This window comes from Nocardia sp. NPDC001965, assembly GCF_053594175.1.
Genome location: NZ_JBSFDZ010000003.1, coordinates 1 through 56,714 on the forward strand (window position 1 = coordinate 1; position 56,714 = coordinate 56,714).

55 protein-coding genes (1 of these 55 running past the window's edge) are annotated in these 56,714 nt (G+C 68.6%); 28 read left to right on the forward strand and 27 right to left on the reverse strand.

Annotated features, from left to right (window positions below; all coding sequences use genetic code 11):
* Positions 1-397: 397 nt before the first annotated feature.
* A complete protein-coding gene (locus ACWCPQ_RS06520; RefSeq protein ID WP_449895533.1) occupies positions 398-1,288 on the reverse strand; it encodes a RecB family exonuclease in 891 nt (296 codons plus the stop codon).
* Between the two features lie 84 nt (positions 1,289-1,372).
* Here ACWCPQ_RS06520 and ACWCPQ_RS06525 point away from each other — a divergent pair, with 84 nt between their 5' ends.
* On the forward strand, positions 1,373-2,206 hold the full coding sequence (locus tag ACWCPQ_RS06525) for a tRNA (adenine-N1)-methyltransferase (protein ID WP_449895534.1): 834 nt from the start codon (positions 1,373-1,375) through the stop codon (positions 2,204-2,206).
* Positions 2,207-2,284: 78 nt separating this feature from the next.
* Here ACWCPQ_RS06525 and ACWCPQ_RS06530 read toward each other — a convergent pair whose 3' ends face one another.
* Entirely contained in the window at positions 2,285-2,830 is a 546-nt protein-coding gene (locus ACWCPQ_RS06530; protein ID WP_449895536.1) for a nuclear transport factor 2 family protein, read from the reverse strand.
* 179 nt (positions 2,831-3,009) lie between these two features.
* On the opposite strand from ACWCPQ_RS06530, the gene arc reads away from it, so the two are divergent.
* From arc to ACWCPQ_RS06550, 4 genes are all read left to right on the forward strand, one after another.
* Positions 3,010-4,770: a proteasome ATPase gene (gene arc / locus ACWCPQ_RS06535; RefSeq protein ID WP_449895538.1), complete on the forward strand. Its 1,761-nt coding sequence runs from the start codon at positions 3,010-3,012 to the stop codon at positions 4,768-4,770.
* A gap of 167 nt (positions 4,771-4,937) precedes the next feature.
* Entirely contained in the window at positions 4,938-6,515 is a 1,578-nt protein-coding gene (locus ACWCPQ_RS06540; RefSeq protein ID WP_449895540.1) for a glycosyltransferase family 39 protein, read from the forward strand.
* Between the two features lie 18 nt (positions 6,516-6,533).
* Entirely contained in the window at positions 6,534-6,899 is a 366-nt protein-coding gene (locus ACWCPQ_RS06545; protein ID WP_449895541.1) for an arsenate reductase family protein, read from the forward strand.
* Positions 6,900-7,162: 263 nt separating this feature from the next.
* Complete coding sequence (locus tag ACWCPQ_RS06550; protein WP_449895542.1) at positions 7,163-7,840, forward strand: TIGR00266 family protein; 678 nt, start codon at positions 7,163-7,165, stop codon at positions 7,838-7,840.
* Between the two features lie 44 nt (positions 7,841-7,884).
* On the opposite strand, the gene ACWCPQ_RS06555 is transcribed toward ACWCPQ_RS06550, so the two are convergent.
* From ACWCPQ_RS06555 to ACWCPQ_RS06570, 4 genes are all read right to left on the reverse strand, one after another.
* Entirely contained in the window at positions 7,885-8,442 is a 558-nt protein-coding gene (locus ACWCPQ_RS06555; protein WP_449895544.1) for a dihydrofolate reductase family protein, read from the reverse strand.
* 1 nt (position 8,443) lies between these two features.
* A complete protein-coding gene (locus ACWCPQ_RS06560) occupies positions 8,444-9,364 on the reverse strand; it encodes a helix-turn-helix domain-containing protein (RefSeq protein ID WP_449895546.1) in 921 nt (306 codons plus the stop codon).
* 75 nt (positions 9,365-9,439) lie between these two features.
* Positions 9,440-10,783: a DUF3533 domain-containing protein gene (locus tag ACWCPQ_RS06565; RefSeq protein ID WP_449895548.1), complete on the reverse strand. Its 1,344-nt coding sequence runs from the start codon at positions 10,781-10,783 to the stop codon at positions 9,440-9,442.
* 230 nt (positions 10,784-11,013) lie between these two features.
* Positions 11,014-12,201 carry a DUF418 domain-containing protein gene (locus ACWCPQ_RS06570; protein WP_449895550.1) on the reverse strand — a complete coding sequence of 396 codons (1,188 nt, stop codon included), beginning with the start codon at positions 12,199-12,201 and terminating at the stop codon, positions 11,014-11,016.
* Positions 12,202-12,292: 91 nt separating this feature from the next.
* Here ACWCPQ_RS06570 and dop point away from each other — a divergent pair, with 91 nt between their 5' ends.
* From dop to ACWCPQ_RS06630, 12 genes are all read left to right on the forward strand, one after another.
* Positions 12,293-13,792 carry a depupylase/deamidase Dop gene (gene dop, locus ACWCPQ_RS06575; RefSeq protein WP_449895552.1) on the forward strand — a complete coding sequence of 500 codons (1,500 nt, stop codon included), beginning with the start codon at positions 12,293-12,295 and terminating at the stop codon, positions 13,790-13,792.
* Positions 13,793-13,958: 166 nt separating this feature from the next.
* On the forward strand, positions 13,959-14,153 hold the full coding sequence (locus ACWCPQ_RS06580; RefSeq protein ID WP_030521323.1) for a ubiquitin-like protein Pup: 195 nt from the start codon (positions 13,959-13,961) through the stop codon (positions 14,151-14,153).
* Positions 14,150-15,022 carry a proteasome subunit beta gene (gene prcB / locus ACWCPQ_RS06585; protein WP_449895554.1) on the forward strand — a complete coding sequence of 291 codons (873 nt, stop codon included), beginning with the start codon at positions 14,150-14,152 and terminating at the stop codon, positions 15,020-15,022. Before ACWCPQ_RS06580 ends, prcB begins: the two co-directional genes overlap by 4 nt.
* A complete protein-coding gene (gene prcA / locus ACWCPQ_RS06590; RefSeq protein ID WP_449895556.1) occupies positions 15,019-15,771 on the forward strand; it encodes a proteasome subunit alpha in 753 nt (250 codons plus the stop codon). The genes prcB and prcA overlap by 4 nt, the downstream gene beginning before the upstream one ends.
* 483 nt (positions 15,772-16,254) lie before the next feature.
* Positions 16,255-17,613 (forward strand): Pup--protein ligase, encoded by a 1,359-nt coding sequence (pafA, locus tag ACWCPQ_RS06595; RefSeq protein ID WP_449895558.1) that lies wholly within the window; start codon positions 16,255-16,257, stop codon positions 17,611-17,613.
* Positions 17,614-17,818: 205 nt separating this feature from the next.
* Positions 17,819-18,454 carry a hypothetical protein gene (locus ACWCPQ_RS06600; RefSeq protein WP_449895559.1) on the forward strand — a complete coding sequence of 212 codons (636 nt, stop codon included), beginning with the start codon at positions 17,819-17,821 and terminating at the stop codon, positions 18,452-18,454.
* 668 nt (positions 18,455-19,122) lie between these two features.
* Positions 19,123-20,118, forward strand: coding sequence for a helix-turn-helix transcriptional regulator (locus ACWCPQ_RS06605; RefSeq protein WP_449895561.1), 996 nt, complete (start codon positions 19,123-19,125; stop codon positions 20,116-20,118).
* Positions 20,115-21,092: a helix-turn-helix transcriptional regulator gene (locus ACWCPQ_RS06610; RefSeq protein WP_449895563.1), complete on the forward strand. Its 978-nt coding sequence runs from the start codon at positions 20,115-20,117 to the stop codon at positions 21,090-21,092. Before ACWCPQ_RS06605 ends, ACWCPQ_RS06610 begins: the two co-directional genes overlap by 4 nt.
* A gap of 158 nt (positions 21,093-21,250) precedes the next feature.
* On the forward strand, positions 21,251-21,505 hold the full coding sequence (gene tatA, locus ACWCPQ_RS06615; protein ID WP_449895564.1) for a Sec-independent protein translocase subunit TatA: 255 nt from the start codon (positions 21,251-21,253) through the stop codon (positions 21,503-21,505).
* 170 nt (positions 21,506-21,675) lie between these two features.
* Complete coding sequence (tatC, locus tag ACWCPQ_RS06620; protein WP_449895566.1) at positions 21,676-22,644, forward strand: twin-arginine translocase subunit TatC; 969 nt, start codon at positions 21,676-21,678, stop codon at positions 22,642-22,644.
* A gap of 69 nt (positions 22,645-22,713) precedes the next feature.
* Positions 22,714-25,416: a DEAD/DEAH box helicase gene (locus tag ACWCPQ_RS06625; protein ID WP_449895568.1), complete on the forward strand. Its 2,703-nt coding sequence runs from the start codon at positions 22,714-22,716 to the stop codon at positions 25,414-25,416.
* A gap of 153 nt (positions 25,417-25,569) precedes the next feature.
* The gene (locus tag ACWCPQ_RS06630; protein WP_449895570.1) at positions 25,570-26,355 is read left to right on the forward strand and encodes a DUF4333 domain-containing protein; all 786 of its coding nucleotides are present in this window, start codon (positions 25,570-25,572) and stop codon (positions 26,353-26,355) included.
* 49 nt (positions 26,356-26,404) lie between these two features.
* On the opposite strand, the gene ACWCPQ_RS06635 is transcribed toward ACWCPQ_RS06630, so the two are convergent.
* Positions 26,405-27,385, reverse strand: a complete 981-nt coding sequence (locus ACWCPQ_RS06635; RefSeq protein WP_449895572.1) for a 5'-3' exonuclease — start codon at positions 27,383-27,385, stop codon at positions 26,405-26,407.
* Positions 27,386-27,455: 70 nt separating this feature from the next.
* Between ACWCPQ_RS06635 and ACWCPQ_RS06640 the strand changes: the two genes are divergently transcribed.
* Entirely contained in the window at positions 27,456-28,595 is a 1,140-nt protein-coding gene (locus ACWCPQ_RS06640) for a M24 family metallopeptidase (protein ID WP_449895574.1), read from the forward strand.
* Between the two features lie 29 nt (positions 28,596-28,624).
* Here the strand turns inward: ACWCPQ_RS06640 and ACWCPQ_RS06645 are convergent, their stop codons facing one another.
* A complete protein-coding gene (locus ACWCPQ_RS06645) occupies positions 28,625-29,029 on the reverse strand; it encodes a PPOX class F420-dependent oxidoreductase (RefSeq protein WP_449895576.1) in 405 nt (134 codons plus the stop codon).
* Between the two features lie 83 nt (positions 29,030-29,112).
* Between ACWCPQ_RS06645 and ACWCPQ_RS06650 the strand changes: the two genes are divergently transcribed.
* The 4 genes from ACWCPQ_RS06650 to ACWCPQ_RS06665 all read left to right on the forward strand — a co-directional run bounded on the left by ACWCPQ_RS06650 (position 29,113) and on the right by ACWCPQ_RS06665 (position 32,631).
* Positions 29,113-29,877, forward strand: coding sequence for an SDR family NAD(P)-dependent oxidoreductase (locus ACWCPQ_RS06650; RefSeq protein ID WP_449895578.1), 765 nt, complete (start codon positions 29,113-29,115; stop codon positions 29,875-29,877).
* Positions 29,874-31,142 carry a precorrin-6y C5,15-methyltransferase (decarboxylating) subunit CbiE gene (cbiE, locus tag ACWCPQ_RS06655; protein WP_449895580.1) on the forward strand — a complete coding sequence of 423 codons (1,269 nt, stop codon included), beginning with the start codon at positions 29,874-29,876 and terminating at the stop codon, positions 31,140-31,142. Before ACWCPQ_RS06650 ends, cbiE begins: the two co-directional genes overlap by 4 nt.
* 92 nt (positions 31,143-31,234) lie before the next feature.
* On the forward strand, positions 31,235-31,861 hold the full coding sequence (locus tag ACWCPQ_RS06660) for a hypothetical protein (RefSeq protein WP_449895582.1): 627 nt from the start codon (positions 31,235-31,237) through the stop codon (positions 31,859-31,861).
* The gene (locus ACWCPQ_RS06665; RefSeq protein WP_449896214.1) at positions 31,858-32,631 is read left to right on the forward strand and encodes a cobalt-precorrin-6A reductase; all 774 of its coding nucleotides are present in this window, start codon (positions 31,858-31,860) and stop codon (positions 32,629-32,631) included. Before ACWCPQ_RS06660 ends, ACWCPQ_RS06665 begins: the two co-directional genes overlap by 4 nt.
* Positions 32,632-32,772: 141 nt before the next feature.
* Here ACWCPQ_RS06665 and ACWCPQ_RS06670 read toward each other — a convergent pair whose 3' ends face one another.
* The 10 genes from ACWCPQ_RS06670 to ACWCPQ_RS06715 all read right to left on the reverse strand — a co-directional run bounded on the left by ACWCPQ_RS06670 (position 32,773) and on the right by ACWCPQ_RS06715 (position 42,624).
* Positions 32,773-33,228 carry a PadR family transcriptional regulator gene (locus ACWCPQ_RS06670; protein WP_449896216.1) on the reverse strand — a complete coding sequence of 152 codons (456 nt, stop codon included), beginning with the start codon at positions 33,226-33,228 and terminating at the stop codon, positions 32,773-32,775.
* Between the two features lie 129 nt (positions 33,229-33,357).
* Entirely contained in the window at positions 33,358-34,905 is a 1,548-nt protein-coding gene (gene cobJ / locus ACWCPQ_RS06675) for a precorrin-3B C(17)-methyltransferase (RefSeq protein WP_449895584.1), read from the reverse strand.
* Complete coding sequence (locus tag ACWCPQ_RS06680) at positions 34,902-35,537, reverse strand: precorrin-8X methylmutase (protein WP_449895586.1); 636 nt, start codon at positions 35,535-35,537, stop codon at positions 34,902-34,904. The genes cobJ and ACWCPQ_RS06680 overlap by 4 nt, the downstream gene beginning before the upstream one ends.
* 111 nt (positions 35,538-35,648) lie before the next feature.
* Entirely contained in the window at positions 35,649-36,764 is a 1,116-nt protein-coding gene (locus ACWCPQ_RS06685; RefSeq protein ID WP_449895588.1) for a 4Fe-4S binding protein, read from the reverse strand.
* Between the two features lie 116 nt (positions 36,765-36,880).
* Complete coding sequence (locus tag ACWCPQ_RS06690; protein ID WP_449895590.1) at positions 36,881-37,840, reverse strand: SDR family NAD(P)-dependent oxidoreductase; 960 nt, start codon at positions 37,838-37,840, stop codon at positions 36,881-36,883.
* A gap of 4 nt (positions 37,841-37,844) precedes the next feature.
* Positions 37,845-39,119 carry a class I SAM-dependent methyltransferase gene (locus ACWCPQ_RS06695; protein WP_449895592.1) on the reverse strand — a complete coding sequence of 425 codons (1,275 nt, stop codon included), beginning with the start codon at positions 39,117-39,119 and terminating at the stop codon, positions 37,845-37,847.
* Positions 39,116-39,838: a DUF1365 domain-containing protein gene (locus tag ACWCPQ_RS06700; RefSeq protein ID WP_449895594.1), complete on the reverse strand. Its 723-nt coding sequence runs from the start codon at positions 39,836-39,838 to the stop codon at positions 39,116-39,118. The genes ACWCPQ_RS06695 and ACWCPQ_RS06700 overlap by 4 nt, the downstream gene beginning before the upstream one ends.
* Positions 39,835-41,160 carry an NAD(P)/FAD-dependent oxidoreductase gene (locus ACWCPQ_RS06705; RefSeq protein WP_449895596.1) on the reverse strand — a complete coding sequence of 442 codons (1,326 nt, stop codon included), beginning with the start codon at positions 41,158-41,160 and terminating at the stop codon, positions 39,835-39,837. Before ACWCPQ_RS06705 ends, ACWCPQ_RS06700 begins: the two co-directional genes overlap by 4 nt.
* Positions 41,161-41,337: 177 nt before the next feature.
* Entirely contained in the window at positions 41,338-42,180 is an 843-nt protein-coding gene (locus ACWCPQ_RS06710; RefSeq protein ID WP_449895598.1) for a MerR family transcriptional regulator, read from the reverse strand.
* Between the two features lie 78 nt (positions 42,181-42,258).
* Entirely contained in the window at positions 42,259-42,624 is a 366-nt protein-coding gene (locus ACWCPQ_RS06715) for a hypothetical protein (RefSeq protein WP_449895600.1), read from the reverse strand.
* A 139-nt stretch (positions 42,625-42,763) separates the two neighbouring features.
* Between ACWCPQ_RS06715 and ACWCPQ_RS06720 the strand changes: the two genes are divergently transcribed.
* On the forward strand, positions 42,764-43,330 hold the full coding sequence (locus ACWCPQ_RS06720) for a lipocalin family protein (RefSeq protein WP_449896218.1): 567 nt from the start codon (positions 42,764-42,766) through the stop codon (positions 43,328-43,330).
* Positions 43,331-43,357: 27 nt separating this feature from the next.
* Here ACWCPQ_RS06720 and ACWCPQ_RS06725 read toward each other — a convergent pair whose 3' ends face one another.
* Positions 43,358-43,582 carry a hypothetical protein gene (locus tag ACWCPQ_RS06725; protein WP_449895602.1) on the reverse strand — a complete coding sequence of 75 codons (225 nt, stop codon included), beginning with the start codon at positions 43,580-43,582 and terminating at the stop codon, positions 43,358-43,360.
* 17 nt (positions 43,583-43,599) lie between these two features.
* A complete protein-coding gene (locus tag ACWCPQ_RS06730) occupies positions 43,600-43,755 on the reverse strand; it encodes a hypothetical protein (RefSeq protein WP_449895603.1) in 156 nt (51 codons plus the stop codon).
* A 175-nt stretch (positions 43,756-43,930) separates the two neighbouring features.
* On the opposite strand from ACWCPQ_RS06730, the gene ACWCPQ_RS06735 reads away from it, so the two are divergent.
* Positions 43,931-44,356 (forward strand): nitroreductase family deazaflavin-dependent oxidoreductase, encoded by a 426-nt coding sequence (locus tag ACWCPQ_RS06735; RefSeq protein WP_449895604.1) that lies wholly within the window; start codon positions 43,931-43,933, stop codon positions 44,354-44,356.
* Between the two features lie 9 nt (positions 44,357-44,365).
* Here ACWCPQ_RS06735 and ACWCPQ_RS06740 read toward each other — a convergent pair whose 3' ends face one another.
* Together ACWCPQ_RS06740 and ACWCPQ_RS06745 are read right to left on the reverse strand one after the other, a co-directional pair.
* The gene (locus ACWCPQ_RS06740) at positions 44,366-45,433 is read right to left on the reverse strand and encodes an NAD(P)H-dependent amine dehydrogenase family protein (RefSeq protein ID WP_449895606.1); all 1,068 of its coding nucleotides are present in this window, start codon (positions 45,431-45,433) and stop codon (positions 44,366-44,368) included.
* A 21-nt stretch (positions 45,434-45,454) separates the two neighbouring features.
* Complete coding sequence (locus ACWCPQ_RS06745) at positions 45,455-46,582, reverse strand: NDMA-dependent alcohol dehydrogenase (protein WP_449895608.1); 1,128 nt, start codon at positions 46,580-46,582, stop codon at positions 45,455-45,457.
* A gap of 225 nt (positions 46,583-46,807) precedes the next feature.
* Between ACWCPQ_RS06745 and ACWCPQ_RS06750 the strand changes: the two genes are divergently transcribed.
* Both ACWCPQ_RS06750 and ACWCPQ_RS06755 read left to right on the forward strand, forming a co-directional pair.
* The gene (locus tag ACWCPQ_RS06750; protein WP_449895610.1) at positions 46,808-47,659 is read left to right on the forward strand and encodes an oxygenase MpaB family protein; all 852 of its coding nucleotides are present in this window, start codon (positions 46,808-46,810) and stop codon (positions 47,657-47,659) included.
* A 211-nt stretch (positions 47,660-47,870) separates the two neighbouring features.
* Complete coding sequence (locus ACWCPQ_RS06755; RefSeq protein ID WP_449895612.1) at positions 47,871-48,179, forward strand: hypothetical protein; 309 nt, start codon at positions 47,871-47,873, stop codon at positions 48,177-48,179.
* A 43-nt stretch (positions 48,180-48,222) separates the two neighbouring features.
* Here ACWCPQ_RS06755 and cobG read toward each other — a convergent pair whose 3' ends face one another.
* Positions 48,223-49,407: a precorrin-3B synthase gene (cobG, locus tag ACWCPQ_RS06760; protein ID WP_449895614.1), complete on the reverse strand. Its 1,185-nt coding sequence runs from the start codon at positions 49,405-49,407 to the stop codon at positions 48,223-48,225.
* Positions 49,408-49,444: 37 nt separating this feature from the next.
* A complete protein-coding gene (locus ACWCPQ_RS06765) occupies positions 49,445-49,846 on the reverse strand; it encodes a PaaI family thioesterase (protein WP_449895616.1) in 402 nt (133 codons plus the stop codon).
* 226 nt (positions 49,847-50,072) lie between these two features.
* Here ACWCPQ_RS06765 and cobN point away from each other — a divergent pair, with 226 nt between their 5' ends.
* Positions 50,073-53,705 (forward strand): cobaltochelatase subunit CobN, encoded by a 3,633-nt coding sequence (gene cobN / locus ACWCPQ_RS06770; RefSeq protein WP_449895618.1) that lies wholly within the window; start codon positions 50,073-50,075, stop codon positions 53,703-53,705.
* A 15-nt stretch (positions 53,706-53,720) separates the two neighbouring features.
* Here the strand turns inward: cobN and ACWCPQ_RS06775 are convergent, their stop codons facing one another.
* The 3 genes from ACWCPQ_RS06775 to ACWCPQ_RS06785 all read right to left on the reverse strand — a co-directional run bounded on the left by ACWCPQ_RS06775 (position 53,721) and on the right by ACWCPQ_RS06785 (position 56,023).
* Positions 53,721-54,212, reverse strand: a complete 492-nt coding sequence (locus ACWCPQ_RS06775) for a hypothetical protein (protein WP_449895620.1) — start codon at positions 54,210-54,212, stop codon at positions 53,721-53,723.
* Positions 54,213-54,470: 258 nt separating this feature from the next.
* Positions 54,471-55,235: a nucleotidyltransferase domain-containing protein gene (locus ACWCPQ_RS06780; protein ID WP_449895622.1), complete on the reverse strand. Its 765-nt coding sequence runs from the start codon at positions 55,233-55,235 to the stop codon at positions 54,471-54,473.
* Between the two features lie 38 nt (positions 55,236-55,273).
* Positions 55,274-56,023 carry a TetR/AcrR family transcriptional regulator C-terminal domain-containing protein gene (locus ACWCPQ_RS06785; protein ID WP_449895623.1) on the reverse strand — a complete coding sequence of 250 codons (750 nt, stop codon included), beginning with the start codon at positions 56,021-56,023 and terminating at the stop codon, positions 55,274-55,276.
* A gap of 54 nt (positions 56,024-56,077) precedes the next feature.
* Here ACWCPQ_RS06785 and ACWCPQ_RS06790 point away from each other — a divergent pair, with 54 nt between their 5' ends.
* A protein-coding gene (locus tag ACWCPQ_RS06790) for an MFS transporter (RefSeq protein ID WP_449895624.1) crosses the window boundary here: on the forward strand, positions 56,078-56,714 show its 5' end (the start). It continues 836 nt past the right edge of the window; 637 of the gene's 1,473 nt are visible here — the first part of the coding sequence; it begins with the start codon at positions 56,078-56,080; its stop codon lies beyond the right edge, outside the window.

The following is a 56,714-nucleotide window of genomic DNA, read 5'->3' on the forward strand; positions in this document are numbered from 1 at the left end:
CGCCGTTTCGGCCTCGAAAGCGCATGAGCCGAAGGCTCGAGTCTCGAGGCCGAAACGGCGAGACTGAGGGGGCCTCGACCCCGCGCGCGCCAGCGCGCCAAAAACACAGCACCTTTGTGGGCGGGCACGCGGTTCTCACCTTGTGGGCTGGTGCGCGCTGCTCACCTTGTGTTTGTGGGCGGGCACGCGGTCCTCGCCTCGTGGGCTGGTGCGTGTGGTTTGTCGCGTTTGTGGGCTGGTGCGCGTCCTCGTCGCCCTTGCCGGCGAGCCCGAATTCCCACCTTCGCGAGCACCGACCTACCCGCCCACCATCCCGAGCCCCTCGATCGGCACAGGCGTCGAGGCCCGTCGGGGTGCTGCCGGAGCAGGTTTCCGCCTGTCCGGTATCGACACATTTTTATACCGATTCGGCGAAGATATCGTCCGGGGTTTCGGTGCTCGCGGGCCAGCCGGGGTACGGCGGGGGAGTTCCGTCGAACGCCGGGCACAGGCTTTTATAGGCGCAGTAATCACACAGCCAACTCGGATTCGGCGGAAAATCTCCGGTCCGGCCGGCTGTCCGCACCGCGTTCCACAGGGCGGTGAGGGTGCGTTCGAAGCGGAGGAGTTCGTCCTCGTCCGGGGTGTAGGTGAGCAACTCGGCGTCGGCCAGGTAGATCAGCCGGAGCTGGGCCGGTACCACTCCGCGGGTGCGCAGCAGCATCAAGGCGTAGAACTTCAGCTGGAACAGTGCCCGGGTCTCCTGGGTGGGGCCCGGTGCGCGCCCGGTCTTGTAGTCCACCACCCGTAGCTCGCCGGTGGGTGCCACGTCGATCCGGTCCACGAAGCCGCGGAGCGGGGCGCCGTCCGGCAGGATCACCTCGAGCCGGGTCTCGCACGATTCGGGTTCGAAGCGGCGCGGATCTTCGAGCCGGTAGTAGGTGCGTACCAGGGCCCGGACCTCGTCGAGAAAGGCGGCGACGTCGAGACCGGCGGCGAGCAGTTCGGCCGCTTCGGGTCGTTCGGTGAGCACTCGCGCCCAGGCCGGTTCGGCGAGTGCGGTCGCGTGCTCCGGATCGCGCTCCGCGGCGGGTAGGCCGTAGAGGTCTTCGAGGACGGCGTGCACCACGGTGCCCCGGACCGCCTGCCTGGTCGGCGGCTCCGGTATCCGATCGACGGTGCGCAGCCGGTACTTCAATGGGCATTGTTTGAAATCGGCTGCGCGCGAAGGGGACAGCGCCGGACGGGCGGAGACCGGTCCCGGCTCTGGACCGGAATCGGCCGGGGGCGTGCTGGGTGGCGCGGACATACCTGGCAGGCTATCCGGCGGCACCGACACGGTGTCGCGCCCGGTGATCGGCCGGGCCGCAGTCCTCATCGTGAACGGAGATCCATGACGGCCAGACGGACCGGGCCATTCGTCGTCGGCGACCGGGTGCAGCTGACCGATGCCAAGGGCAGGCTGTACACGGTGCTGCTGGAACCGGGTAAACAGTTCCACACCCATCGCGGCGCCATCGATCACGACGAACTGATCGGCGCCGACGAGGGCACCCTCGCCCATTCGAACAACGGTACGCCCTACCTGGCCCTGCGTCCGCTGCTCACCGACTACGTGATGTCCATGCCGCGCGGAGCGGCGGTGATCTATCCCAAGGACGCCGCGCAGATCGTGCACGAGGGCGATATGTTCCCCGGTGCCCGGGTGCTGGAGGCGGGTGCGGGTTCGGGCGCGCTGACCTGCTCGCTGCTGCGCGCGGTGGGGCCGGACGGGGCCGTGGTGTCCTACGAGATCCGCGAGGACCATGCCGAGCACGCCGTCCGCAATGTGGAGCGTTTCTTCGGCGAACGGCCTGCGAACTGGCAGCTCACCGTGGGCGATGTGGCCGATTACGACGGGGAGCGGGTGGATCGTGCGGTCTTGGACATGCTGGCGCCCTGGGATGCGCTACCCGCCGTATCGCGGGCGATCGTGCCCGGTGGGGTGCTGATCGTGTACGTGGCGACGGTGACCCAGCTCTCCCGGCTGGTGGAGGCTCTGCGTGAGCAGCAGTGCTGGACCGAACCGCGCTCCTGGGAGTCGATGGTGCGCGGCTGGCACGTGGTGGGCCTGGCGGTGCGGCCGGAACACCGGATGCAGGGCCATACGGCCTTCTTGGTGAGCGCACGGCGGCTGGCCGAGGGTGTGGTGACCCCGAAGCCGCAGCGCCGTCCGTCGAAGGGCTGAGCGGGCCTCGAGAACGGCCGCGGGACCACGGGAATGCCGGATGCACCGGCGGCTCCGTGGTCCCGCGGGGTCGTGGGCCTAGGCCGGCGAGCAGGGGATCTGGGCGAAGCCGAACAGCACGCAGGCGCTGGCATCGGAGAGCTTCCAGGTGCCGTCCTCGTGCTCCCAGGTCATCGGCATGGCCGGTGCGCTCTGGCCGCTGGGGCTGGTGATGGTGGTCTGACCGGTGGCGGTGTCGCCGTCGACGGTGATCTCGCCGACCTGGAAGGTGATCCCGCGATATGTCTGGAGGGCGGCGTTGAGCTTCTCGAGGAGGTCCCGCCGGTTTTCGCCGTCGTCGATCAGCTTCACCTTCTCGTCCACCGGGACATCCGGGTTTGTGATCTGCTCGAGGTTGGACTGTAGGCTCTGCGCGGTGGGCGCCTCCGCGGTATCCCCGTGGTCGTGATCGTGCTCCGTAGCGCTCGTGGTGGCCGCGGCACTGCCGGCGGCAGTGCCGCTCGCGGCTGTCCCCGCGCCGTCGTCGTCGGACCCGCAGGCCGTCAGGCCCAGCGCCAGTGCGGCGGCTGCGGCTGTAGCCGCCGCGACGCGGGACAACCGCAGTGTCCGTGCGGGAAGTTGCATAGCTGGCAACCTTTCGGCTAGTCGGTGAGCATGCCCACCGTAAATGGGTTAGGGCAGGCTAACATGGTTTGACCAGCATACGGCCGCGGACCAGATGTGATCACGACGAAATCGTGTCGGACAGCGCAAACGGGCCGCGCCCGGTAGCGTTGGTAGACCGGGACTGGGAGGAGCAGCACATGAGCCCCATCGAGAATTCGGATTCGGCGGCCTGGAGAGAACTCGAGGCAGTACGCGCCGAAGCGGCTGCACTCCGGAGGCAACTCGCCGACTCACCGGATCGCTCACGGGAATTGGAAGCCCGTATCGATTCGCTGACCATTCGCAACACCAAGCTGATGGATACCCTGAAGGAAGCGCGACAGCAACTCGTCGCGTTGCGTGAGGAGGTCGACCGGCTCGGTCAGCCACCGAGCGGTTACGGGATTCTGATCGGGGTGTACGAGGATCAGACCGTCGACGTCTTCACCTCCGGCCGCAAGATGCGATTGACCTGCTCGCCGAACATCGACACCACGACGCTGGCCTACGGCCAGACCGTCCGCCTCAACGAGGCGCTGACGGTGGTCGAGGCCGGGATGTTCGATGCGATCGGGGAGATAGGCACGCTGCGGGAGATACTCGACGGGGGCCGTCGCGCGCTCGTCGTCGGGCATGCCGACGAGGAGCGGGTGGTCTGGCTGTCCGGGCCGCTGACCAAGCTCGCCGATGCCGACGATCTGGAAGATCCGGACTCCCCGATCCGCAAATTGCGGCCGGGCGATTCGCTGCTGGTCGACACCAAGGCCGGATTCGCCTTCGAGCGCATCCCCAAGGCCGAGGTCGAGGATCTGGTGCTGGAAGAGGTGCCCGATGTCGGTTACGAGGACATCGGTGGTCTCGGCCGTCAGATCGAGCAGATCCGCGACGCCGTGGAGCTGCCCTTCCTGCACAAGGACCTCTTCCGCGAGTACGCGCTGCGTCCGCCCAAGGGCGTGCTGCTCTACGGTCCGCCCGGCTGCGGTAAGACGCTGATCGCCAAGGCGGTGGCGAATTCGCTGGCCAAGAAGATCGCCGAAGCCCGCGGCGAGGATGCCAAGGAAGCGAAGTCCTACTTCCTGAACATCAAGGGCCCCGAGCTGCTGAACAAGTTCGTCGGCGAGACCGAACGCCATATCCGGATCATCTTCCAGCGGGCCCGCGAGAAGGCGTCGGAAGGTACGCCGGTGATCGTGTTCTTCGACGAGATGGACTCGATCTTCCGGACCCGTGGTTCCGGTGTCTCCTCGGATGTGGAGACCACCGTGGTCCCGCAGCTGCTGAGCGAGATCGACGGCGTGGAGGGTCTGGAGAACGTCATCGTCATCGGCGCCTCCAACCGTGAGGACATGATCGATCCCGCGATCCTGCGGCCCGGCCGGCTGGACGTGAAGATCAAGATCGAGCGGCCGGACGCCGAATCCGCGCAGGACATCTTCTCCAAGTACCTCACCGAGGGGCTGCCGCTGCACGCGGACGATCTCGAGGAGTTCAAGGGCGACAAGGTGGCCTGCGTCCGGGCGATGATCGAGCGGGTCGTGGACCGGATGTACGCCGAGAGCGAGGACAACCGCTTCCTGGAGGTCACCTATGCCAACGGTGACAAAGAGGTCCTGTACTTCAAGGACTTCAACTCCGGTGCGATGATCCAGAACATCGTGGACCGGTCGAAGAAGTACGCCATCAAGGCAGTCCTGGACACCGGCAATCCGGGTCTGCGGATCCAGCATCTCTACGATTCGATCGTGGACGAGTTCTCCGAGAACGAGGACCTGCCCAACACCACGAATCCGGATGATTGGGCCCGTATCTCGGGGAAGAAGGGCGAGCGGATCGTCTACATTCGCACGCTGGTCACCGGGAAGAACGCGAGTGCCAGCCGGGCGATCGATACCGAATCGAATACCGGCCAGTACCTGTAAGAACCGGCACACTCGCCGAGGCCGCGTCCCCTTCGAGGGCGCGGCCTCGGTCGTGTCGGATACCTCTGCGGGTGGATCCCGGGTACGCCGCGAAGAGCAGCGCCGGCCCGACATTGTGCACCCGGAATCGTCCGGTCGACCGACGCCGCCGGGGTCCGGTCGCGGATATGTTCCGAGGGCCCGGTTCACGAAGCCCAGGAGTACCCGTGACCACGAAAACCGATACCGTCGCCGCGACTCCGGACGATCTCGCCGATCCCCGGTTCGCCACGGGTCCCGTACTCGGGGTCGCCGCGCTCGCCGCCGCCGTGTTGGTGCCCTCGGCGACCCGCTACGGCTATTTCGGCGACGAGCTGTACTTCCTTGCCGCCGGTCGGCGCTTGTCGTTCGGCTACGCCGATCAAGGGCCGGTACTGCCGCTGCTCGCGGCACTCGCCGATACCGTCGCACCGGGTTCGCTGGTGGTTCTGCGGCTGCCGGCGATCGTTGTCACGGTGGCTGCCGTGGTGCTCAGCGCGGCTGTCGCGCGGGAGTTCGGCGGTGGCCGCGGCGCCCAGCTGCTGACCGCGGTGGGGTACGCGACCTCGCCCTTCCTGCTCATGCAGGCCAAGAACCTGTCCACCAATGCCATCGATTCCGCGCTGTGGGTCCTGATCACCTGGTTGGTCGTGCGCTGGGTCCGGACCCGCCGGGACGGGTTGCTACTGGCCGCTGCGGTGGTGACCGCAATCGATATGCAGGTGAAATGGCTGATCCCGTTCTTCTGGATCGCGGTGGCGATCAGCTCGGCGGCCCTGGGTCCCCGGGAGCTGGTACGCCGGCCGCTGCTGTGGGCGGGTGGCCTGATCGTGCTGCTGGTCTCGCTTCCCACCTTGATCTGGCAGAGCGGTCACGGCTGGCCACAGCTCGGGCTGAGCGCGGCGGTCCGCGCGGAACAGCAGTTCACCGGCGGCCCGGCGGGGTTCGTACCGCTCGCTGTTCTCATCGCGGGTGCGCTCGGCGCGGTCCTGCTGTGCTACGGCCTCTGGGTGCTGCTACGGCACGAAACGCTGCGCCCGTACCGTTTTCTCGGCGCCGCCACGGTGCTGCTGCTGGTGGTCTTCCTGGTCACCGGTGGCCGGGTCTACTATCTGGCCGGGATGTACGCGATGGTGTTCGCGGCCGGCGCCGTGGGCCTGGTCGCGTCGGTGCGACGCACCGGATCGCGCCGCCGCCGGCGCGTACTCGTCGGATCCGGGGCGGCGCTGCTCGTGCTGTCGCTCGTGCTGATCGCCGGGTCGACGCCCTGGCGGGATCCCGGCGATATCGCCCCGCCGGCCGACGATACGGAGGCCGCGATGAACATCGGACTGTTCGGTGAATTCGGCTGGCCCGAGCTCGCGACGGCGGTGGTGGCCGCCTACCGGTCGCTGACCCCCGCGGAGCAGGCGCGATCGGCGGTGATCACGGGAAGCTACTGGCAGGCCGGGGCATTGGACCAGCTGGCACGCGCGGACCTGCCGGCGGTGTACAGCCCGGCGCGCGGTTTCGGATATTTCGGCGCACCCGCGGATTCGGCCACCACCATGGTGTGTGTCGGTGGTGACGAGGACCGGCTGCGGGCCCAGTTCGCGACCCTGGAGCCGATCGGTCGCGTCGACACCAGGCTCGGTTTCCTCGACAACACTCGTGATGTCACGCTGTGGAAATGCGCACAGCCGCGGCGGCCGTGGGCGCAGGTGTGGCCGGAATGGATGCATCTGTAGCGGACTACGCTCGCTGCCATGAGCACTCCGGAAACCGAGATCTGGCACAACCCGCGCTGCAGTAAGAGCCGGGCGGCCGTGGCACACCTGGATGCCGCCGGAGTCGAGTATTCGGTCCGCCGGTACCTCGACGATCCGCCCACTGCCGCGGAGATCCGCACGGCGCTCGACCGGCTGGGCGCACAGCCGTGGGAGATCACCCGTACCGGCGAGGACATCGCGAAAGAACTGGGTATGGCCGGGTGGGGGCGGACCGCGGCCGACCGGGACCGCTGGATCGAAGCGCTCGCCGAGCATCCGCGGCTCATCCAGCGGCCCATCGTGTTCAGCGCCGGGCGTGCGGTGGTGGCCCGGGACGCGGATGCTCTGGATTCGCTCGGCTGACGCAATACCGGTTGCCCGGGGGTAGCACTTACCGCGGCCCGGCCGGAACTCGGTCGCCGAACCCGTCCGTCCGGGCGGCACCGGGCTGCCGTCGAGGCGGTACCGGGCCGCTGTCGGCCGCGCCGGGTGCACCGCTCCGGCGAAGGGCGCGGCGCACCGGGATCAGGGGACGTCCGCCGGCCGGTCCCAGCGCGCGGGACCGGCGGCTACACGGCGCCCATAGCGCACGGCCGACCGGCTCCGGGTGGCGGTAGTGTCGGCTCATGAAAGTTGAACTGCGGCACAATCCGTCGTCGACGGTGGCCCGGTGTGTGCTGGCCGGCGGCGAACCCGTCCGGGTGGAATCCGGTGCGATGGTCGCGCATTCGGCGGGAGTGACGCTCGAGGCCAAGGCCGAGGGCGGCATCCTGGCCGGTTTGAAACGGTCGATGCTGTCGGGCGAATCGTTCTTCGTCTCCACCTTCACCGCGCCGCAGCAGGGCGGCTGGGTCGATGTGGCGCCGTCACTGCCCGGGGATATGCTGGCCCTGCAGATCGCCCCGGATCGGCCGTACTTCATCAGCCGCGGTGGCTGGATCGCGAATTCCGCCGGTGCGCAGGTGGAGAGCAAATGGGGCGGTTTCGCGAACCTGTTCGGCGGTGAGGGCGGATTCGGGTTGCGCGCATCCGGTGAGGGGGAGGTGGTGGTCGGGGTATTCGGCGCCATCGACGTCATCGACCTGGCGCCCGGGGAGCCGGTCACCATCGATACCGGGCATGTGGTGGCCTACGACCTGTCGATCCGGTTCACCATCCGGCGCGCGGTCTCCGGGCGGTCGCTGCAGTCGCTGAAATCCGGCGAGGGCCTGGTCTTCGATTTCACCGGCCCGGGCCGGGTCCTGCTCCAGACCCGGAACCCCAGTGCCTTCGCGTCCTGGACGGCATCGGTTTCGTCCGGGTAACGCGGTGCGGTCGCCGCCGCCGCGACGACCGCACCACCGCCGGATCACTCGTCCGGCGCGACCACCGTGTATCGCGCGCAGGCGAATTCCCCGTTGTGGGCCACCTCGGTGACCCGCAACTCCGCCCGGCGCGGCAACAACGGCGCTCCGGCGCCGAGTGTCACCGGGGCGATCGAGACGATCACCTCGTCGAGCAGCCCGTGGTCGGCGAACTGTCCCGCGAGTTCACCACCACCGACGATCCACCTGTTCCTGCCGCCCGCCGCCTCGGTCATGGCCTGGTGGACGAGTTCGATCGGCTCCCGGGTGAATCGCACATCGCCGTCGGTGCGCGGTGCGAATTCACGATGGGTGCAGACCCAGGTCGGAATGTCGTAGGGCCAGGGTTCCGCGCTCTGATTGTCGAGCAGCCACTGATAGGTGTTGGCGCCCATGACGATCGCGCCGGCAGCTGCCATGAACGCGGTCATTCCCATGGGCCCGTCCTGGTCGGCCCGGCGGGAAAGCAGCCAGTCCAGTGAGTGGTCGGTGGTGGCGATGAAACCGTCGAGGCTGGTCGCTGTGTAGTAGACGGTCCGGGGCGGTGACGCCGGGGCGGTCATATCAATCTCTCTTTCGCAGCCAGTCGATCGGGTCACCCCAGCCGACGGCGTCATCGGGTGATGTGCTGCGTATCCAGTACCGCACCAGCTGGCGGCGATACGCGGAATAGGTGAGTACATGCGCGACCACGCTGCCCAGGACGAAACTCTCCGGCGGATCACACAGGGCGTCGATCAGGGTGTCGCCCCAGCCGCCCCGCCGGTCGATCTCGCGGACCGTGTCCAGCCAGCGCGGACCCACCTCGTCGAGACGTGCCGCGAGGGTGGGCGGATCGTCACCGGCGGCGGCCGGGGTGTCGGCGCCCTCGATCGAAGCCAGCCAGCACTCTTTGCTGCGGATCAGATGGTGCAGTACGGCGGCGACCGAATCCTCGGGGCCGTCCCACGGCAGGACCGTCCCGCCGGAGCCGCGGGGTCGCCGGTACTGCTCCGCGGTGAGCCCTGCCGCGGACTTCACCAGCAGGGCGGTGTCCTCGAGGTCGTGGTGCAGCAGTAGTGCGGTCGGGTCCATCTCGGAGCGTCCCTTCGGTTCCCCCTCGACCCACAGCGACATGGGCGGATGGAAATGGATTCCGTTCACCGCCGGCAGCCAGCGCGGTGCCCGGCCGGTCAGCGGCGGGGTCGCGCTCGGCGGATGGCCGAACGCCCGGGTGAACGCCCGGCTGAATCCCTCGACCGTGTCGTAGCCGGCGGCGAAGGCCACCTCGGTGACCCCCGCGCCCCCGCCGAGCTCCCAGCACGCGCGTTCCAGCAGTACCCGCCGGCGCAGCGCGACCGGCGATTCACCGGTACCGCGATTGAACTGCCGGGCGAAGTGGTACGGCGAGGAGTACGCATCGGCGGCCATCTGCCCGAGCGTGGTGTTGTCCTCGTCGAGAACCGCGTCCAGCAGTTCCCGTAGTCGGTCACGTCGGTTGTTCACCCGTCGAGTCTGTCGGCTCGACCGCCCGGCGCGCTTGACCGATCTTGCGCAAGTCGCCGCCGGACGCGGCGGTGCTCAGCGGCTGCTGCGGCGCTCCAGGCCCTTGCGGTCGTAGAGGATCGTGAAGACCAGCCCGAGCGCAAGTCCCACACCCAGCCCGAAGAGGCTCATCCAGACCCCGCGCGCCAGCCCCGGATTGCCGTGGGCGTCGAAGTAGAGGATCGCGCGGATACCCAGATAGATCTGGTGCATCGGTTCGAAGGCGGCCAGCCAGGCCATATAGTGCGGTGTCGCCTCCAGCGGGATGGTGGCGCCGGCCGAGGGCAGCCCCAGCACGATGAACAGGACCAGGTTGATCAGCAGGCCCGCCGACCCGAACACCGCCAGAATCGACAGCGCGGTGACACCGACCGCGATGATCGCCAGGACTCCGAAGAGGAACAGGGCCAGGCCGTGTTCGAGCGGAACATCCAGCAGGGCGGCGATACCGACGAACAAACCGGAGACAATCGGGGCCACGACGGCCATCACCCCCCACTTCAGCAGCAGCGTGCGGACCCGGGAATGCGGGGAGGTGGGATGGTGCACGAACCACGGTCCGTATTCGGTGGGCACGAAGCCGAGCGCCGAATCCACCATGGTGTGCACGATCATGGCGCCGGTGAAACCGGCCAGGACCACCAGCAGGGTGTAGAAGAACGCGGACAGGCCCTGCCCGGTCCCATCCGGTAGCGGCCGGTACGGCTCGATGAGGACCTGGATCGGTTCGGCCAGCATCAGCCGGGCGGCGCCGGAGACTTCGGTACCACCGGCCGGGCCCGCCTTCAATTCGTCGTCGACCGTGGCCGTCAACTGTTTGCCCACCTCGGCGTTCACCTGGACCAGGGCCTGCCGGGCGACGGTCTGGGTGATCTGGGTGGCATAGGTGCCGGTCCGGGGGTTGGTCACCACGGTGATCACGGGTTGCTGGATGTCACCGGGCACCACGCTGCCCGCGCCGAGGATCGATAGTCGCTTGGACAGATCGCTGGGCAGGATGACGGCGCCGTAGACCTCACCGTTGTCCAGCAGCCGCTGGGCCTCGCCGATACCGGTCACCCGCAGATCGACCTTGTCCGCGGGGACCCGTTCGGTGAGCGCGGAGGTGATCTGGTCACCGATATCTATCTGTTGTCCGTCCCGGATATCGCCGTCGTCCTGGTTCACCAGCGCGATCGGGAAATCGTGCAGATTCTTCTCCGGGTTGACCACATAGCCCAGGTACATCGTCGACAGCAGGGCCATCAGCAGCGTGACCACCACGATCGGGCCGGCCCAGATACGGATGCGCCGCCGGACCCGGGTTCGGGTGTCGGTATCGCCGCGCACGTCCGGTGCGGCGTGTGCGCCGGGTTCGTCGCCGGTGCTGTCGGTCCCCATCGTGTCCTCCGTCGAAGCTGCGCTCCCGGCCCGGGTGCCCGGGCCGGTCGTCTGCCGGTACGGCCGGGTCAATGGTGGCAGTTACCCGGGCCGGAAGCGGTACCGCGGACGGGTGTGTCTGCTCACTGTGGCAGGCGTATCAGTGCACTACGCCGGGCTATGCCCGATTCGGGAGAGGCGCTGTGCCCGATTCGGGAGAGGCGCTGTGCCCGATCAGGGCGATGGCAGGCTCATGCCCGATTCAGGAGCCGGTAGGTCGAATTCCAGAGCCACTCCACCGGACCGCGTTCGAACCGGCGCAGCCACAGATGCGCGAACAACGCGATCACCACGCAGACCGTCAGATAGATCCCGATCGTGAAGGGCACGCGGGCGGTCGGTGCGAACCGGGCGGCCAGCCCGAATCCCCAGCCGTAGCAGAGGATCGACGCCACCAGGTTCTGCAGGATATAGCAGCTCAGCGCGGCCCGGCCGATTTCGGACAGCCGGCGTCCGGGGAAACCGGTGCGCGGGCGACGCACGTAGAACTCGGCGACCAGCGCCAGGATCCCCAGGGCGACCACGGGGGCCACCACATAGCGCGTGATCAGCACCAGGTCACCGCCCCCGGCCAAGCCGGCAAGCAGATCGACGGGCGCGGCCACACCGAAACCCACGAGGACGAGCCGGCGCCGCAGCCGCGTGCCCTCGGGGCGGAACACTCCGGCCCGGAACAGCCGCGCGCCGAGCAGGAACAGCGCGATCGACAGCGGCAGGATCACGATCGCCTCGGTACGGAACGCCAGAGCGTGCTCGGCCCGGAACCGCACCAGATCCCAGAACGACCCGTCGGCGTACGGATTCGGCGACAGCGGTTGCCGTTCCCCTGCCGTCGAGGGTTCCGTCAGCAGCAGTGATCCGGCGTAGACGGTGATCAGCGTGAGGTGCACGCCGAGCATCGCGTAGAGCCAGCGGGCCTGTGCGCGCGCACCGCGGGTGAGCAGGAACGCGACGATCGATCCGGTGACGGCGTACCCCATGAGCACATCGAATTCGGCGATCAGGAGGAAGTTGAGCAGACCGTCGAGGAACAGCAGTCCCGCGCGCAGCGGATACCCGCCCGGCCAGGATCGTCCGGCCCGGCGCGCCGAGCTCTGCTGGATGGCCAGGCCGATCCCGAACATCACCGTGAGCAGACCCAGGAACTTGCCCTGGGCCAGCTGCTGCAACACCTTCTCGGCCCACATCCAGCCGTCGGTGGGCGCGGTGGAGATCCGGTGCAGATATCCGCTCAACCCCTCGGGATCGGTCAAAATCCAGACATTCGTGCCCAGCGTGCCCAGGATGGCGATTCCGCGCAGCACATCCAGTGCGGCGAGCCGGTGCGGACGGGCGGGGTCCGGTCCGGGAACGAGCTGGTCGGCGACGGTGCGGGTCATGGTCCGAGCATGTGTCGCGCGCTACGCCACGGCATCGGCCGGAAGTACGACTCGACGGATGATTCGTCGTCCGTCGCCTACTCTCGAACCCATGCAGCGCATCATCGGTATCGAGGTCGAATACGGGATCTCCACGCCCACCGAGCCGTCGGCCAACCCGATCCTCACCTCTACCCAGGCGGTTCTGGCGTATGCCGCGGCCGAGGGGGTGCCGCGTGCCAAGCGCACCCGATGGGACTACGAGGTGGAGTCACCGCTGCGCGACGCCCGCGGTTTCGATCTGAGCCGGATGAACGGTCCGGCGCCGGTGATCGACGCCGACGAGGTCGGCGCGGCGAATATGATCCTCACCAACGGCGCCCGCCTCTATGTCGACCACGCGCATCCGGAGTATTCCGCCCCCGAGGTCACCGATCCGCTGGACGCGGTGATCTGGGACAAGGCCGGCGAACGAGTGATGGAAGCGGCCGCGCGGCACGCCTCCAGCGTTCCCGGCGCGCCCCGGATGCAGTTGTACAAGAACAATGTCGACGGCAAGGGCGCCTCCTACGGCACTCACGAGAACTATCTGATGAGCCGCGAAACCCCTTTCAACGCGGTGATTCTCGGGCTCACACCGTTCTTCGTATCCCGTCAGGTGATCTGTGGTTCCGGCCGGGTCGGTATCGGGCAGTCGGGGGACAACGCGGGCTATCAGCTGTCGCAGCGCTCGGACTACATCGAGGTCGAGGTCGGACTGGAGACCACGCTCAAACGCGGCATCATCAACACCCGCGACGAACCGCACGCCGACGCCGACAAATATCGCCGGCTGCACGTCATCATCGGCGACGCCAATCTGGCCGAGATGTCGACCTACCTGAAGGTCGGCACCACCGCGCTCGTGCTGGATCTGATCGAATCGGGTGCCGATCTGTCCGATCTGCAGCTGGCCCGGCCGGTCACCGCGGTCCACACCATCAGCCACGACCCGACGCTCCGCGCCACGGTCGCACTGGCCGACGGCCGCGAACTCACCGGGTTGGCGATTCAGCGGTTGTATCACGAGCGGGTGGCGAAATTCGTCGAGGAGCAGGGCAACGACGACGAGCGGGTGCGCGATGTGCTCGACAACTGGTCGATGGTGCTCGATCTGCTGGAACGTGATCCGATGGAATGCGCCGATCTGCTCGACTGGCCGGCCAAACTGCGCCTGCTGGAAGGGATGCGCAGCCGGGAGGGGCTGGGCTGGGCGGCGCCGAAGCTGCATCTGATGGATCTGCAGTATTCGGATGTGCGTCTGGACAAAGGCCTCTACAACCGGCTGGTGGCACGGGGGTCCATGAAACGGCTCGTCAGCGAACAGCAGGTGCTCGACGCGATGACCAAACCGCCCACCGATACCCGTGCCTACTTCCGGGGCGAATGCCTGCGCCGATTCGGCGCCGATATCGCCGCCGCCAGCTGGGACTCGGTGATCTTCGACCTGGGCGGTGATTCGCTGGTCCGGATCCCGACCCTGGAGCCCCGCCGCGGTACCAAAGCGCATGTCGGGAAGCTGCTCGACGGTGTGGATACTGCTGCTGACCTGGTGCGACAGCTCACCACCTGAGTGTTCACCGGCCGGCCTCCGGGCGGTCGCGGCCACCGGGGTGGGACGTAATCCGACTACGTGTCGTCCCGGCTGGGTAGTGTTGAAGAACGAGCACATGGGTGCTCACGATTCGTCCGGTACGCGAGCGCGTCCGGTCGGTGGAAAACAGAGGAGGTCGGCTGCGATGGCACAAGAGCAGACCAAACGCGCCGGGGGCGGCGACGATGACGAAGGCGTCGACGGCGTCGACGCCGCGGGCCAGGAGCGGCGCGAGAAGCTGGCGGAGGACACCGACGACCTCCTCGACGAGATCGACGATGTGCTCGAAGAGAACGCGGAGGACTTCGTCCGTGCCTACGTGCAGAAAGGTGGCCAGTGACCGCAGGTGACCCCTTGCGTCTCCATCTGGGGTACGCCCTATCGTCCTTTTCCGAACATCTGCGTCAGCACGCACCGGATCTTCTGCCGGGTAGCGGATTCGACGCCCTGAGCACCCCCACCGCCGCCGGAAACTCCGGCGGCGGTGCCGCGGGGGATATCGCACCGCACGGCACCACCGTGGTGGCGGTGTCCTATCGCGGTGGTGTCCTGATCGCCGGTGACCGGCGCTCCACCCAGGGCAATCTGCTGGCGGGCCGCGATGTGGAGAAGGTCCATATCACCGATACCTATTCGGCGACCGGTATCGCCGGGACCGTGGGCATGGCCATCGAACTGGTGCGGCTGTTCGCGGTGGAACTCGAGCACTACGAGAAGATCGAAGGCGTCTCCCTCACCTTCGACGGCAAGGCCAACAAGCTCTCGAAGATGGTGCGCGACAACCTGCCGGCCGCATTGCAGGGCCTGGCGGTGGTGCCGCTGCTGGTCGGCTACGACCTGCAGGCCACCGACCCGGACCGGGCCGGCCGCATCGTCTCCTACGACGTGGTGGGCGGGCGCAGCGAGGAGCGGTTCGGTTTCACCGCGGTCGGCTCCGGATCCATGTTCGCGCGGACTTCGCTGAAGAAGCTCTACACCAAGGGCCTCGACGCCGACCGTGCGCTGCGGATCGCGGTCGAGGCCCTGGTGGACGCGTCCGACGACGATACCGCCACCGGCGGGCCGGACCTGCTGCGCGGGATCTACCCGACCGCGATCCTGATCGATGACGAGGGCGCCGTCGAGGTGGCCGAATCCCGGCTCGAGGAGATCGCGCGCGGTATCGCCGCCGACCGTCAGGCCGCAGAGGAAGGGAGCGCCCGGGCATGACCCTGCCGCTGTATGCGTCCGCCGAGCAGATCATGCGCGACAAGACCGAGCTCGCGCGCAAAGGTATCGCCCGGGGCCGTAGTGTCGTGGTGCTCGCCTACGACAAGGGCGTGGTGTTCGTCGCGGAGAATCCGTCGGCGACCCTGCACAAGGTCAGCGAGCTCTACGACCGGACCGGTTTCGCCGCCGTCGGCAAGTACAACGAATTCGAGAACCTGCGCCGGGGCGGCATCCTGCAGGCCGATCTGCGCGGCTATCAGTACGATCGCCGCGATGTCACCGGCCGGGCCCTGGCCAACGCCTACGCCCAGGCCCTGGGATCGATCTTCACCGATCAGCTCAAACCCTACGAGGTGGAGATCTGCGTCGCCGAGGTCGGTTATCCGGAGCAGGAGCCCGAGTCGGTTCTCTACCGGATCACCTTCGACGGATCGATCGTCGATGAGCGGGAATACGTGGTGATGGGTGGCACCACCGAACCCATCGTGAGCGCGCTGAAGGATTCCTACCAGCCGGGCCTGGACCTGGCCGCGGCGCTGCGTGTCGCGGTCTCGGCACTGCAGTCCAGCGAAGGTGCGGACAAGGACAAGCGGTCGCTCGGTTTCGGTTCGCTGGAGGTCGCGACCCTGGAACAGGCGCGGCCACGACGGGCGTTCCGCCGGATCGGCCGCGCGGCCCTCGAGGATCTGCTGGGTTCGACCGGTGATTCCGGGTCCGATGTGCCGGACACCGGAGGAAAGCCGGACTGAGCCGTCCGGTTGGTATCGCAGCAGGATTCGCGGGTCGCGCGCCGGGCACCGGTGCGCGACCCGCGGCTGTTCACGGCTGCCCACGCCGTGAACCCATCAAGGCTCATCTCCGCACAGAAGTGCTGGTAGGGCCCCGCCCAGCCTCGGTGCGAGAGGGCACACGACCCGCCCCGTGCCACCCCCGTCCCCGGATCGGTGATGATCGAGCACTCACCGAATCGCCGGCCACCTCGGCTGGTCGACATCCACGTCCGCGCCCACCTGCCGCCCACGCCGGAGGGTCGACCTCGGCGAGGTCGCGCCCCGGTGCTGGAGCGACAGAGCGAAGGAGCGCAGCGATCGATTGCCGGGCCCGAGAACCAGGGTCGTGAGGACCCGGTCCCGCGTCGCCGAAGGCTACACGGAAAAATCGTTGCCAAGCCGTATACATCGGGTTTTCCGCACTGACCCGCAGGAATCATTCAGCGCTGTAACCTCGATAGTGTGCAGCGACGAATTATGGGGATCGAGACCGAATTCGGTGTGACGTGCACCTTTCACGGACACCGCCGGCTCAGCCCCGACGAGGTGGCCCGGTATCTGTTCCGCCGGGTGGTTTCCTGGGGGCGCAGTTCCAATGTGTTCCTGCGAAACGGTGCCCGGCTCTATCTCGACGTCGGTTCGCATCCGGAGTACGCCACGGCCGAATGCGACAGCCTGGTCCAGCTGGTCACTCATGACCGGGCCGGGGAGCGAGTACTGGAGGAGCTGCTCATCGACGCCGAGCAGCGCCTCGCGGAGGAGGGTATCGGCGGGGACATCTACCTGTTCAAGAACAACACGGATTCGGCGGGCAACTCCTACGGTTGCCATGAGAACTTCCTGGTCGTCCGGGCCGGCGAGTTCTCCCGGATCTCCGATGTGCTGCTGCCCTTCCTGGTCACCCGGCAGTTGATCTGCGGGGCCGGCAAGGTGCTGCAGACGCCGAAGGCGGCCACGTTCTGCCTGTCGCAGCGGGCCGAGCACATCTGGGAGGGAGTGTCCTCCGCGACCACCCGGTCGCGCCCGATCATCAACACCCGCGACGAACCACACGCCGACGCCGAGAAATACCGGCGCCTGCATGTGATCGTGGGTGATTCGAATATGGCCGAGACCACCACCATGCTCAAGGTCGGTACCGCCGCCCTGGTGCTGGAGATGATCGAGGCCGGGGTGTCGTTCCGCGATTTCGCCCTGGACAACCCGATCCGGGCCATCCGGGAGGTCAGTCACGATCTCACCGGTCGCCGTCCGGTCCGACTGGCAGGGGGCCGGCAGGCCAGTGCCCTGGATATCCAGCGCGAGTACTACGCCCGCGCCGTGGAGCATCTGCGCAACCGGGATCGTGATCCGCAGGTCGACCAGGTGGTCGATCTGTGGGGCCGCACCCTGGACGCGGTGGAATCGCAGGATTTCGCCAAGGTGGACACCGAGATCGATTGGGTGATCAAGCGCAAGCTGTTCCAGCGGTATCAGGACCGGTACAGCATGGAGCTGGCCGATCCCAAGATCGCCCAGCTGGATCTGGCCTACCACGACATCAAACGCGGTCGCGGTGTGTTCGATCTGCTGCAGCGCAAGGGTCTGGCGAAGCGGATCACCGAGGACGACGCGGTCGATGCCGCCGTCGACACCCCGCCGCAGACGACCCGGGCCAAACTGCGCGGCGATTTCATCACCGCCGCTCAGGCCGCGGGCCGTGATTTCACGGTCGACTGGGTCCACCTCAAGTTGAACGATCAAGCTCAGCGGACCGTGCTGTGCAAGGATCCGTTCCGCTCGGTGGACGAACGGGTGGATCGCCTGATCGCTTCGATGTGATCGATCGTCCCCGGCGCCGAGCGGACCAGGTCCGCCCGGCGCCGGGGACGTTCCGTCGGTCGACCGGATCCGCCGCCGCCGCGTTACGCGACCCGGCAGGCCGGCCGGGCCACGGTCCCGGTCCACCCGGCCCTGCCCACAGCTGTGCACGACCGCTCGCCGCCGAGCCGGGATCGTGTCGGAGTCGGGTATTACCCTGCGCCGCATGGATCTACGGATGAGCTGGATCGGTACCGACCTAGGCCCCTACCGCCCGTGTGACGGCACCTATCAGCGCTTCGCGCTCGACGAACTCCCCGCTCTGCCCGATGGTGTTCTCGACGGCACCTTCGGCTGGCTGGCGCCGGGCGAGGTCCGTAGCAGCGCCGGCGCGGCCACTCTGCCGAAGACACTGCGGAGTCTGGTGCCGGCCGTTTTCGCCGCCTTCTTCGACCGGCCAGAATTGCAGCGGGCGGTCCCGTCGTGCACCGACTGCTATTGGGATGTCGGCGCCTCGACGATCCCCGGCCCACTCGGCGACGGCGACCGCCTCGTCCGGTTTCTCGCCGATTCACAGGACTGCGTCCTGTGGTACCTGCACATCTTGTCCGACGGAACCCATCGGGTCGTCGCGGCGGGTGAACGGTACTGCGAGCGCGAACCCGCACCGTCGGCCGAGCACCTGAACTCCGCGCTGATCCTCGTGGCCGACGATTTCGAGCAGTTCGTGTACCGGTTCTGGGTCGAGAACACCGCGTGGTTCGAAGCCGTCCAGGACGAGCTCGACGAGCACGATTTCTCCCCAGCGGTGCGCGATTACCTGGTCGGCCGACCGGAAATCTTCTCCGCCGCGGACCACTAGCCCCTTTGCGGCGCCGTCGGGGCCACGCGGCTCCGCCGGGAGTCCACGCCGGTGAGCGGGCGGATGCCGGGCGATATCGCCGCACCGGTAGGCACCACCTCGGAAGTCGACGCAGCACAACCCTCCCTACGAAGCTGTCCGGACAGTCCGCTCGCTACGCCGGCCATCCAGCCGCCCGTACCTACCGACCGGAAGAAACCCGGCGATGCGCGATCGTCGGGCTCTCCGGAATCCGGCAGCTTCCGAACCCCCGACGTCCTGATCACTCCGTCCGGGTGACACGCGCCCCCACACCCGACTTCCGTCGGCTCCGAACGGCTGCCCGTCGTGGCCGGGCCCGCCCCGGTCCTGGAACGGGGGGTGAAAACGCGACTCACGAACACCTCTACCGCCAGCTGATGCCGACGGCGGAGCCTGCTTTGGAGGGCGGGGTCCGCCCGGGTTCCGGTGCGGCGAAGGGAGCGCTCCGGCTGAGTGAAGCGGTGAAGACGTGATTTCACGAGCACCCCGTTTCCGCTTTCGGCCCTAAGCCGACGCTGAAGGCGGAGCCCGCCGCAAAGGCGGGGCCCGCCCCGGTTCCGGAGCGACGAAGCGAAGAACCGGGGTCACGAGGGCCCCGCCCGCGCCGCCGAAGGCGGCGCGAATAAGCACTGCACTATCCTGCTCGGGTGGCGATATCCAAGGTCGAGCGCCTGATGAATCTGGTCATCGCGCTGCTGTCGACTCGGCAGTTCCTGACTGCGGAGCGTATCCGGGAGAGTGTCGCGGGCTATGAGGACTGTGCCAGCGACGAGGCTTTCAGTCGGATGTTCGAGCGGGACAAGAACGAGCTCCGGGATCTGGGCATACCTCTCGAGGTGGGCCCGTCCGGTCGTTTTTCGACGGTGGAGGGTTACCGCATCAATCGGGACGCCTATGAGCTACCGGATATCGATCTGACCAGTGAGGAGTCGGCGGCCGTTGCCGTGGCGTTGCAGATGTGGGAGTCGCCGGAGTTGGCGTCGGCCGCGGCCGGGGCGTTGCTGAAGTTGCGGGCCGGGGGTGTGCACGTCGAGACCGATACCGCTTTCGCGGCGATTCCGGCAGTGCCTGCGCGGACGCGCGGGTCCGAGCCGGTGCTGGGGAAGCTGCTGGCGGCGATCGATGCCGGTCAGGCAGTGCGGTTCGAACATCGTGGTGCCAGCAACGCGCCGTACCTGATGCGCGATGTCGAGCCGTGGGGGGTGGTGACCTTGCGGGGGCGCTGGTATCTGGTCGGGCACGATCGGGATCGGGATGCGGTGCGGACTTTCCGGTTGTCGCGGATCGGGGAGGAGATCACCGCGTACGGGCCGCGTAATGCCGTGCATCCGCCCGCGGGTACGGATCTGCGGGAGATCGTCACCCGGGTGACCGGGAGCGTGCCGGTCACCGGTTCGGCGACGATCTGGGTGGCGCAGGGCCGTGGGCGGGATCTGCGCCGGATCGGTGATGTGGTGGGTTCCCGGTCCGTCGGTGACCGGCCGGGGAGTGTGCTCGAGGTGCCGATCAGGTCGCAGAACTGGCTGGCTCGGTTGATCACCGGGTTGGGTGCCGATGCGCTGGTGCTCGAGCCCGCGGAGTTGCGGGCCGATGTGGTGGCGCGGCTGCGTTCGGTGATCGACCGGACGGAGGTGGCGTTGTGAGCACCCGCTTGTCGGCGCGGCTGTCGCGGCTGTTGAACATGGTCCCTTATTTCGTGGCCAATCCGGGGATCAGCGCGGCCGAGGCCGCCGCCGATCTGGGGGTGACGACCAAACAGTTGATGGCCGATCTGAATCAGCTGTGGATGTGCGGTTTGCCCGGGTACGGCCCGGGTGATCTGATCGATCTGTCTTTCTCCGAGGAGAGTGTGCAGGTCACGTTCACGGCCGGGATCGAGCGGCCGCTGCGGTTGACCTCGATCGAGGCGACGGCGGTGCTGGTGGCGTTGCGGTCGATCGTGGATCTGCCCGGGATGGTGGATCCGACCGCCGCGCATTCGGCTATCGCGAAGCTGGAGTCGGCGATCTCCGGGGCGGCGCGGGTGCCGGGTACCGGTCCGGCCGGCGACCCGCCCGCGGAGGCGCCCGCGGTGACCACGGTGCGGTCCGCGGTCGCGGCCCGGCGGGCGTTGCGGCTGGAGTACTACTCGGCGAGCCGTGATGTGGTGTCGGATCGGGTGGTCGATCCGATCCGGATCGTCGCCGTGGACGACAACAGTTATCTGCAGGCGTGGTGCCGGCAGGCCGAGGGGGTGCGGCTGTTCCGGTTCGACCGGATCGAATCGGCGGCGGAGCTCGACGAGGCGGCCCGTCCACCGCGGGAGGCGCACGATTCGGAGGCGGGGCTGGATCTGTTCCAGGACGATCCCGCGGTGCCGCTGGCCCGGTTGCGGATCGCCGCCGATTTCGGCTGGGTGCTGGATCAGTATCCGATGCACCGGGTGGCTGTACACGCCGACGGGAGTATCGAGGCGACCATGCGTTTCGCCACACTGGACTGGATGGCCCGGCTGGCGCTCGGGTTCGGTTCCGGGGTGACCGTGCTGGGTCCGTCCGAGCTGGTGGCGGCGGTCCGGGACCGTTCCGAGGCGGCTCTGGCCGCTTATCTGGCTGCGGGTCTCGACGAGCCCGCCTGACACCCGGCGGGGCGCGTCGCGTGCCCGCTACCACCCGATGTGGACGTGAACGGCGGTCCAACGGCGTGTGACGTGCGGGCATCTGCCCCAGGTTGGGTTCGATGCGGCTGTCTGGGCAGGTAGCATCGGAAAGACCACAGTCTTGGGAGGTAACCACAATGGGCAGTCTGAGCATCTGGCACTGGCTGATCATCGCGGCGCTGTTCGTGGTGTTCTTCGGCGCGAAGCGGATGCCCGACGCGGCCCGCAGTCTCGGCCGGTCGCTGCGGATCTTCAAGAGCGAAGTGAGCGAGATGCACAACGACGGTAAGCCCGCGGGCACCGCCACCGCGCAGCCCGCTCCGGAACTGCCGGCCGGTCGGGAGACGGGCGCGCAGGCCACAGAGTCCCGGAGCGAGTCGAAAACGCTCTGATTCCCGTATCCGCGGGTCCGGGTGTGTGCCCGGGCCCGGATACGATTGCTGTCGACCCGGCGCTGCCGACCGGGCGCCGGCCGTAGCCCGTGCGGGGGACCGCAGGTGCACCGGGTAGCGCCGCAGGCCGAGCGGAGCGAGGCACGCTGATACGAGGGCATCCACACACCATGCGAATTCCGTTCGACCCCCGGCACAGCAAACGCCGGACCAACCCCGATGGCACCATGTCCCTGGTCGACCATCTGCGGGAATTGCGCACCCGGCTGCTGATCTCCCTGGCTGCTGTGCTGGTCACCACGATCGTGGGATTCCTCTGGTACGCGCATTCGCTCTTCGGGCTGGAGAGCCTGGGCGAGATCCTGCGCGGACCGTATTGTTCGCTGCCCGATTCGGCGCGCGCCTCGCTGACGCCCGGTGGCGAGTGCCGGTTGCTGGCCACCGCGCCGTTCGAGCAGTTCATGCTCCGGTTGAAGGTGGGCTTGACCGCGGGTGTGGTGCTGGCCTGTCCGGTGTGGTTGTACCAGGCGTGGGCGTTCGTGACGCCGGGCCTGTACCCGAAGGAACGCAAGTACGCGGTCGGTTTCGTGGTGACCGGGTCGTTCCTTTTCGTGGGCGGCGCGGTGCTGGCCTACTGGGTTATCGCGCATGCCCTGAGCTTCCTGCTCAGCATCGGTGACAATGTGCAGATCACCGCGTTGAGCGGTTCCCAATACTTCAGTTTCATCATTCAGTTGCTGATCATCTTCGGGGTCAGTTTCGAGACACCGCTGCTGATCGTCGGGCTGAACCTGATCGGCGTGCTGCCCTACGCGAAGCTGAAGGCGTGGCGGCGGGGCATCATCTTCGGTCTGTTCGTCTTCGCGGCGATCGTCACCCCGCAGGATCCGTTCTCCATGCTGGCGTTGGCGCTCGCCCTTACGGTGCTGTTCGAGTTCGCGGTGCAGTTCGCCCGGTTCAACGACGGGCGCCGGGCCAGGATCGAGGAGCAGCAGCTGGCGGCCCTCGACGATGAGGAGGCATCGCGGATCGAGGCTCCGGGTTCCGTGGATCCGGCGACCCCGATCCGGTCGGCCGATTCCGTACCCGCTCCGGAGCGGACCGGTCGGTCCACATCCGACTATTCGGACACTCTCTGACCGCTCCCGGATGTCCCGCGGGATTTATCGGCGCGACCCGTGTCGTATTCCTCGATTAGTCTCGGAGCCGTGACACCGAACGCGTCGCTGACCGCCGAACTGTCCCGGTTCGCCGCCCAGCTGACATTCGAGCTGGACCCTTTCCAGCGCCAGGCCTGTACCGCCCTCGAGGAGGGGCACGGGGTACTCGTCTGCGCGCCCACCGGCGCCGGGAAGACCGTCGTCGGCGAATTCGCGGTGCATCTGGCGCTGGCCTCCGGTGGGAAATGCTTCTACACCACGCCCATCAAAGCGCTGTCGAATCAGAAATTCGCCGATCTCACCGAGCGTTACGGTCGCGATCAGGTGGGTCTGCTCACCGGCGATCAGTCGATCAACTCCGATGCTCCGGTCGTGGTGATGACCACCGAGGTATTGCGGAACATGATCTATGCCTCGTCCGAGGCGCTGCGCTCGCTGTCGCACGTGGTGATGGACGAGGTGCACTATCTGGCCGATCGGTTCCGGGGCGCGGTCTGGGAAGAGGTCATCCTGCATCTGCCCCCGGAGGTGCGGCTGGTCAGCCTGTCGGCGACGGTGTCCAACGCCGAGGAGTTCGGCGCCTGGATGGAAACCGTGCGCGGCAATACCGCCGTGGTGGTGGACGAGACCCGGCCGGTGCCGCTGTGGCAGCACGTGATGGTCGGCCGCCGGATGTTCGATCTTTTCGACAGTGAATCCTCCGATCAGCGGGTGCTGGTCGATTCGGATCTGGTCCGCTACATCAAACAGCGGGAGAGCGCGGATCGGATGGAGAACTGGGGTGGTGGTCCGCGTGGTCGGGGCGGCCCGCGGCGGTTCTTCCGCCCGCTGCCGCGGCCCGAGGTCTTGGCCCGGCTGGACGAGGAAGGCCTGCTACCGGCCATCACGTTCATCTTCAGCCGGGCCGGTTGCGACGGCGCGCTGGCCCAGTGCCTCCGTTCCGGGCTGGATCTGAGTGGTTCCGCGGATTCGACAGTGGTCGACGCGATCATCGAGAGGCACACCGGTGAACTGCCCCGCGCCGATCTGGAGGTGCTCGGGTACTGGGAGTGGCGTGAGGCGCTGCACCGGGGCCTGGCCGCGCATCACGCCGGAATGCTGCCCGCCTTCCGGCACACCGTCGAGGAGCTGTTCGTCAAGGGTCTGGTCCGGGCGGTGTTCGCCACCGAGACGCTGGCGCTGGGTATCAATATGCCGGCGCGCACGGTGGTGCTCGAACGGCTGGTCAAATTCAACGGTGAGACCCATGCCGAACTGACTCCGGGTGAGTACACGCAGCTCACCGGCCGGGCGGGGCGGCGCGGTATCGATGTGGAGGGGCACGCGGTCGTTCTGTGGCAGCCCGAGGTCGATACCAGCGCGGTCGCCGGTCTCGCCTCCACCCGGACCTATCCGCTGCGCAGTTCCTTCAAGCCGGGATACAACATGTCGATCAACCTGATCGATCGGCTCGGTGCCGAGGAGGCCCGGCTGCTGCTGGAGCGTTCCTTCGCCCAGTTCCAAGCCGACCGATCGGTGGTGGGCCTGGTGCGCGGTATCGAACGCAACGAGGGGCAGCTGCGTAAGCTCGCCGCCCAGCTCGGTGGCGAGGACGGCGACTTCCTGGAGTACTTCGGGTTGCGGGAACGGATCAAGCAGCGGGAACGCCGGCTCAACCAGCAGACCCGGACCGATCGGCGCACCGCGGGTGTCGCCGCGCTCACCGAACTGCGCCGCGGCGATGTGGTCGCCATCGGTGCCGGGCGCCGGGCCGGGCTGGCGGTGATCCTGGAACCCGACGCCACCCCCGGTGACCCGCGGCCGCTGGTGCTCACCGAGGACAAATGGGCGGGCCGGGTCTCGGTCGCCGATTTCCCGGTTCCGGCCCAGCCGCTGGGCCGGATGCGACTGCCGCGCCGGGTCGACCATCGCACCGCGCGGATCCGCCGTGATCTGGCCTCCGCGCTACGCAGTACCGGGATCACCGCGCCACACCGGGCGCGCCGCGACAAGCGGGCCGCGGGTGCCGACGATGTCGAACTGGCCGCCCTGCGCCGGGCGCTGCGGGCGCATCCCGCCCACTCCCGGCCCGATCGGGAACAACTGGCCCGGGTGGGGGAGCGTTACAACCGGGTGGCCCGGGAAACCGAGTCGATGCGGCAGAAGGTCGCGGCCACCACGAATTCGCTGGCGCGTACCTTCGACCGGATCGTCGGCCTGCTGGAGGAACGCGGGTTCGTGCACGACGGGGAGGTCACCGCCGACGGCCGGCGGCTGGCCCGGATCTACGCGGAGAGCGATCTGCTCGTCGCCGAATGTCTGCGGCAGGGACTGTGGCGCGGCCTCGGCCCCGCCGAACTGGCCGCTGTGGTGTCGATCCTGGTATACGAATCGCGTTCGGAGGGTGGCTATCTCGGCGCCACCGGGCCCACCGCGCCGGTCCGGCGCGCGGTGGCCGACACCATCGCCGAGTGGTCACGGTTGCGCAACGACGAGTCCGAGCACCGGCTGGCACCCAGTCGCGAGCCCGATCTCGGCTTCGTCGGCGGTATCCACAAGTGGGCCCGCGGTGACGCGCTGGCGGATTCGCTGCTGGCCAGCGGTGATCAGGGCACGCCGCTGTCGGCCGGTGATTTCGTGCGCTGGTGCCGGCAGGTGATCGATCTGCTCGACCAGATCCACAGCACCGCAGACGATACCGAGGTCGCCGCCACCGCGGCCAAGGCTGTGCGGGCGATTCGGCGTGGTGTCGTCGCGGTGGACGCGGCATGAGAGAGTCAGGCCCGGAGGCGGTAGCGGAGCGTAACCACGCAGGGTCCTCGCTCATGCCTCGGTAGGCGCAGCGTGAGACCATCGATTGTGGTTTGATTTCAACCGCACGCGGGGGGCTACCGTGTGTTCGACAATGCGAGTGGAGGCAACCAGATGAGCGGGCCGTACGGACCGAACGACGCCCCGGGCCCCGGGGAGGGACGTAACGATCCCACCCAGGTCTGGGGTGGGCAGCCGCCGCCCGGTGCGGCGCCGCAGTGGGGGAATCAGCCGCCCGCGCAGCCCCCGGTGAATCAGCCCGACCCGCAGCAGGCGCAGCCCACTCAGCAGTGGGGCAGCGATCAGGGCGGTCAGCAGTGGCAGCCGGCCCCGCCGCAACAGCAGCAGCAATGGAGCCAGCCCCAGCCGCAGCAGCCGCAGCCGCAGCAGTGGGGCGATCCGAACCAGCAGCAGTGGGGGCAGCAGCCGCAGCCGCAGCAACAGTGGGGCGCTCCCGACCCGCAGCAGCAACCGCAATGGGGTGATCCGAACCAGCAGCAGTGGGGGCAGCAGCCGCAGGCCCAGTCCGGGCAGTGGGGTCAGCCGAATCAGCAGCAGTGGGCGCCGCAGCAGCAGCCCGCGGGCGGCGGTAAGAAGACCGGGCTCATCGTCGGGCTGGCGCTGCTCGCGGTCGTGCTAGTCGCCGGTGCCGTCGTCGGTATCCTCACTCTCACCGCCAAGGATCAGCTCGATCAGGCCGCTGTCCAGACCGGCGTCGCGAAGGTCCTGTCGGAGTCCTACGGCATCGAGGATGTCAAGGACGTCCAGTGCCCCGCGGGCCAGGAGGTCGCCGTGGACGCCACCTTCACCTGCGATCTGAAGGTCGGCGGCGAGGCCAAAACGGTCAGCGTCAAGATCACCAAGGACGACGGTACCTACGAGGTCGGCCGCCCGAGCTGATCCGACCGGATCGACCCGCCGGATGCTGCCCTCCGGCGGGTTCTCGATATCACGGGCAGTTCACCGAACAGTTCGCCAGTGCCTTGACCAGCCGCGCGACCGGGCTCTCGGCGTTGTAGGCGCGAGCCAATTCCTGCAGTGCGTCGGCATCGGCGGGGATCGGGTGCAGGATATCGGGTCGCGACAGGATCACATCCGCGTCGCGGACCACCCGCACCACCGGCGCCGCCGCGTCCAGATAGCCGGCCGCGGCGCGGAGTTTCGCCCGGACGCCCTGCGCCAGATCGGCACCGGGATCGTCGACCGCGGCCCGCAGCGCCTCCAGCGAACCGAACCGGCTGATCAGCGTGGCGGCGGTTTTCTCGCCGATTCCGGCGGCACCCGGCAGACCGTCGGACGAATCTCCGCGCAGCGTCGCCATATCCGCGTACGCGGGGCCCGCGTTCTCCTGCGGCACACCGTATTTGGCGGCGACTTCCGCGGGACCGAACAGTTCGGCCTTGGCCAGCCCGCGGCCCGCGTACAGCACCCGCACCGGCGGTGCGGGAGTATCGCGTACCAGTTGCAGCAGATCCCGGTCACCACTGACCACGATCACCGGATCGGCGAGTTCGGTCGAGGCCAGGGTGCCCAGTACGTCATCGGCCTCCAGGCCCTCGGCGCCCCCGGTGGCGATACCGGCGGCGGCCAGCACCTCGAGGATCATCTCGACCTGCGGAGTGAGCCGGTCCGGCACCTCCTCGGCGCCCGGTTCGGCCGTAGCGGAGGTGTCCAGGCGGTGCGCTTTGTAGGTGGGCACCAGGTCCACCCGGTACTGTGGCCGCCAATCCAGGTCCAGGCACACCACCAGCCGGGCGGGACGATGCTTGGTGACGAGGGAGGCGACCATATCGGTGAACCCGCGCAGGGCGTTCACCGATCTGCCGTCGGACGCGGTGATCTTGTCCGGGATCGCGTAGAAGGCCCGGAACCACAGACTCGCTCCGTCCAGCAGCAGCAGCGGACGCGGCGTGGATTCGGTCGTAGTCACCCGGTGAATCTACAAGGCGCCACCGACGTATCCGATGTCCCGCCCCGGGCGGCGGGGTACCTTCGAGATCATGAGCGCGCACACGGAGCCACGGTTCGCGGCGGATGTCTACGGGCAGCGACTGGAGCGGGCGGTGCAATTGATCCGCGACGCCCATCTGGATGCCTTGCTCATCACCCCCGGTCCGGATCTGCGGTATCTCATCGGATCGGCGGCCCAGTCGTTCGAGCGATTGACCTGTCTGGTGATCACCTCCGACAAGGCCACGCCGTCGGTGGTCATCCCGAAACTCGAGGTGTCCGGGCTGCGGGATTCGGCGGTGGACGAACTCGGATTGCGAGTGCTGGACTGGGTGGACGGGGTCGATCCCTACCAACTGGTCCAGTCGGCGTTGCATATCGGCTCGCGCGTCGCGGTGGCCGATGCCATGCCCGCACTGCATCTGCTGCCGCTGGCACGTAGTTTCAGCGGGCTGCCGGTCTCGGCGACACCGGTGCTGCGCGAACTGCGCATGATCAAGGACGATGCCGAGATCGAGGCGCTGCGCCGGGCGGGTGCGGCCATCGACCGGGTGCATGCCCGGATGGGGGAGTTCCTGCGGGTCGGACGCACCGAGGCCGAGGTCGGCAAGGACATCACCGATGCCATCGTGGCCGAAGGCCATAGCGAGGCGGCGTTCGTGATCGTGGGCAGTGGCCCCAACGGTGCCAACCCGCATCACGAGGTGTCCGATCGCCGTATCGCAGCCGGAGACGTGGTGGTCATCGATATCGGGGGACCGGTGGATCCCGGCTACTATTCCGATTCCACCCGGACCTATGTGCTGGGCGAACCGGATCCGGAGATCGCGGCCCGCTGCGCCGAGTTGGAACGTGCCCAGGCCGCCGCCGTCGCCGCGGTGCGTCCGGGTATCCCGGCCGAGGCTGTCGACGCCGCCGCCCGCGAACCGCTGGAGGCTGCCGGTTTCGGGCCCGCGTTCGTGCACCGGACCGGGCACGGTATCGGCCTGTCGGTGCACGAGGAGCCCTATATCGTCGCCGGTAATCAGCTCGAGTTGCGGCCCGGGATGGCCTTCAGCATCGAACCCGGGATCTATTTCCCGGGCGAGTGGGGCGCCCGGATCGAGGATATCGTGGTCGTCACCGAGGACGGGTGTGTGTCGATGAACGAGCGCCCGCACGGGCTCACCGTCCTCCCGGCCGACAGCTAGCGGCCCCGGCACCACCACCGGCCGCGGGTTCAGCCCGCGCGCAACCGGACCCCGCACAACACCCGCTGTACCTCGATGGCCAGCACCACCCGGGTCGGGTTCTCCCGCGGCACCCGGTAACGCTGCGCGTACCGGCGTTCGGCCTCCAGTACCGCGGCGGGGTCGTCGAGTACGGTGGCCGGGCCCTCCAGCGTGAGCCAGCGCGCCCCGTCCACCTGCCCGACCGCCGCATAGCCGGATCGGCGCACGTTACGGGCCTTCACCGAGGCGCCGTCGGTGATCACCCGGGCCAGTCCGGCACCTGGGTCCCAGGTGAAACCCACCGGCACCATATGCGGGGTGCCGTCGGCACGCAGGGTGGTGAGGGTGGCCAGATGCCGTTCGGTGAGGAACTCGACGGCCGCCGGGGACAATTCGACAGTACGCAGCGTCATGGACCGACCGTAGCGGGCGCCGGCCCGGCCCGGCACGTCTCCCGGTTCCCCGGGCCGGTTCGGGCGGATGACAGACTGAGCGCATGGTTGTGCGTCGAACACGAGGGATCGACCCGGGCACGGTGCTGGTGCTGGGTGGGCGCAGTGAGATCGGCCTGCAGGTCGCGTTGCGGCTCGCGCCCGGGCGGGCGGTGGTACTGGCTGCCCGGCGCTGCGAGGATCTGGACAACGAGACGGCGGCGCTGACCGCTGCCGGGGCGACCGCGGTGTATCCGGTGGAGTTCGATGCCGACGATACCGCGAGTCATCCCGCGCTGCTCGGCAAGGTCGCGGCCGACTACGGGCCGATCGGCGTCGCCGTACTGGCCTTCGGCGTGCTGGGCGAACAGCGCCGTGCCGAGGAGGATCCGGCCCATGCGCTGGCGGTGGTGCACACCGATTACACGGCCCAGATCAGTGTGCTGACCGTGCTCGCCAACGAAATGCGGGCCCGAGGCAGCGGCCAGCTGGTGGTGTTCGGTTCGGTGGCCGGGATCCGGGTGCGGCGCGCCAACTACGTCTACGGATCGGCCAAGGCCGGATTGGACGGTTTCGCCTCCGGTCTGGCCGACGCGCTGCACGGTTCCGGTGTCCATCTGCTGCTGGCCCGGCCGGGATTCGTGGAGGGCCGGATGACCGAGGGTATGAGCCCGGCCCCGTTCTCCAGCTCCCCGGACCAGGTCGCCACCGCGGTGGTGACCGCACTGGGCCGCCGGACCACGCGGATCTGGATTCCGGGGATCCTGCGCCCGGTGTTCTTCGGGATGCGCCTGCTGCCCCAGGCCGTCTGGCGGCGGCTGCCGCGGTGACCGCGGATCCGGCACCCACCCGATCCGGGCCGCCGATACCGGTGGTGGGGATCGGCGCCGACGGTTGGGCGGGGTTGCCGCAACGGTACCGGGAAGTACTGCGCGACTGCGCGGTGCTGTTCGGTTCGGCCCGCCAGCTCGCGCTGCTGCCGGACGAAGTGACCGCGCGCCGGGAACCGTGGCCGTCCCCGCTGCTGCCCGCTCTGCCCGGTCTGCTGGCCGAGCACCGCGATACCCGTCTCGGGGTACTCGCCAGCGGTGACCCGATGTTTTTCGGAATCGGCGTCACCCTGGCCCGGCTGCTCGGTCCGGGCTCGTTGCGGGTGTTCCCACAGCCGTCGGCGGCGTCGCTGGCCTGTGCCCGGCTGGGTTGGCCGGTCCCGGAGGTGGGAATCGTGAGTGCCGTCGGCCGGCCGCTCGAACGGCTGCTGCCCGAGCTGGCCGAGGGACGGCGGGTGCTGGTGCTCAGCGCCGACGCCGGAACTCCGGGGCGGATCGCGGAATTGTTGCGTGACAACGGTTTCGGCCCGTCGGCGCTGACTGTGCTGGAACAGTTGGGTGGACCGTCGGAGCGTCTGGTGTCCGGGATTGCCGGCACCTGGTGCGAACCCCCCGGCGATCCGCTGAATATCGTCGCCGTCACCGCGTCGGCCGAATCCGGGTACACCCGTCTCACCCGGCTGCCCGGACTTCCCGACAGCGCCTACGGCGGCGACGGGCAGCTCACCAAATCCGAGATCCGGGCACTCACGCTCGCGGCGCTCGCGCCCGGCCCTGGTGAGACCCTGTGGGATATCGGGGGCGGATCGGGCAGTATCGCCATCGAATGGTGCCGTACCCATCCCGCCTGCCGGGCGGTCACCTTCGAGATTCTGCAGCGTCGCCGGGACCAGATCGGCGCCAACGCCACCCTGCTCGGTGTGCCCGATATCGAGGTGCGCGGTGAGGCCGTGGCCGAACTCGCCGGTGGCGACGCACCGGCCGCTCCCGACGCGATCTTTCTCGGTGGCGGTCTGACCACACCGGGTTTGTTCGACCACTGTTGGTCGCGGCTGCCCAGCGGCGGTCGCCTGGTGGCCAATGCGGTCACCGGGGAATCGGAGGCACTGTTGTCGAGCTGGTCGGCGGCATACGGCGGTAGCCTGCGCCGCTTCCAGATCTACCGCGGCGAACCGCTGGGCCGCTTCACCACGTGGCGGCCGCAGCTACCGGTGACACAGTGGTCGGTGGTGAAGGGCCGGTCCGGGCAGGGTTCCCGTATGTGACAACCCGAATGGACGAATCGGGCATCGGGAGTAAGGTCACGGGGGTTCCTAGCGCGGGTCAGGCGGATTCGCGCGCGACGGGGAGATCGCTAGTGAAATACAAGAAGTTCGCCGCGACCGCGATCATGGCGGCCGCGGCCACCGGTATCGCCGCGGGCACGGGCTACGCGGCGCCCGCTCCGACGGCGCCCGCTGTCGAGCAGCAGGAGAACGCGGTTCCGGAGGTCACCGGTCACGATCGCGGCGTCGACTACACCCTGGCACTGGCCCAGACCGGAAAATCGCTGGTCACCACGGTTTCCGGCGGTGCGTTCAGCCTCGACACCACCAACAATACGGTCGTGCTGAGCAATGCCGCCGGGGATCGGCTCGCCGGTATTCCGCTCACCCAGACCACCAACGGCCAGGTGGTCGCGGTCGCCGCGACCATCGACGAGGGCAACAGCCGGTTGACCCTGACCCCGCAGGCCACCCCGGTGGCGGGCGGCGCCCCCGCGCAGGCGCAGTTCATCGGCGCTCAGCAGTGGTTCATGAGTGAACTGCAGGCGGCCTCGCTGGGTGCGGCCGTGGGCGCCGCCATCGGCGCGGGTATCGGGTTCCTGTTCCTGGGTGTCGGGCTCATCCCGGGCGCCATCATCGGCGCCGGTATCGGCCTCGCGGTCGCCGGCGGCCCGCCGCTGCTGGATTCGGCCATCGCCTACTTCAGCGGCCAGCCCTGAGAATTCTGCTGCTGGGCGGGACCGGGGAAGCCCGGGAACTCGCCCGACTGCTCACCGGCGAGCGAGAACACGAGATCGTGTCCTCGCTCGCCGGTCGCGTATCCGATCCGATCCGCCCGGTGGGCGAGGTGCGGATCGGTGGGTTCGGCGGGGTCGCGGGTCTGCGGAAATGGTTGCGGGAGAATCGGACACAGCTCGTCGTCGACGCCACCCATCCGTTCGCGGCCACGATGACCGCGCATGCCGCGCAGGCCACCGCGCAACTCGGTATACCCATGATCCGGTTGAGCCGACCGGGCTGGACGGCCGGGCCCGGTGACCGCTGGTATCGGGTTCCCGATCTGGCGGCTGCCGCCCGCAGGTCCGCCGAACTGGGGGAGCGGATCCTGCTGACCATCGGTCGTCAGGGAGTGGAGGCTTTTACCGGGTATCCGCGGCCGTGGTATCTCGTCCGCGTCATCGACCCGCCCACGGGCGCGCTTCCGCCGCGACACGAAATCCTCTCGACGCGTGGCCCGTTCACCGTCGAGGAAGAATCCGCCCTGCTGACCGGGCATCGCATCGATGTGATGGTCACCAAGGACAGCGGGGGTAGGGCCACGGCCGCGAAACTCACCGCCGCGCGGGCCGCCGGGATTCCGGTGGTGGTCGTGGACCGGCCGCCTGTTCCGGCCGGGGTCACCGTGGTGGGGACGGTCGACGAAGCGCGAGAAGTACTGTCCGCGTGGGCTACCGGAGATCCGGCGAGCGGCCGGACCGACCCGGGTTGACCGAGCCCGGGACTTGAACGATCGCCGCTACGGCACGACGATCACGGCATCACGGCATCACGGCATCACGGTGAAGGGGGAAGACCCGGTACGGGATACGCCCCGATTCGACGGCCGGCTCGCGGAATCGGTTCGGTGAGTTCAGGAGCTGAGCATTTCGGGTAACCGGTCGAACCAGTCGAGTACCGCGCGTTCGTATCCGATACCGAATTCGAGTGTCGCCCGCGAATGCGGGGACAGACCCGGACCGGTCGCTTCGGCGCGATAGCGGTCCAGGCGTTCCTGGTGGATCTTGCGGGCATTGTCGATGATCGATGCCAGATGCGCGGATTCCAGATGGCCACCGAAATGCAGGGTCAGCAACAGCGGGAACCGGATGGTCTCAGGATTCGGGTCACGGGCGATCCATTCGGCGAATTCGGCGCGCCCCGCGTCGGTGATGCGGTACGGCGTGCGTTCCCGGGCACCGGTCTCGCCCTTCACCACCAGACCCGCTGCGTCCATGGCCCCGAGTTCCCGGTAGACCTGGCTCTGGGTGATGGTCCAGAAATCGCCGATCCGTTCCTGGGCCAGTGTCACCAGATCCCAGCCCGACATCGGTCCTTCGTGCAGAAATCCCAGAAGTGAGGCGGCCGTGGAGTTCAGTGGCCGCTTCTGTTTGCCGTTCACCACGTTGTCCTTCCACCGGCTCTATTCCATAGTGGAATGCTATCGGATGAGGTGGGCTCAGGCGTGATAGCGCCGCGCGGTGTAGACCCGGGGCTCGCCTCCGGCGTCGAATACCGCGGTGGTGGAGGCCCCGATGATCAGCAGGGTCCGCATATCGACCTCGCCGGGTTCCAGTTCACCCAGCGTCACCACCCGCACCGATTCGGTCGGCCCACCCACATCGCGACCGAGCACCACCGGAGTGTGCGGGGCGCGGTGTTCGAGCAGGATCTCCTTCATGGCGCCGACCTGCCAGGTGCGCTGGCTCGAGGCGGGGTTGTAGACCGCGATCGCCATATCGGCGGCGGCCACGGCCGCGAGTCGCGCGGCCACCACATCCCACGGTTTGAGCCGGTCGGACAGGGAGATGGTGGCGTAGTCGTGACCGAGCGGCGCGCCGACCCGGCCCGCCACCGCGTTCGCCGCCGTCATTCCCGGCAGTACCCGCACCGGCACACCCGCCCACTGCGGGTCGGCGGATTCCTCCAGTACCGCCGCGGCCATCGCGAACACTCCCGGATCGCCGGAGGACACGACCGCGACCCGGCCGCCGCGGCGGGCCAGGTCCAGAGCCATGGCGGCGCGTTCGGACTCGACCTTGTTGTCGCTGCTGTGGCGCCGCTGTCCCGGGCGGGCCGGGACCCGGTCGATATAGGTGGTGTAGCCGACCAGGTCGGTGGCCGCGGCCAGGGCCGCGGTCACCTCCGGGGTGGTCCACCGCGTATCGCCGGGGCCGAGACCGACGACCACCACCTCGCCGATGCCGGCTGCCGTGATCTGTCCGGTGTGCTCGTCCGGCTCGGCGCCGGTTTCGGTCCGTCCGGCGGGGATCGGTGTCGTCGGTTCCGGGCCCGGGACGATGGTGATCGCGAAGTAGGGGACTCGGGCATCGTCCACCTCGCCGGCGGCGAGCACCCGCTCGCGTCCGGTGCTGGCCCGCTCCACGTAGTAGGCGCGTTCGAGGCGACCGGAATCGGCCAGCGCCTTGCGGACGGTGGGGTAGGTCCGGCCCAGTTTCATGATCGCGGCCGCGTCGCTGCCGGCGAGCCGGCGGGTCAGTTCGTCGGCGGGCAGTGTCGCGGGCAGGACGGTCAGTACCTGTTCGCCCTCGACCAGCGGCGTGCCCAGGGCCGCCGAGGCCGCGCTCACCGAGGTGATGCCGGGGATGATCTCGGCCTCGAACCGATCGGCCAGCCGCCGGTGCATATGCATATAGGAGCTGTAGAACAGCGGATCACCGGCGGCCAGCAGCGCCACCGACCGGCCCGCCGCCAGATGGGCGGCCAGCCGTTCGGCGGCCGCGGTGTAGAACTCGTCGATCGCGCCCTGATAACCGCCCGGATGGTCGGTGGTCTCAGTGGTGACCGGGTAGATCAGGTGTTCCTCGAGCTGGCCCGGCCGCATATAGGGTTCGGCGATACCGCGCGAGATACTGCGGCCGTGCCGTGCGCTGTGGAAGGCGATCACATCGGCGTCGCCGATCACCCGGGCGGCCTTCACCGTCACCAGTTCCGGATCGCCCGGCCCGAGTCCGACCCCCCAGAGTTTTCCCGCACGCACTGTCATTCCACTTCGCTCGCAATCGCATTCAACGCGGAGGCGGTGATCGCGCTTCCGCCGCGCCGCCCGCGGACCGTCAGGTATTCGATGCCGTGGCTCGCCGCGAGCGCGTCCTTCGATTCGGCCGCGCCGACGAAGCCCACTGGTATCCCGAGCACCGCGGCGGGTTTCGGCGCCCCGGCGGCGATCATGTCCAGCAGGTGGAACAGCGCCGTCGGCGCGTTGCCGATGGCCACCACCGCGCCGTCGAGCCGCTCCCGCCACAGCTCGAGTGCCGCCGCCGATCGCGTGGTTCCCAGCTCGGCCGCCATTTCCGGTACCCGGGGGTCCCGCAGGAGGCAGAGCACCTCGTTGTCCGCCGGAAGCCGCGTGCGGGTGACGCCGGAAGCGACCATGTTCGCATCGCACAGGATCGGCGCGCCCGCGCCCAGCGCCGTCCGGGCCGCCGCGACCACTCCCGGGGTGAACAGCACATCCCCGGCCAGGTCGACCTGGCCGCAGCCGTGGATCATCCGCACGACCACCTGCGCGATATCGGCCGGAAAGCGATCCAGGTCGGCCTCGGCTCGGATGATCGAGAACGACCGGCGGTAGATCTCGGCCGCGTCGGTGACGTAGCTGGTGCGCGTGTCGGGCATGCGGACACCATATGCCGGGCGTGCCATGGTGGACCGGCGTGGGTGGGCCTGGGCCCGGCGGTCGGGCGCGCGTGCGGCGGTGGCGTCGCCACCAGCGCTCGCCCGGCCGGCTCAGGACTGCGTTGCCCCGCCGCCGTTGCCCCGTGGGCGCGGGCCGATCTGGTCGAGCAGATCGTTGACCTCGTCCGGGAAGCCGTTGGCGACCGGCGCGGGTGTCTTGTTCGGGAAGCGTCGCGTCACATGTTCTTCGGCCGCGGAACCGGGCAGCACATAGACGGGTTCGGATTTGTGTTGCAGGGGCCGGACCACCTCGTCGAGATGGCCTTTGCGGTCGTCGAGATAGGCGCCGATCACATCCTCGCCGGCCGGGCACACGGCCATGCAGTAGCCGGCCTTGTAATTCGGTTGGAACGACAGGCTCTGCCACATCGAGAACGATTCACCGGTGGTGACGCGCTGCCGGTAGTCCGCTCGATCGGCACTGTCGGCGACCGTTTCCGCCCAATCGGTGAAACCGCCCATGAATTCGCGGTAGTTGTGCGTGTAGCAGGCCTGGAAATCGAATCCCCCGTCCGGGGTTATCGCACCGACCGGGCACGCCGAGACACAGAGCTTGCATTCGAGACAGGGGTTGAAATCCAGGGGTGCGCTCGGGGAATCGACGACCGCGTCGGTGACGACGGTGCCGAGCAGGACGAAATTCCCGAACCGGGGGTGGATCACATTGCGGTGGATTCCCATGACGCCCAGTCCGGCGGCCTCGGCGACCACTTTGTGGGCGATCACCCAGATTCGGCCCGGGAACTGCTCGACTTCCATCGGGTATCCCGGCGCCGGATACACAGCTCGATACCCGGCGTCCTGTAGCGCCCGGGTGATCCGGCGGGAGACCTGGTTGGTCTCGTCGTCGGCGTGATTGAACTCGGTATTGGCGAGACTGCGCTGCGGGCTGCGCAGGTTGTCGCGGTTCATCCGCACACAGAACGCGACGAAGGTCCGCGCGGCGGGCAGGATTCCGCGCGCGTGTTCCACCTCGTCGGCCACCCGCGGATCGTCCACCGCGACGAACCCGGCATCGTCGGCGCCGGCCGCGCGGCAGATCTCGCGGAGCCGGTCGGCGGACAGCACCGGATCGGGTTTCGCTCGGTCCCGGCCGGCCATCGCCTGAACGGTCGGATGTTGGGACAGCCGCCGTGGGGCGGCCGGTTCGTGATCGGTTTCCGGCATCGGGACTCCTTCTCGTCACGAGATCCACGTGGGCTCGGAAGGAAGGACGGTGCGGCGGAGCGCGATTCATCGGTCCGGTGGATACGCCGGAGGCCCGAGCGCTACCCGGGCGGTGGTCAGTGCGGGTGCAGCGCGACTTCGGCCTCGGCCAGGCAGTACTCCCAGAGCGACAGCAGCGCGCTCTCCGGGTAGCGGGTGTGCCGCAGATAGTGTTCGTCGCGGATCCGCCGGTCGTGCCAGAAATGTCCCGAGAGCGGGGCCGGGTCGGTCGTAGCCAGCCATACCGCGGTATCGGCGCCCTCGTCGGCGGTGCGCATGGCCGGTCGCAGCGCGGAACTGAAGCGAGGGAGGGCCGCGGTGATCCCGGGGGTGTCGACCCAGCCCGGATGCATACTGTGCACGCCGACGCCGTGATCGGCGAGGCGCCCGTCCAGGAGCGGGCCGAACGCGACCTGGATGCGTTTGGTGCGGGCATAGGCGGTGGCACCCCGGTATTCGCCGCTGCGGTACTGCGGATCGTCGGCGGGCAGCGGCTGCGCGTACATTCCGCCCGAGGCCACGAAGATGATCCGGGCGGCGCCGGAGGCCGCGAGCAGCGGGGTGATCCGGTCGGTGAACCGTAGTGGTCCCAGCACGTGGGTGGCCAGGGTCAGTTCATTGCCGACGGAGTTCTCGGCACGGTCGGGAGGTAGCACGCCGGCGTTGTGGACCAGCACGTCCAGTGCCGCGTAGCGTTCGGTGAGGTTCCGGGCGCAGGTGTCCACGCTGGCCGGTTCGGCGATATCGCACAACACCAGCTCCACCTGGGCGCCGGGGACGGCGGCGAGGATCTCGAGCCGGGCTCGCTCCCCACGTCCGGAATCGCGGACCGCGAGTACCGTGCGGGCGCCCAGACCCGCGAACCGGGTGGCGATCGATTTGCCGATACCGGAGTTCGCGCCGGTGACCAGGGCGGTTTTCCCCCGCAGGGCGTCGGGTTCGGCGCGGGTCCAGCACGCTTTGCGCAGGTGGTAGCCGAGCCGGGTATAGCCGGGCACTATCGTCCGGTCGAGCAGAGTGTCGACTGTACGGATCATCGGATCACACCTCGTCTCTTCTCGTCAGCACGAACTGCTCGACATCGAGATAACCACTGCGGAACCCGGCCGCGGCGTAGGCCAGGTAGAACCGCCACATCCGCTGGAACACGGGGTCGAAGCCGAGCGCGCTCACCTGTTCGGTGTACCCATCGAAATGCTCCTGCCACAGACGCACGGTGTGCGCGTAGTGTTCGCCCATCGAGAACCGCTCGGTGACCCGCAGGCCGGTGCCGCGCGCGACGGTATCGGCGATCAGCCGGGTGGAGGGCAGAAATCCGCCGGGGAAGATGTATTTCTGGATCCAGGTGTAGGTATTGCGGGTGGCGCGCATGCGATGGTCGGGCATGGTGATCGCCTGGAGTGCCGCCCGGCCCCTGGGCGCGAGGAGTTTCTCGATGGATCGAAAGTAGATATCGAGATATTCGCATCCGACAGCTTCTATCATCTCCACCGAAACCACCGCGTCGTACTCGCCGTCCACCAGGCGGTAATCGAGTAGGTCCACCTGGACGAGGCCGGTCGCGCCGGCTGCTTCTATCCGGGTCAGCGCCAGGGCGCGCTGTTCGGCCGACAGGGTCACCGACCGCACCCGGGCGCCGCGCTGAGCGGCACGTATCGCCAGCGCACCCCAGCCGGTACCGATCTCGAGCAACCGGGTCCCGGGGCCCACCCGCGCCGCGTCGAGAATGCGATCGATCTTGCGGTACTGGGCGTCGGTGAGGTCCTCCCGTCGCGGAGCGGGGGTGGTGGAAAGGAACAACGCGCTCGAATAGGTCATCGTCTCGTCGAGGAGCAGACCGAAGAACTCGTTGGACAGGTCGTAGTGACGCGCGATGTTGGCGCGGCTGTTGGTCTCGGTGTTGCGTTCGGAACGGGGGTGTTTCGCGACGTAGAGGCCGCGCAACGCCTGTAGGTAGGACGGGATCAGATTCTCGATGTTCGCGGCGAGCACGGTGAGGACCGCCGCCGGGTCCGGTGCCGACCAGTCGCCGGCCATATACGACTCACCGAAACCGATCAGCCCGGCCGCACCGAGCCGGACCGCGAAATCGTCCGGCCGGTGCATCACGAGCACGGGCGCCGTCGCATCGCCGGGATCCTGTCCCAGGACGGTGCCGTCCGGATACTCGACCCGCAGCGGCAGCCGGGAGACCGCCCGCCGGAAGAGCCGCCGGGCGACACTTGCGGCGACTGTGGCCCGGATGCCCGTCGGCAGCCGTTCGATATCGGGCCAGTGGACAGCGGGTGGGGTAGTGGTCGGCAGTTCGGTGGTCACCGGGGCGGCTCCTCGATCGGCGAGACAGTGCGGGGAACGACAGGCAGGCCGCGCAACCAGAGGCGGATGCCCTGAACGCGGATCCGGACCGCGACGACGAGCGGCGCGAGCGGCATGGTCAGGGCCGCGGCGAGGACCGCGCGGGTGGTCGCGGGCCGGCATACGCCGGTCATCGAGGCGGTGAGCACCGGACGATCGCGGTGCAGCGTGATGGACAGCCGCAGCTGATCGCCGGGCTCCGGCAGCACCATTCGGTACCGGCCGGATACATCGTTGAACGGCGATACATAGAACTGTTTGCCGGTGTCGGCGTGGCCGCGCCCATCGGTGCGCAGCAGGTACCGGTGCCGGCCGCGGTAGGTGTTGTGGACCTCGGCCACCACGCAGACCGGGCTGCCGTCGTTGTCGCGGCACCAGTACAGCGTGAGCGGATTGAAGACGAAACCGAGCACCCGGGCGTTGGTCAGCATGAGGATCCGGCCGCCCGGGATCTCGATTCCGTGCGCGGCCAGGAAGATGTCGATGTTCTCGCGCAGGCTGCGGTCGGGGTCGCCCAGGTGGTCGGCGGCACGTAAGCGGGCCAGCTGCCGGAGCGGCCGACGGAGCCGCGGTAGCTCGTCGAGATCGACCAGCCAGCTGTAGCTGCGATACCGGAACCGATGCCGCACCGGTGTATGGCGGACATGGTCGATGGTCGTGAAGGCGAGCCGGGCGGTCATGACGTGGATACGGGCCGTAGCGCGCGGTCGGGCCAGCGGGCGCCGAGCCGCTCGGCGGCACGCAGCCCCGACAGCGCGCCGTCCTCGTGGAATCCCCAGCCGTGGTACGCACCGGCGAAAGCGAGACGGTCGCTGCCGATCTCGCCCAGCCGCCGCTGCGCGGCCACGGAATCGGGGGTGTATTGCGGATGCTCGTAGACCATCCGGTCCAGCACGGCTGCCGGGTCGATCCGGTCCTCGTCGCCGAGAGTGACCAAGAACCGGGGTTCGGCGGATTCGCCGAGCCGGTGCAACCGGGTGAGGTCGTAGCTCACCAGGACCCGGTCCGGCGTCGCATCGCAGCCGGGCAGGCGATAGTTCCAGGAGGCACGCGCCCGGGGGGCCGCGGGCAGCACCGACGCGTCGGTGTGCAGCACGGTGCGGTTCACCGAATAGGGCATGGCGGACAGGACCGCGTGTTCGGCCGCGGTGGGTTCGTCCAGCAGCCGCAACGCCTGCCCGGGATGGGTGGCGATCACCGCCGCGTCGAAGAAGCCGACCTCGTCGCTGTCGTCGCGGACGGCCACACCGTCGGCCAGCCGGGTCACCGTACGCACCGGGGTGGCGGTGCGTACCCGATCGAGGCGTTCGGCGACGGCGCGGACATAGGTCGCCGAGCCGCCGGTCACGGTGCGCCAGGTGGGTGAACCGAAAACGGTGAGCATGCCGTGGTGTTCGAGGAAGGTGAACAGGTAGCGGGCGGGGTAGCGCAGGGCTGTCACCGGATCGCAGGACCAGACCGCGGAGACCAGCGGGGTCAGGAAATGGCTGACGAAGTAGTCCGAGAACCGGCCGCGGCGGCCGAATTCGCCGAGGGTGAGCTCCTGCGCCGGATCGGCGGCCAGTTCGGCACGGGCGAGCCGATGGAATCGGGGCACTTCGGCCAGCAATCGGAGGTAACGGCCGCGGGTCAGGGTGCCGGGGCGGGGGAAGAGTCCGCCGAGACCGCGGGCGCCCGCGTATTCCAGGCCGCAGCCGTCGCAGCGGACCGACATGCTCATATCGGTCTCCTGGGTGCGGATCCCCAGATCGGCGAACAAGCGGAGCAGGGTGGGGTAGGTGCGGTCGTTGTGCACGATGAAGCCGGTGTCGACGCCGATCTCACGGTCGGTGCCGGTTCGGACCGGGTGGGTATCGGCGTGGCCGCCCAGTCGCGCATCGGCCTCGTACAGGGTTACCCGGGCCGAACCGGACAGCACCCAGGCGGCCGTGAGCCCGGCCACGCCACTGCCGACCACGGCGACCCGCCGTACGGATCGGTCCGTTCCACTCTGCTCGACCATCACACTCCTCCGCTGGGCGACCGCAGGTCGCGTCTCTGCATCGAGTATGCATCGTTTCGCGGATGATGGCGACCCGGGCCGGGAATCCGCGGTCGGACAGACCGTGCGACCGCGACGTGGTTCGCCGCGGCCGCGGCCGTGGATGGGTGGGGTGAACGGTGGCGGGGGCGCTCGGGCTCAGCCGAGCCGTTGCACGGCCTCGGCGAGACTCGCGAGACGGTCGACCGCCGCCGGCAGGATGACCGCGTCCCAGCCCGGTCCGCCGACGAAGACATGGGCCCCTGCCTCGGTGCCCGCTCGCACGCTGGAGGTCAGCGCGGTCGATTCGTGCTGGGACCACAGCACCACCTCGGCCGGGCGGTCCAGCCGGGCCAGTGTGTCGGTGAGGGCGGCGGTGGGTACATCCGCCCCGAGCATCTGCGCGCCGACCTCGCGTTCGGCGAGCGCGGCCCGCAGCACCTCGAGTGGAAGCGAATGTGTTTCGCCGCCGGTGCAGGCGAGCACGATGGGCCGGGGTCGCAACCGGTCCGGCGGATTGTTGCGGTGCAGCGCCGAAGTGATGCACCACGAGAGCAGATGTTCGATATCGATGCAGCCCTCGCCGCCGAGCTGGCGGTCGACGATATCGGCGAAGGCGGGGCGGCACAGCCGCTCCCAGGTGTCGACCACCCCGCTCGCGCGCAGATTCGCGGTCAACTGCGCTGTCACCGACCGGTAGTCGAGTGCGAAGGCGGCGGTCAGCAACGCGGGCACGTCGCCGGGTGTCGCGGCCGGTTCGCGCACCGCCGCTGCGGCGCCGGCCGGGCTGGCGCCACCCCGGATGAGCTCGAGCATCCGGTCCAGCGCGGCGATATCGGCTTCGGTGTAGAGACGGTGGGTGCCCGGCCGGTGGCCGGTCGGGCCGATCTCGTAGCGGCGGTTCCAGCTGCGCAGGGTAGCGGTGGGGATGCCGAGGCGGTCGGCGACCGCGCGGACGGTGTAGCCGGCCGCGTCGGTGGCGGGGGCGGAACCGTCGGGCATCGTTTTATTCTGCCTCTTCCGATTCGCGGTTTCGGGCCGACCCGCAAGATCGGCGTGGGAAGTCGTGCGGGGCGGTGCTCATCGCGTCCTCGTCGCGGTCAGGCCCACCGCACCGCACAGCAGGCCCCAGCCGGTGGCCACCGCGACGGCCTTGGCGCGTTGTGGCCGCCCGCGCAGCGCCACGGCGAGGACTGCGGCATCGGAGAAATCGGCGAGGACCCGGCAGGCCGTGGCGACCCGCAGGGCCGCGGGAGACGGAGCCGATGCCATACCGAGGCCGGAGGCCAGATCGCGGCAGGCTGTGGTGCGTGCCAGGGCGCGGCGGCCGGGATCGGCGTCGTCCCAGCCGCACGGCCGCAACAGCAGGGCCGGTCGAACGGCCACGGCGAGTCCGTAACACGCCGTGGCCGCTCCCATGAACCGGGCGAATCCCATAGCTACCATCGATCCTCCTGAGCTAACCGGGTATGCATCGATTATGCATCTATATGGGTTACAGTGTTCACACACCGCCGAACGCGAGGAGTTTCCCGTGACAGCACATCGCGCAGTCCGCCGGACGGCCGGCCTGGCGGCCGCCCTGATGACCTTCGGTGCCCTCGCCTCCGGCGCCGGCGCGATCGCCCAACCGGCGCTGCCCCCGGGGCCCGCCCCGGTACCGTCGCTGGACCTGACCAGGTACCTCGGTGTCTGGAACCAGCTCGCCGCGGTACCGCAGCCGTTCAATCTCGAATGCGCCCGCGACACCCGCGCGGAATACAGCCTCGATCCACAGGGCAATGTCGCTGTGCACAACTCGTGCACCACCTGGTCTGGCGGGACGAACGAGATCCGTGGTACCGCGAAGGTCAACGACCCGGTGACCGGTGCGCAGTTGCACGTCAGCTTCCCCGGAGTGCCGGGTCAGGACATGCTCGACGGACCGACGAACTACATCGTCACCGCCCTCGCGCCCGACTACTCGTGGGCGCTGGTCACCGATCCCACCCGGTTGTCCGGTTTTGTGCTCTCCCGCTCCGCCGCACTGGACGCGCCGACCTGGGATCAGGTGAAATCCGCCATCACGGCGGCCGGGCAGTCGACGTGTATGTACCTCGTTTCGCCCACCACCGGCGGCCGCGCCGATCTCGCGCCGCTGTGCCTGCGCTAGCCGCCACACGCGTCGATCGGCGACCCATCACTCCGAGACCGAGACGTAGCGCCGCACCTCCTCGCTGTGCACGTACTCGCGGGCACCGCCGGGGTCCAGATCGAGCCGGACCCCGGCGGGCGCCAGCACATCCCGTATCCGAGTGCTCATCTCCTCGCTGAGGTAGTCGTGGTGCAGGTCCAGCCTGTGTAGGTGCGTCAGCGGCTGACCTGCCAGCAGCGCACGCGCACCCTCGTCGGTGAGTGCACCCATCGAGAGGTCCAGCCCGGTCAAACGGGCGACGACGGGCGCCGAACCCAGCGCCACGCGATCCGCCAGGCCACCGATGCCGCCCCGGGTGGTGGGCCGGCTTCCTCGTCCTGCCAGGGCAGCGGGAAATCGTGGACGGGGAGCCCGCCGAACTCGTCGAGATGGTCGCTGATCATCGCCTTCGCCCGCCCTCGGGAACGCCGGTCCGTTCGACACGGCCGCACGTTTTTTACAAACCTGGACCGACATCCGCGCGCCGGCGGAATCGTGTCCGGGCGTGGGATGTCGCGATGACCCGCCGCGTGACCAGCGGTACGGGTACCGCTGGTGTCCCCCTGGATAATGCCGGGTATGGCAGACGACTGGAACGACGGGATCATCGCGGAATTCCGGGCCAACGAGGGCCGGGTCGGTGGGCCGTTCGAGGGTGCGCCGATGGCACTGGTGCATCATCGCGGCCGGCGTACCGGCCGCGAATCGGTGACGCCGATGATGTACATGGCCGACGAACGGGCACCCGAGGACCTGGTCTACGTATTCGCCAGCAAGGCCGGAGCGCCCACGAATCCCGATTGGTACCACAATCTCACCGCCGCCGGCCGGGCCACGGTGGAGCGTGGCACCGAGACCTACGAGGTCACCGTGGCCGAACTGGCCGGGGCCGAACGTGACCGGATCTACGGCGAACAGGCCCGCCGCTATCCGGGATTCGCCGAATACGAGCAGAAGGCGGCCGGGTTCCGCACCATCCCTGTCCTGGCGCTGCGCCGCACCTGATCTCGATGCTCAGGCCGGCCCCTGCGTGAACCTGGGATGGGCCCGGCCGGCCACCATCGGCAGATCGACCGACGTCCGGATACCGGGTTCGGCCGCGCACACATACGGCACCGAATTGACGCAGTGTGCCGCCGTCGCGGCGATACCCGGATTCTTGGCTCCCGGCGGATCGCCGGGTTCGGGCTGCCAGCCCCGGATTGTCACGAAAGTGCCCGGATCGCCGTCGATCTCGATCTCGAAACGTTCGCCTTCCGCGCCGAGGGTCCAGGGTGGGTCGAGATGCTGCTGGCCCATCAGCCAGTTGACCCCGATCCGGACGACGGTCTCGCCGCCGGCCACCGCCTCCCAGTGGAAGCGCTGACCGGCGACCTGTCCGGGTTCGATGACGCCGATGGGCGAGTCGATCGGCGCGGTCGCGACGGCCGTCTCGTGCCTGGTCCGGATCTCCGGGGAACCGGTGAATCCCAAGGTGTCCAGGATCATCCGCACCGATTGCCGGAACCCGGCGTCGAGCAGCCGGGTCATCGGTCCCGCAGCCGCGTCGGCCGGAGTGGCGCCGAACCGCATGATGTGGCGGACCACATCGGGCGCGCCGTAGGTGCGGATATCGGAGAATTCCTCACCCCGGACGAAAGTGACCGCCGCGGACATCGCGGACAGCAGCAGCGGGAACACCTCCGTGACTCCGCCGGGGTCGATCCCGGTGCCGTGCAGGGTGGTCCCGCCCTCGAAGCAGGCCTGCCGGACCGGTTCGGCCTGTTCGTCGGTGGGGTAGAACCAGCCGACCGGTGTCACCACATTCTTTCCGGACCGCAGCAGGGCCGCCACGTCGTCCGGGCGCGGCAGCAGCGGCGCGTAGACCACCGCGTCGGCGGCTAGCGCGAGGATCGCGTCGAGGCTGTCGGTGGTCGTCACCCCGAGCGGCGGCCGGCCGAGGAGCTCGCCCACATCGCGCCCGCTCTTGTCGGGCGAATGGACCCAGCAGCCCACCAGTTGCAGCTCGGGATGATCGATGATGCATTCCAGTGCAGCTCGGCCGACCGATCCGGTGGCCCACTGGACTACCCGGTAACTCATTCGTTCTCCTCGCCGGCCGGATCAGCGGTCCGCGTCGGTGTAGCGGATGATGCCGCGGATATTGCGGCCTGCGAGCATGTCCTGGTAGCCGTCGTTGATGTCCTCGAGCCGGTACTGCCGGGTGACCATATCGTCGAGATTCAACTTGCCGACCTGGTACATCGACAGCAGGTGCGGGATGTCGTAGTGCGGGTTCCCGCCCCCGAAGATGGTGCCCTGCAGGTTCTTCTGCAGTAGTGAGAGCATGGCCAGGTTCAGGGTGGTCTTGTTCTCGGTCAGGTTGCCCATGGCGGTCAGCACGCAGGTACCGGCCTTGGCCGTGATACCCATCCAGCTGTCGACGTCCTCGCCGTGGACCTCGCCGACGGTCACGATCACCTTCTTGGCCATCCCGCCCCAGGTGATCTCCGCGCAGCCGGCAGTCGCCTCCTCGATGGTCGCGTAGGCGTGGGTGGCGCCGAATTTCAGGGCCTGCTCGCGTTTCCACGGCACGGGGTCGACCGCGAAGATGTAGCGGGCGCCCGCGTGGACGGCCCCCTGCAAGGCGGAGATACCGACTCCGCCCAGGCCGATGACGGCGACATCCTCGCCCGGCCGGATGTCCGCGGTGCGTACGGCCGATCCGTAGCCGGTGGTGACACCACAGCCGACCAGGCAGGCCACCTCGAACGGGATCGACGGGTCGATCTTCACCACCGAGCTCTCGTGCACCACCATGTACGGGGAGAAGGTGCCCAGCAGGGCCATCGGGTAGACGTCCCGGCCGCGGGCCTGGATCCGGAACGATCCATCGGTGACCGAGGTGCCCGCCAGCAGGAGCGCGCCGAGGTCGCAGAGGTTGCGCAGGCCCGCCTGACAGGATCTGCATTTCCCGCACGACGGGATGAACGACAGGACGACGTGGTCGCCGACCACGAGGTCTTCCACGCCTTCGCCGACCTCGGTCACGATGCCGGCGCCTTCGTGGCCGCCGAGTACCGGGAATCCCATCATCGGGATTCCGCCGGTCACCAGGTGGTGGTCGGAATGGCACATCCCGGCCGCTTCCAGCTGGACCTTCACCTCGTGTTTACGAGGGTCGCCGATCTCGATCTCCTCGATCTGCCACGGCTGGTCGAATTCCCAGATGAGAGCGCCTTTGGTCTTCATCGGTCGAACCTGCTTTCTCCTACCGGCTCCGGGTCCGCGCGAGTGTCGGTCCCGGCTGTATGCACAAGTGTATGGACATCAGTCCAGACGACGATACGACACCATGGCGGCGAGTATCCCGAAATCCCCCGTCGAACTCTTGCGACCCTCTGCTGGGCGAGATGTTGAGACGATGATCTAGTATTCGTCTCAGTGTTTCGAATCGTTCGACGAGGAGGTCGGATCGTGGGTGCTCCGGATATCGCCGCCGCAGCCCGTCCAGTAGGGGCGCCGATCGGGCCCGGGTCGCTGACCTGGGAGTACGCCGGAGATCTGCGGAACATGCTGTTCCTCGGCCGCACCGGGATCCTGCAGAACATGCATCCGGCGGTGGGGGCCGCCCTGCAGGATCATTCGAACTTCTTCCAGGATCCGTGGGACCGTCTCATCCGGTCGCTACCGCAGATCCAGGGCATGATCTACGACGCCGACAACGAGGCGCAGGCGGCCCGGGTGCGGGACTACCACCGCCCCTTGAAGGGCACGGATTCCCGCGGTCAGCGGTATCACGCGCTGAATCCCGATGTGTACTGGTGGACCCACGCGACCTTCGTCGAACTCACCGTCGCGCTCAATGAACATTTCGGCACCCCGCTCACCGGACCCGAGAAGGATCAGCTGATCGCCGAGGGTGTCACCTGGTGGCGGATGTACGGACTGTCCGATCGAGTGCTCGTCGCGAACTACGCGGAGTTCGAGGAGTACTGGAACCGCACCATCGACGAAGTGCTGGAAGCCAATCCGACCACCGATTTCGCGCTCCGCCTCGGTAGTGTCCGCATCCCCGCGTTGCCCGGGATTCCCGAACCGATGTGGTCGGTGATCTGGCGGCCGGTGATGGCGTTCAATGTCTGGCTCGCGAACGCGCTCATGCCCGGACGGGCCCGGGAGATCCTGGGCCTGCGCTGGACGGCGGTCGATCAGAAGGTGTTCGGGGCCTTCGCGGTGGCGGTGCGCACGGTCTGGCCGTTGCTGCCCGACCGGCTGCGATATGCCCCGCGCGCGTATGCGGGTGTCCGGCGGGTGCGGGCCGGCTGATCTATGGCTTTGGACACAGGCCGGGGCAGGGCCGAACAGCGTACCGCACGTCACATCGGCTCGATTTGCCTTGTGGGCCTGCTGATCCCGGCTCCGAGCCGCTGACCAGTGCATACGTGACGGGGGCCACTACAGTATCGATCCGAAGTAAATTCCCCATTACCGGGAAGTTTCCGAATGTTCAGCGTTCGGACGCCGATACGATTTCCGCATGCTCACAGTTCAGGCCCGCCAAGGCAGTTCGTCGTTCGCCACCGAGGATTCGAATCGGCCGAACCGATGCCCGGCAGCCGGAGCGCTACCCGAGCATCACACCGCCGCATCCGTACCCCTGTTGCCGGAGGAGATGTCGGTGCGCGAGGAAACCGAACAACTGCGCAAACCGTCGGCGGCACTGGCCGTCGCCGCGGTGATGGGACTTTTGATCGTCGTGCTCCTGGTGGCCAGCCACGGCAAACAGGACGACGGGGACCGTCGTTCGCGGCCCATCGAAAAGCCCTCGACCTCGCAACAACAGTAGGAACGGCCGCCGGGCAGCCCCCGGCACTCCGCGGTACAGCGGCTCAGGTGCGCGGCGGCCGCACCCGGTAACCCTCGGGACCGGCGGTGACCTCGGTGACCGCCGCGGCGGGTCGGCCGCAGCGGCGGTCACAACCCGACCAGTGCTGCCGCCCCGCCGTGGCGATCGCTTCGGCGGGGACCGGACCTTCCGGAATCGCGGGAGCGGGGAGATCCGTCCGGCCGGATTCGACGGCGGCCGCCGCGTCGGCACGGACATCGGTATGCGATCTGGCGCAGCCCGGCAACCCCGCGCAGGCGGTGACGCGCAGCCACGGTGACGCGGCGTCGAAGATCAGGCCCATCGGCGCCAGCACCCGCACGACCTGTTCGGCCGGCCACTCCTCGAGATCGGTGACGATCACGCCGCGCCACGGCGTGAGCAGTACGGGCCGTTCGACAGCTGCCAGGAATTCGGCGGTGCGGGCGGGTAACGACCCCAGCCGGACTCCGGCGCCGAGCGCGACCAGGCCGTCGTACTGGGGTAGCCAGCCGATCGGGAGGTCGGCCGGGTCCGCGAAGTCCAGCCGGTGCGGGCCGGGGGCGAGGCCCAGCAGCGTCGTCAGCCGGGCGGCACCGTTCTCGATCTCGTGCAGGCGCCACCGGCCCTCGGCCAGCTCGAGGAATCCGTGTGCTGCCGCCAGCAGCACCTCGGTGGCGTCGGCGGTGGCGATCCGGATCCCACTGTCCGCGCCGGCGAGCAACAGCGCGCAGCGGTCGCCGGTGAGAGCGTGCAGACCGATATCCGGGCGCAGCGGGGTCACATCGCCCCGGCCGTCGTCGAGGGTGAACAGAACCCGGCCGGAGAGCTCGGCCAGCCGGGGCGAGGCGAGCAGCCCGGCGTCGAGAGCGGCGACCAGCGGCCGGATATCGGGGTGCGCACCGACCCGCCCGGACAGGGGCGAGGCGATGATATTGCGGACCCGATCATGGGTCCGGCTCGGCAACAATCCGGCGGCGGCCAGCCGTTCGGCGAGCGCGTCCGCGTCCCGGACCCCGCGCAGCTGCACGTTGCCACGGGAGGTCAGTTCGATGTTCCCGTCCCCGAGCTCGCCGGCGGCCGCCGCCAGCGTCTGCAACTGCTCCGGCGTGAGCGTCCCCCCCGGCACCCGGATCCGGGCCAGCGGGCCGTCGGCGGCCTCGTGCAGGCGTAGGACACCGGGGCAGGAATCGGGATCGGTACGAGCCATGATCCGACCAGCTTACGGGCGCCGGAGCGAGCCGGATTCAGCGCACCGCCTGGGTCTGCGTCACCTTCGCGACCAGCTTGCCCGTATCGTCGCGCACCTCGGTCTCGACCACGACGAACGAACGCCCGGCGTGCAGCGGCCGGGACGACGCCTCGGCATGGCCGGACCGCACGGCGCGCAGGAAGTTCGTCTTCGATTCGACTGTGGTGGTCGCCTGGGCGCCTTCGGGCAGATTGAGGAACGCGCAGACCGCCGCGGTCGAATCGGCCAGCGCCATCAGCACTCCGCCGTGCAGCGCACCGCCCAGTGTGCACAGTGTCTCGTCCCAGGCTATGCGGCTGCGCACCAGCTCGGGACCGTGTTCGAGGACCTCCACACCGAGGCGTTCGGTGAAGGGCATGGACTGGTGGAACAGCTGGGTACCCGAATCGTCGGTCATGGCAGGAAGCCAACCCCGAACGGAACGAGTCGGCAAGGGCCCTCCGGCGGGGCCTGCCCGCCGGTGTGGTGACGGAGGGTTCTGTCGGTCGCGGTAGCATCCGAAGGCTCGACGGGTGACGAGGAAACCGGTGGAACTCCGGTGCGGTCGCGCCACTGACACAGCCAGACCCTCTCCGGCGAGCACACAACCCCCACGGGCGCGTCACCCCAGGAAGGTCCCCGCTGTGATTCTGCTGCTGTCCACCTCCGATACCGATCTGCTGAGCGCGCGCGCCAGCGGCGCCGACTACCGGTGGGGTAATCCGGCCCGGTTGCTGGTGGACGATCTCCCCGGCCTGCTCGCGGACGCCGATCTGGTGATCGTGCGAATTCTCGGCGGTAAGCGTGCCTGGGAGGACGGTCTGGCCGCGGTCCGGGCCAGTGGTGTGCCGGTGGTGGCGGTCGGCGGTGAGATGGCCCCCGACGCCGAACTCATGGAATGTTCGACCGTCCCGGTCGGGGTGGCGTCGGACGCGCACAACTATCTGGCGGCCGGCGGTCCGCAGAATCTGCGGCAGCTGCACAACTTCCTGTCCGATACGGTCCTGCTCACCGGGCACGGATTCGAACCGCCGGTGCAGCTGCCGAGCTGGGGCCGGCTCGAACGTGCCGCCCGGCACCCCGCACCGGTGGCCGGGAAACCGACCGTCGGCGTCGTCTACTACCGGGCTCAGCATCTGGCCGGGAACACGGGCTATATCGACGCGCTGTGCGGTGCGATCGAAGACGCCGGGGCGGTACCGGTGCCCGTCTACTGCGCGTCGCTGCGGACCGCCGAACCCGAACTGCTGGCCACGCTCCGGCAGGCCGACGCCCTGGTGGTCACCGTACTGGCCGCCGGTGGCAGCAAACCGGCACTCGCCTCGGCGGGCGGCGACGACGAGGCATGGGATATCGGCGCCCTGGCCGAACTGGATGTGCCGATCCTGCAGGGCCTGTGCCTGACCAGCGGTCGCGCCCAGTGGGCGGCCAACGACGACGGACTGTCCCCGCTGGATGTGGCGACCCAGGTCGCGGTACCGGAATTCGACGGGCGCCTCATCACGGTCCCCTTCTCTTTCAAGGAATTCGACTCCGACGGGCTGTCCACCTACGTCCCGGATCCCGAACGCGCCGCCCGGGTCGCCGGGATCGCGGTGCGGCACGCCCGGTTGCGGCATATCCCCGCGGACCGCAAACGGCTGGCGCTCATGCTGTCGGCCTATCCGACCAAACATGCCCGGATCGGCAATGCCGTGGGACTCGACACCCCGGCCAGCGCCATCGCGCTGCTCCACGAACTACGCACCGCCGGATACGATCTCGGCGCCGTGGGCGAGGTCCCGGGTCTCGAGGAGCGGAACGGCGACGCGCTGATGCACGCCCTCATCGCGGCCGGCGGCCAGGACCCCGACTGGCTCACCGCCGAACAGCTCGAGGGCAATCCCGTGCGGATCGGCGCCGATGTGTACACCGCCTGGTTCGATACCCTCCCCGAGGAACTGCGCACCGCGGTCGTCGAGGCCTGGGGGCCGCCACCGGGTGAACTGTACGTCGACCGGTCCGCCGACCCGCGCGGGGAAATCGTGATCGCCGCACTGCGATTCGGCAATGTGGTGCTGATGGTGCAGCCGCCACGCGGTTTCGGAGAGAACCCGGTCGCCATCTACCACGACCCCGATCTCCCGCCCAGCCACCACTATCTGGCCGCCTACCGGTGGCTCGCCACCGATCCGGCGGCGGGCGGATTCGGTGCCGACGCGATGGTGCATCTGGGCAAGCACGGCAACCTGGAATGGCTGCCGGGTAAGACTCTGGGCATGTCCGCCGCGTGCGGTACGGATGCCGCCCTGGGCGATCTGCCGCTGGTCTACCCGTTCCTGGTGAACGACCCGGGGGAGGGCACGCAGGCCAAACGCCGCGCGCACGCGACCCTGGTGGACCATCTGATCCCGCCGATGGCGCGCGCCGAGAGCTACGGCGATATCTCCCGGCTCGAACAGTTGCTCGACGAGCACGCCAATATATCCGCGCTGGATCCGGCGAAACTGCCCGCGATCCGGCAGCAGATCTGGACGCTCATGCGGGCCGCGAAGATGGACCACGATCTGGGGCTGGCCGAACGCCCGGACGAGGAAACCTTCGACGATATGCTGCTGCACGTCGACGGCTGGCTGTGCGAGATCAAGGATGTCCAGATCCGCGACGGTCTGCACATTCTCGGCCGCGCACCGGCCGGTGACGGCGAGGTGGACCTGGTCCTGGCCATGTTGCGGGCGCGGCAACTGTGGGGCGGGGAGGTATCGGTACCGGGTCTGCGGGAAGCACTGGGACTCAGCGAATCCGGCGACGAGGTGCGGGAGCGGGTCGATACGGTCGAAGCGCGGGCCCGGGAACTCGTCGTCGCGTTGCAGGCGGCCGACTGGGCGCCCGCGGCGGTGGACGGCCTCGTCGAGGCGCACGCGGCCGAACTGTTCGATACCGCCGGCGCCGATCGTGGAGCCGTCGCCGCGGTGCTGCGTTTCGCCGCGACCGAGGTGGTGCCACGACTGCGCGGGACCGGAGTCGAGATCGATCGGGTATTGCATGCTCTCAACGGCGGTTTCGTCCCCGCGGGTCCCAGCGGATCGCCGCTGCGCGGCCTGATCAATGTGCTGCCGACCGGGCGTAACTTCTACTCCGTCGACCCGAAGGCTGTCCCGTCCCGGCTGGCCTGGGAAACCGGCCAGGCAATGGCGGAATCGCTGCTCGAGCGGTACCGCGCCGATCACGGCGAATACCCACGCTCCGTGGGCCTCTCGGTCTGGGGTACGTCGGCCATGCGCACCTCGGGCGACGATATCGCCGAGGTATTGGCGTTGCTGGGTGTGCGCCCGGTCTGGGACGAGGCCAGCCGGCGGGTCACCACCCTCGAGGTGATCGACCTCGCGGAGCTGGGCCGGCCGCGGGTGGACGTGACGGTGCGGATCAGCGGTTTCTTCCGCGACGCGTTCCCACATGTGCTGGCCCTGCTCGACGATGCGGTCCGGCTCGTCGCCGAGCTGGACGAGCCCGCGGAGTCGAACTATGTCCGCGCCCACACCCGCGCCGATCTCGCCGAGCACGGTGACGAACGCCGGGCCACCACCCGTATCTTCGGGTCGAAACCGGGTACCTACGGTGCGGGCCTGCTCCAACTGATCGATTCCAAGAGCTGGCGTACCGACGACGATCTCGCGCAGGTCTACACGACCTGGGGTGGCTACGCCTACGGGCGCGATCTCGACGGAGCCCCGGCGGCCGACGATATGCGCAGCGCATATCGGCGGATCGCGGTAGCCGCCAAGAACACCGATACCCGCGAGCACGATATCGCCGACTCCGACGACTACTTCCAGTACCACGGCGGCATGGTCGCCACGGTGCGCGCGCTGACCGGGAAGAATCCGGAGGCCTATATCGGTGACAGCACCCGGCCGGACGCGGTGCGTACCCGAACACTGTCGGAGGAGACGACCCGGGTGTTCCGGGCCCGGGTGGTCAATCCGCGCTGGCTCGAGGCCATGCGCCGGCACGGTTACAAGGGTGCCTTCGAGATGGCGGCCACCGTCGACTACCTGTTCGGCTACGACGCGACCACCGATGTGATCGCCGACTGGATGTACGAGAAGCTCGCCGAGAGTTACGTCTTCGACGAGACGAACCGCAAGTTCATGGAGCAATCCAACCCGTGGGCGCTGCACGGTATCGCCGAACGGCTGCTCGAGGCGGCGGAACGCCGACTGTGGGCGAGCCCGGAACAGGAGACCCTGGACCGGTTGCGTCAGGTGTATCTGGAGACCGAAGGCGAACTGGAGTAGCCGGCCGGGCAGTGGTCAGAGGGTCCAGCTGCTCTGGATGAAGTAGTCACTGGTGGCGAAGAGGATCTGCTGCGGAGCCTGCTGATCGCCGATACCGAAAGCGACCAGACCGTGGCGCGCCCGCCCCGGCTCCAGGAACCCGGACGGGTACGCGCCGGGGATATCGGTCAGCGGGTAGACCGTGGCACCGTCGGTGGTGATCATGCGCAGGTCGAGCGTAGGCAGGAAGTAGGGGTTGCCCGCGGTCTGTTCGGCGGTGACGTCGTAGACCAGTACCTGTCGACCGTCGGCGCGCGGCTCGATGTCGATATCGGCGGGCCGGACGGTGACCGCCATATCGCCCCCGGTGCGGACCGGGAACGTGGTGCCCAGTGGCCCGGCGGGAACCGGATCCGTCGCGTCCGCCGCCGGCGGTCCGGGGATCGACGGTACCGGCTCGGCGACGGCGGCGGTGGCCGAGAACAGGGGTAGAACGACGGCAGCGGCGGCCATGAGGGTCTTTTTCACGGTGGTTCCTTCGGAGTCGTTCGGCCCGCGGGCGCGCGCGATGGTGGTACCGGCACGCCATCGGCCGGGCGATGCGAGAGGCGTCGCGGGAACGCCGTATCCGGACGGGCCGCGCGCCGGTACTCGGGGTACTCGGCCGGCGACCCTCCGCGAGCCTAGAAGGCGACCGGCGGCCGTCGCATCCCGGGAACCGGTTCTTGCCGAATATGTGATTCTCGATCTTGCCGAGACCGTACCGTGACCCGGTGACCGGCATCACTAGCCGGTGTGCGCCGCATCGGCCGTGGTGAACAGGTCCTGGGCCGCGTCGACCGCCCGGAAGAGCGTCGCCGGGTCGTCGGTCAGTCCGCCGACGATCTCGTCGATATCGCGCAACCCGGCCCGGTCGAGCAGCCGTTTCTCATTGGTGACCCATTCGCCGCCGGCGGCCGCGATCGCATGCGCCGTCTGCATCGCCGCGGTGGCCAGCGCTCCGGCGGTCTCGGTGAGCCGGCCGCGCGGGGCGTAGGCGGTGCGGGCGTAGCGCAGGGTCAGCGCCGCCTGTCTGCGCCAGATCGGTGGCGCGGCCGCCCGCATGGCCACCGGGAATCGGGGTCGCGGCAGGGTGCCCCGCAGCACCTGCGCACCGGCGAGTTCGCCCACCACCAGATAGCTCGGAATTCCCGCCAGGTGGAATGCCAGTGGTTCCCACCGGAACCTGCCCAGTTCCGCTTCGGCGTGTTCGTGTTCGACCACCGTCAGATCCCGGTAGTGCACGTCCACCGGCCGACCGTCGATCGTCAGCCAGGCGCCACCGTTGAACACCCCGCCCCACGCACCGAGTTCGGATACCTCGCCCGCCCAGCCGACCGCGCGCAGGTCGGCGGGGTCGAATCGGTCGCGGTAGTAGAGCGCGAAATCCCAATCGCTGTCGGGCCCGTGGGTGCCCGCCGCGCGGGATCCGCCCAGCGTGACGGCGCGGACGTTCGGGAGGGCGGCGAGGCGGTCGGCGACCAGGGCCACGAATTCGTTGTCGGAGTGCACTTTTCCTTCCGGGATGGGCCGGGGTCTCCCGGCGGTGGTTACAGGTGTCCGGTGTCGTCGGCGACGACCGCCGCCGGTCCGGTGGATCGCTGCGCACGCAGCCGGGCCTCGAGCCCGTCCAGCAGGCACAGCAATCCGAAATCGAAGCCGATCGCATTGCCGACCGCGGAATCCTCGGGCATGAGGTCGTGATAGTCGGCGCGCATCTGCGCATAGTCCACACTCAGTTCGTCCAGGATCTGTATCACCTGGCCGCGGTCGACCGGGCCGCCGTACGCCTTTTCCATCGCGATCAACGGAATCACTTGGCCGAGTACGAAACTGGTGACAGTGCCGCTGGCCAGATAGACGTCCAGGCCCCGGAAACCCGCGTCGCCGAATGCCCGGCGGAGTCGTTCGGTCAGCCGGAATGCCTGTGGTCCGACGCTCGGCAGCCGGCCGATGAGTGTCGCCGACCACGGGTGGGCCAGCAGGGCGCCGCGGAAGTTGTAGGCGAAAGTGCTGAGCAACTCACGCAGGCCGTCGGCTCGCTCCAGTTCGGCATCGTCGACCGCCCCCCAGATCTCGTCCAGCGCGAGTTCGAGCAGTTCGTTCTTGTTCGCGACGTGCCAGTAGAGGCTGGTGGCACCCGCGCCGAGTTCGGCGCCGAGTTTGCGCATGCTGAGCGCGTCGAGGCCCGCTCTGTCGAGGATCGCGATCGCGGCTCGCACGATCTGCTCCCGGTCCAGGCCCGAGGTCCTGGACCGGCGGGGTGTACGGGTCCACACGCTGCTGAACTGGTCGGCCACAGCTCGATCCTAACCGCTCTCGCACAGTGTGCGATTTGGTCGTACAGTGTTCGAGTGAAATCGAACACTGTACGAGATCCGCGCCGATGGCTCGTCCTCGCCGCACTCTGCCTGGCGCTGATGGTGCTGATGATCGACAGCACCGTGCTGAACATCGCCATTCCGTCCCTGATCCGGGAGCTCGACGCCACTCCGTCCGATATCCAGTGGATCCTCGATTCCTACGTGCTGGTGTTCGCTGGTCTACTGCTCACCGCGGGCAGCCTGTCCGACCGCTTCGGCCGTCGGCTGATGCTGATCCTCGGCCTGGTGGTCCTGGGCGTGGGCTCGCTGGCCGCGGTACTGGCGACCGAACCGTGGCAGGTCGTCGCCGCCCGGGCCGTCATGGGTGCCGGCGGGGCGCTGCTGATGCCGTCGACCCTGTCGATCCTGATGACCACTTTCGACGAGGACGAGCGCCGGATGGCCCTGGCCGCCTGGTCCACCGTCTCGATCCTCGGTATCGTCGCGGGCCCCACCCTCGGTGGTCTGCTACTGGAGCACTTCTGGTGGGGTTCGGTGTTCCTGCTGAACATCCCGGTGGCGATCCTGGCGATCGTCGCCGCATTCGTGCTGATGCCCGAGACCACCGGTGCGCAACGCCCGATCGACGGTGTGGGTGTGCTGCTGTCGGTCCTCGCGCTCACCTCCA

Coding starts and splice junctions, on each gene's coding strand:
- ACWCPQ_RS06520 (WP_449895533.1), bottom strand. CDS start 1,288: ATGTCCGCGCCACCCAGCACGCCCCCGGCCGATTCCGGTCCAGAGCCG.
- ACWCPQ_RS06525 (WP_449895534.1), top strand. CDS start 1,373: ATGACGGCCAGACGGACCGGGCCATTCGTCGTCGGCGACCGGGTGCAG.
- ACWCPQ_RS06530 (WP_449895536.1), bottom strand. CDS start 2,830: ATGCAACTTCCCGCACGGACACTGCGGTTGTCCCGCGTCGCGGCGGCT.
- arc (WP_449895538.1), top strand. CDS start 3,010: ATGAGCCCCATCGAGAATTCGGATTCGGCGGCCTGGAGAGAACTCGAG.
- ACWCPQ_RS06540 (WP_449895540.1), top strand. CDS start 4,938: ATGTTCCGAGGGCCCGGTTCACGAAGCCCAGGAGTACCCGTGACCACG.
- ACWCPQ_RS06545 (WP_449895541.1), top strand. CDS start 6,534: ATGAGCACTCCGGAAACCGAGATCTGGCACAACCCGCGCTGCAGTAAG.
- ACWCPQ_RS06550 (WP_449895542.1), top strand. CDS start 7,163: ATGAAAGTTGAACTGCGGCACAATCCGTCGTCGACGGTGGCCCGGTGT.
- ACWCPQ_RS06555 (WP_449895544.1), bottom strand. CDS start 8,442: ATGACCGCCCCGGCGTCACCGCCCCGGACCGTCTACTACACAGCGACC.
- ACWCPQ_RS06565 (WP_449895548.1), bottom strand. CDS start 10,783: ATGGGGACCGACAGCACCGGCGACGAACCCGGCGCACACGCCGCACCG.
- ACWCPQ_RS06570 (WP_449895550.1), bottom strand. CDS start 12,201: ATGACCCGCACCGTCGCCGACCAGCTCGTTCCCGGACCGGACCCCGCC.
- dop (WP_449895552.1), top strand. CDS start 12,293: ATGCAGCGCATCATCGGTATCGAGGTCGAATACGGGATCTCCACGCCC.
- ACWCPQ_RS06580 (WP_030521323.1), top strand. CDS start 13,959: ATGGCACAAGAGCAGACCAAACGCGCCGGGGGCGGCGACGATGACGAA.
- prcA (WP_449895556.1), top strand. CDS start 15,019: ATGACCCTGCCGCTGTATGCGTCCGCCGAGCAGATCATGCGCGACAAG.
- ACWCPQ_RS06600 (WP_449895559.1), top strand. CDS start 17,819: ATGGATCTACGGATGAGCTGGATCGGTACCGACCTAGGCCCCTACCGC.
- tatA (WP_449895564.1), top strand. CDS start 21,251: ATGGGCAGTCTGAGCATCTGGCACTGGCTGATCATCGCGGCGCTGTTC.
- tatC (WP_449895566.1), top strand. CDS start 21,676: ATGCGAATTCCGTTCGACCCCCGGCACAGCAAACGCCGGACCAACCCC.
- ACWCPQ_RS06630 (WP_449895570.1), top strand. CDS start 25,570: ATGAGCGGGCCGTACGGACCGAACGACGCCCCGGGCCCCGGGGAGGGA.
- ACWCPQ_RS06640 (WP_449895574.1), top strand. CDS start 27,456: ATGAGCGCGCACACGGAGCCACGGTTCGCGGCGGATGTCTACGGGCAG.
- ACWCPQ_RS06645 (WP_449895576.1), bottom strand. CDS start 29,029: ATGACGCTGCGTACTGTCGAATTGTCCCCGGCGGCCGTCGAGTTCCTC.
- ACWCPQ_RS06650 (WP_449895578.1), top strand. CDS start 29,113: ATGGTTGTGCGTCGAACACGAGGGATCGACCCGGGCACGGTGCTGGTG.
- ACWCPQ_RS06670 (WP_449896216.1), bottom strand. CDS start 33,228: ATGTCGGGCTGGGATCTGGTGACACTGGCCCAGGAACGGATCGGCGAT.
- cobJ (WP_449895584.1), bottom strand. CDS start 34,905: ATGACAGTGCGTGCGGGAAAACTCTGGGGGGTCGGACTCGGGCCGGGC.
- ACWCPQ_RS06680 (WP_449895586.1), bottom strand. CDS start 35,537: ATGCCCGACACGCGCACCAGCTACGTCACCGACGCGGCCGAGATCTAC.
- ACWCPQ_RS06685 (WP_449895588.1), bottom strand. CDS start 36,764: ATGCCGGAAACCGATCACGAACCGGCCGCCCCACGGCGGCTGTCCCAA.
- ACWCPQ_RS06690 (WP_449895590.1), bottom strand. CDS start 37,840: ATGATCCGTACAGTCGACACTCTGCTCGACCGGACGATAGTGCCCGGC.
- ACWCPQ_RS06700 (WP_449895594.1), bottom strand. CDS start 39,838: ATGACCGCCCGGCTCGCCTTCACGACCATCGACCATGTCCGCCATACA.
- ACWCPQ_RS06705 (WP_449895596.1), bottom strand. CDS start 41,160: ATGGTCGAGCAGAGTGGAACGGACCGATCCGTACGGCGGGTCGCCGTG.
- ACWCPQ_RS06710 (WP_449895598.1), bottom strand. CDS start 42,180: ATGCCCGACGGTTCCGCCCCCGCCACCGACGCGGCCGGCTACACCGTC.
- ACWCPQ_RS06715 (WP_449895600.1), bottom strand. CDS start 42,624: ATGGTAGCTATGGGATTCGCCCGGTTCATGGGAGCGGCCACGGCGTGT.
- ACWCPQ_RS06720 (WP_449896218.1), top strand. CDS start 42,764: ATGACCTTCGGTGCCCTCGCCTCCGGCGCCGGCGCGATCGCCCAACCG.
- ACWCPQ_RS06725 (WP_449895602.1), bottom strand. CDS start 43,582: ATGGGTGCACTCACCGACGAGGGTGCGCGTGCGCTGCTGGCAGGTCAG.
- ACWCPQ_RS06730 (WP_449895603.1), bottom strand. CDS start 43,755: ATGATCAGCGACCATCTCGACGAGTTCGGCGGGCTCCCCGTCCACGAT.
- ACWCPQ_RS06735 (WP_449895604.1), top strand. CDS start 43,931: ATGGCAGACGACTGGAACGACGGGATCATCGCGGAATTCCGGGCCAAC.
- ACWCPQ_RS06740 (WP_449895606.1), bottom strand. CDS start 45,433: ATGAGTTACCGGGTAGTCCAGTGGGCCACCGGATCGGTCGGCCGAGCT.
- ACWCPQ_RS06745 (WP_449895608.1), bottom strand. CDS start 46,582: ATGAAGACCAAAGGCGCTCTCATCTGGGAATTCGACCAGCCGTGGCAG.
- ACWCPQ_RS06755 (WP_449895612.1), top strand. CDS start 47,871: ATGCTCACAGTTCAGGCCCGCCAAGGCAGTTCGTCGTTCGCCACCGAG.
- cobG (WP_449895614.1), bottom strand. CDS start 49,407: ATGGCTCGTACCGATCCCGATTCCTGCCCCGGTGTCCTACGCCTGCAC.
- ACWCPQ_RS06765 (WP_449895616.1), bottom strand. CDS start 49,846: ATGACCGACGATTCGGGTACCCAGCTGTTCCACCAGTCCATGCCCTTC.